Source organism: Palleniella muris, from assembly GCF_004792655.1.
GTDB lineage: Bacteria > Bacteroidota > Bacteroidia > Bacteroidales > Bacteroidaceae > Prevotella > Prevotella muris_A.
The window spans coordinates 230686-279969 of the sequence record NZ_SRZC01000001.1 but is presented as its reverse complement, the minus strand read 5'-3'; the positions used below and the strand labels follow the sequence as shown (position 1 = coordinate 279969).

Annotated in this window: 31 protein-coding genes, 1 tRNA gene and 3 pseudogenes (1 of these 35 only partly in view); 12 read left to right on the top strand and 23 right to left on the bottom strand. The window is 48.0% G+C overall.

Annotated elements, in window-relative coordinates; genetic code table 11:
* Positions 1-275 (bottom strand): annotated as a pseudogene (locus E5358_RS01070) (IS982 family transposase); the annotation flags it as partial.
* Positions 276-1004: 729 nt separating this feature from the next.
* Here E5358_RS01070 and E5358_RS01065 point away from each other — a divergent pair.
* Genes E5358_RS01065 through E5358_RS01035 form a run of 7 tightly spaced genes read left to right on the top strand, consistent with a single transcriptional unit; the run spans position 1005 to position 9621 of the window.
* Positions 1005-1217 (top strand): helix-turn-helix transcriptional regulator, encoded by a 213-nt coding sequence (locus E5358_RS01065; RefSeq protein ID WP_128824418.1) that lies wholly within the window; start codon positions 1005-1007, stop codon positions 1215-1217.
* 39 nt (positions 1218-1256) lie between these two features.
* Positions 1257-2597 carry a DNA phosphorothioation system sulfurtransferase DndC gene (gene dndC / locus E5358_RS01060; RefSeq protein ID WP_004335930.1) on the top strand — a complete coding sequence of 447 codons (1341 nt, stop codon included), beginning with the start codon at positions 1257-1259 and terminating at the stop codon, positions 2595-2597.
* Positions 2594-4708 (top strand): DNA sulfur modification protein DndD, encoded by a 2115-nt coding sequence (dndD, locus tag E5358_RS01055; RefSeq protein WP_135938515.1) that lies wholly within the window; start codon positions 2594-2596, stop codon positions 4706-4708. Before dndC ends, dndD begins: the two co-directional genes overlap by 4 nt.
* Positions 4698-6278 (top strand): DndE family protein, encoded by a 1581-nt coding sequence (locus E5358_RS01050; RefSeq protein ID WP_135938514.1) that lies wholly within the window; start codon positions 4698-4700, stop codon positions 6276-6278. Before dndD ends, E5358_RS01050 begins: the two co-directional genes overlap by 11 nt.
* Positions 6279-6292: 14 nt before the next feature.
* A complete protein-coding gene (locus E5358_RS01045) occupies positions 6293-6712 on the top strand; it encodes a hypothetical protein (protein WP_135938513.1) in 420 nt (139 codons plus the stop codon).
* 14 nt (positions 6713-6726) lie between these two features.
* Complete coding sequence (locus tag E5358_RS01040; protein ID WP_135938512.1) at positions 6727-7935, top strand: DNA phosphorothioation-associated DGQHR protein 1; 1209 nt, start codon at positions 6727-6729, stop codon at positions 7933-7935.
* 54 nt (positions 7936-7989) lie between these two features.
* The gene (locus E5358_RS01035; protein WP_135938511.1) at positions 7990-9621 is read left to right on the top strand and encodes an RNA-binding domain-containing protein; all 1632 of its coding nucleotides are present in this window, start codon (positions 7990-7992) and stop codon (positions 9619-9621) included.
* A gap of 81 nt (positions 9622-9702) precedes the next feature.
* Here E5358_RS01035 and E5358_RS01030 read toward each other — a convergent pair whose 3' ends face one another.
* The 10 genes and pseudogenes from E5358_RS01030 to E5358_RS00985 form a co-directional block, all read right to left on the bottom strand.
* The gene (locus E5358_RS01030) at positions 9703-10245 is read right to left on the bottom strand and encodes a hypothetical protein (RefSeq protein WP_135938510.1); all 543 of its coding nucleotides are present in this window, start codon (positions 10243-10245) and stop codon (positions 9703-9705) included.
* 24 nt (positions 10246-10269) lie between these two features.
* Complete coding sequence (locus E5358_RS01025) at positions 10270-11481, bottom strand: relaxase/mobilization nuclease domain-containing protein (RefSeq protein WP_135938509.1); 1212 nt, start codon at positions 11479-11481, stop codon at positions 10270-10272.
* Between the two features lie 15 nt (positions 11482-11496).
* On the bottom strand, positions 11497-11895 hold the full coding sequence (locus E5358_RS01020) for a plasmid mobilization protein (RefSeq protein WP_135938508.1): 399 nt from the start codon (positions 11893-11895) through the stop codon (positions 11497-11499).
* Between the two features lie 174 nt (positions 11896-12069).
* Positions 12070-12666: a hypothetical protein gene (locus E5358_RS01015; RefSeq protein ID WP_135938507.1), complete on the bottom strand. Its 597-nt coding sequence runs from the start codon at positions 12664-12666 to the stop codon at positions 12070-12072.
* Between the two features lie 50 nt (positions 12667-12716).
* Positions 12717-13064, bottom strand: coding sequence for a hypothetical protein (locus tag E5358_RS01010; protein ID WP_135938506.1), 348 nt, complete (start codon positions 13062-13064; stop codon positions 12717-12719).
* Positions 13065-13207: 143 nt separating this feature from the next.
* Complete coding sequence (locus E5358_RS01005) at positions 13208-14593, bottom strand: virulence-associated E family protein (RefSeq protein ID WP_168354553.1); 1386 nt, start codon at positions 14591-14593, stop codon at positions 13208-13210.
* Positions 14594-14597: 4 nt separating this feature from the next.
* Entirely contained in the window at positions 14598-14915 is a 318-nt protein-coding gene (locus tag E5358_RS01000) for a DUF3853 family protein (protein ID WP_054350184.1), read from the bottom strand.
* A 179-nt stretch (positions 14916-15094) separates the two neighbouring features.
* Positions 15095-16339 (bottom strand): DUF6043 family protein, encoded by a 1245-nt coding sequence (locus E5358_RS00995; protein WP_135938529.1) that lies wholly within the window; start codon positions 16337-16339, stop codon positions 15095-15097.
* Positions 16340-16351: 12 nt separating this feature from the next.
* A pseudogene (locus tag E5358_RS00990) lies at positions 16352-17845 on the bottom strand (tyrosine-type recombinase/integrase).
* Between the two features lie 610 nt (positions 17846-18455).
* Positions 18456-18529 (bottom strand) — tRNA-Ile (locus tag E5358_RS00985).
* A gap of 348 nt (positions 18530-18877) precedes the next feature.
* On the opposite strand from E5358_RS00985, the gene pnp reads away from it, so the two are divergent.
* The 5 genes from pnp to E5358_RS00960 all read left to right on the top strand — a co-directional run bounded on the left by pnp (position 18878) and on the right by E5358_RS00960 (position 26208).
* Positions 18878-21214 (top strand): polyribonucleotide nucleotidyltransferase, encoded by a 2337-nt coding sequence (pnp, locus tag E5358_RS00980; RefSeq protein ID WP_135938504.1) that lies wholly within the window; start codon positions 18878-18880, stop codon positions 21212-21214.
* 88 nt (positions 21215-21302) lie between these two features.
* Complete coding sequence (locus tag E5358_RS00975; RefSeq protein ID WP_135938503.1) at positions 21303-21890, top strand: acyltransferase family protein; 588 nt, start codon at positions 21303-21305, stop codon at positions 21888-21890.
* Between the two features lie 21 nt (positions 21891-21911).
* Positions 21912-24683 (top strand): calcium-translocating P-type ATPase, PMCA-type, encoded by a 2772-nt coding sequence (locus tag E5358_RS00970; protein WP_338400484.1) that lies wholly within the window; start codon positions 21912-21914, stop codon positions 24681-24683.
* A gap of 95 nt (positions 24684-24778) precedes the next feature.
* A complete protein-coding gene (locus E5358_RS00965) occupies positions 24779-25321 on the top strand; it encodes an FAD synthetase family protein (RefSeq protein WP_135938501.1) in 543 nt (180 codons plus the stop codon).
* 125 nt (positions 25322-25446) lie between these two features.
* Positions 25447-26208: a CPBP family intramembrane glutamic endopeptidase gene (locus E5358_RS00960; protein ID WP_135938500.1), complete on the top strand. Its 762-nt coding sequence runs from the start codon at positions 25447-25449 to the stop codon at positions 26206-26208.
* 124 nt (positions 26209-26332) lie between these two features.
* On the opposite strand, the gene E5358_RS00955 is transcribed toward E5358_RS00960, so the two are convergent.
* The 12 genes and pseudogenes from E5358_RS00955 to E5358_RS00900 form a co-directional block, all read right to left on the bottom strand.
* The gene (locus E5358_RS00955; protein WP_135938499.1) at positions 26333-28711 is read right to left on the bottom strand and encodes a glycoside hydrolase family 127 protein; all 2379 of its coding nucleotides are present in this window, start codon (positions 28709-28711) and stop codon (positions 26333-26335) included.
* 235 nt (positions 28712-28946) lie between these two features.
* Entirely contained in the window at positions 28947-31898 is a 2952-nt protein-coding gene (locus tag E5358_RS00950; protein WP_135938498.1) for a glycoside hydrolase family 2 protein, read from the bottom strand.
* Positions 31899-32077: 179 nt separating this feature from the next.
* On the bottom strand, positions 32078-34648 hold the full coding sequence (locus tag E5358_RS00945) for a glycosyl hydrolase (RefSeq protein WP_135938497.1): 2571 nt from the start codon (positions 34646-34648) through the stop codon (positions 32078-32080).
* Positions 34649-34749: 101 nt separating this feature from the next.
* Positions 34750-35877, bottom strand: a complete 1128-nt coding sequence (locus E5358_RS00940) for a glycoside hydrolase family 88/105 protein (RefSeq protein WP_135938496.1) — start codon at positions 35875-35877, stop codon at positions 34750-34752.
* Between the two features lie 94 nt (positions 35878-35971).
* The gene (locus E5358_RS00935; protein WP_135938495.1) at positions 35972-37390 is read right to left on the bottom strand and encodes a rhamnogalacturonidase; all 1419 of its coding nucleotides are present in this window, start codon (positions 37388-37390) and stop codon (positions 35972-35974) included.
* Positions 37391-37402: 12 nt separating this feature from the next.
* Positions 37403-38611, bottom strand: a complete 1209-nt coding sequence (locus E5358_RS00930) for a rhamnogalacturonan acetylesterase (protein WP_135938494.1) — start codon at positions 38609-38611, stop codon at positions 37403-37405.
* 125 nt (positions 38612-38736) lie between these two features.
* Positions 38737-40869 carry a glycoside hydrolase family 2 TIM barrel-domain containing protein gene (locus E5358_RS00925; RefSeq protein ID WP_479682762.1) on the bottom strand — a complete coding sequence of 711 codons (2133 nt, stop codon included), beginning with the start codon at positions 40867-40869 and terminating at the stop codon, positions 38737-38739.
* A 249-nt stretch (positions 40870-41118) separates the two neighbouring features.
* Positions 41119-42153 (bottom strand): annotated as a pseudogene (locus E5358_RS15470) (glycoside hydrolase family 43 protein); the annotation flags it as partial.
* Positions 42154-42292: 139 nt separating this feature from the next.
* Positions 42293-43894, bottom strand: a complete 1602-nt coding sequence (locus E5358_RS00915; protein ID WP_135938527.1) for a rhamnogalacturonan acetylesterase — start codon at positions 43892-43894, stop codon at positions 42293-42295.
* Positions 43895-44037: 143 nt separating this feature from the next.
* Positions 44038-44352 carry an L-rhamnose mutarotase gene (rhaM, locus tag E5358_RS00910; protein ID WP_135938493.1) on the bottom strand — a complete coding sequence of 105 codons (315 nt, stop codon included), beginning with the start codon at positions 44350-44352 and terminating at the stop codon, positions 44038-44040.
* A gap of 167 nt (positions 44353-44519) precedes the next feature.
* A complete protein-coding gene (locus tag E5358_RS00905; protein ID WP_277821115.1) occupies positions 44520-46355 on the bottom strand; it encodes a rhamnogalacturonan lyase in 1836 nt (611 codons plus the stop codon).
* Between the two features lie 539 nt (positions 46356-46894).
* Positions 46895-49284, bottom strand: the 3' portion of a protein-coding gene (locus E5358_RS00900) for a hybrid sensor histidine kinase/response regulator transcription factor (RefSeq protein ID WP_135938491.1). 1750 nt of this gene lie beyond the right edge of the window; only the last 2390 of its 4140 coding nucleotides appear in the window; the start codon falls outside the window, past its right edge; it ends in the stop codon at positions 46895-46897.

The following is a 49284-nucleotide window of genomic DNA, read 5'->3' as shown; positions in this document are numbered from 1 at the left end:
CGGTTGTAGGATACGGCGGAAGGGAAATCCTTGGCAAGATGCCCCTTGATGAAGAGCATGTAGTAGTGCTTGAAATTGGCGAATGTTCCGAAATGGCAGCATACAAGGATTGTCATTATCTCGCTCTCAGACATCATGCATTCACGCTTCCTGCGCTTGCGCCCGTCCATGTCAGAAAGGCGCAAATACATGTTTTTTTCAAGTTCTGCGTGCAATTTCTTGGAAAACTCGTCGATAATACAGAAAATTTCCGTAACTTTGCAAGTGGTAATCATCGCTTGTATTTTTAGTATGTTATTGATTTTCACTTACAAATATACAAAATATTTGCGAGATTACCAACTTTTTCGGAGACTTTCTTATCCCGAACTCGCGTAAAACTATGTGACAAACTGTTGTGTTAGGTTCTTACATGGCATAAACAAAAAAGCACTTACGGAATTCCGTAAGTGCTTTTTCGTCGTGTGGACCAGCCTGGGCTTGAACCAGGGACCTCCAGATTATGAGAACGATAAGATGATATTCTGTGATAGTCCTTTTTATTAATCTTTGTTGAATATCAGTTAGTTGCAAAATTCGCTATCCTCTATGAAATTCACTAAATCCCCCTAACTGAAATAGTTTGTTTACGCATTGTTTACGCAAAAACAAGCAGGAGCGAAGACTGTACTAAGCCCATTTAACAAATACAAGTACCATCTATTGACATAAGGCATGATGTTGTCGCAATTATTTTTGAGGTTTGCGACAAGAATGTATTAGCACTATAGACATAGATAGTAAGGACACTCTGACACTTTTAATATCAACTCTAACACCAACTTAGACACTAACTCCGACACTACGTGTATTGATAACATATAAATAGAACTTCTATAGCAACTGTGTTTATTATAATGATTCAAATCAGTATTTCTGGTTATTTTTATCATAAACTAATCCATTTCTTTTGTCGAGTGAAATGAAATCACTATTTTTGTGAGCAAATAACAAATTTTGTCAAAATGGAAACAGATATAAATCGTCTGAAAGTTGTTTTAGCGGAGAAGAAGAGAACAAATAAGTGGTTGTGTGAGCAATTAAATGTCAACCCATCCACCGTTTCAAAATGGTGTACAAATAGTTCTCAGCCAGATATTGAAACCCTAATTAAAATATCACACCTATTAGATGTCGAATTGACCGATTTAGTGAATAAAGACTTTAAAACTTTTTAACCTATAAATCAAATGTCTGATTTATGATAAAAATCCGAAATGAGGAATAAACGTATTGAATATATAATAGATGAAATTCTTGACCAGTATGCGTATGCTGATGAATCAACCCGACCATGGATTATAGGATTCAGTGGAGGAAAAGATTCAACAGTATTATTAATGCTTGTATGGATTGCGCTCGAAAAATTAAAAGAACTACCGGGGCCATTTCAACTTCGTAGACCAATATATGTAGTATGTAATGATACAATGGTTGAAAATCCTATAATTGCATCGTATGTTGATCAAGTTCTTGAACAGATAGAAAAAAAAGCGAGAGAAGAAGATTTGCCTATTTTTGTCCGGAAGACTACGCCTCGATTGGAAGATTCATTTTGGGTGAATGTTATCGGGAAAGGTTATCCTGTCCCGAACACAGCATTTAGATGGTGTACAGAGAAAATGAAAATTAAACCTACTGCTCGTTTTATAATTGAACAAGTTGACGAGTGTGGGGAAGCTATAATTTTAATAGGAACAAGAAAGGCTGAAAGTGCAACTCGCGCTCGTTCCATCAAGAAACATGAAATTCATGGCAAGCGACTTACCAATCATACTCTGTTGACAAATACATATGTCTATGCACCAATCAAAGAATTGATGTTAGAAGAAGTCTGGTACATAATAAATACCATTCCATCTCCTTGGGGATTTGATAACAAAATCCTGTTTAACATTTATGTTGATGCGAGTGCGGACGATTACGAATGTCCAACCGTTGTAACAGACAAAAGTCATGGCTCTTGTGGTCAAAGTCGTTTCGGTTGTTGGACTTGTACTGTTGTAAAGGATGATAAGTCCATGCGTTCGCTTATAAAAAATGGGCGAGAATGGATGCAACCGCTTTATGATTTTAGGTTAAAACTGGATCAAGAACGGAATATCATTGAGAATCGGTTCCCGTTGCGACGGGATGGAAGAAGAGCCGTGAACGATATGGGATCCTACACTTTCACATATAGAGCGAAAATGTTGGAAGGGCTGTTAAATGTTCAACATGAATTGCAACAATATAATCCTGAAATAAAACTCATTACAGATCAAGAATTGATTGCAATTCAAGTGAATTGGTATCGAGATTTTAACTTTGCACATCAAGTATCAGAAATATATAACAAAATCTATAATTCCTCATTAAATATGGAAGAGGGCAAGATAAAAAACAAATTGGAAGCAGATTTGATGAAAGAAATTTGCCAAGAGAACCTTGAAGAAGGTGAATTGATAGAGCAACTTCTTATGCTTCAGAAAAGCAAGTCACTCATGCAGCGACGCCGTGGCTTGAAAACAGAAATTGAGTCTCGTTTAGAGGAATTTGTAAATAAAAAGAAATCATGACGATACGCGAAATAGAACTTAATAATTTCCGAATTTATAAAGGGAAGAATAAGATTGAACTTTTTCCCGATGGGAATAGGAATCTGATTATCGTCAGTGGTAATAATGGTTTCGGCAAAACAACTTTTCTCATGTCATTAGTTTGGTGCCTATATGGTAAGAACATGGGGAAGGTTGATGAACTATATCGTAAAGAAATTGACGAAAAAGGAGGTTATAGTAAATACATTGGTAATAGTCTCAACTTTGCTGCACAGAAAGAAGGCGAAACTCGGTTCTCTGTGTCCGTTACATTTACGGACGTAGAAATTCCTGATACGCCTTGCACCGAGATAACAATTGTTCGTTCCTATGATAGTGCAACAAATTATGATGACGAGTTAGAAATTCTGATTGATGGCCGGAAGAACGATTTGTTCACGGGATCAAAAGAGGAAATTGCAAAAGAAGAGGAAATATTTATTCGGGATTACATACTTCCAATAGAGATTGCAAAATTCTTTTTCTTTGATGCAGAAAAGATAGTTTCATTTGCTCAAATAAATACTCCAGAACAACGAAAAGATTTAAGTCTTGCATATTCTCAAGTTCTTGGCATACAGAAATACGAAGATCTCAAAAATGAGTTGGTTAGAATTCAGGATGATTATAGGAAATCATCTGCTAAACCTCAAGAGAAGCGCGAGTTTAATGGGCTAATCGCAGATATTGATTTTAAAGAAGGAGAAATTGGCAGATTGATCGAAGAAATATCTAATTTGGAAGAAGACAGAGTGTTTAAACGTCATAATTCTGCCGAACTTCAATCAAAATTGATTCGTGAAGGCGATATGATGTCAGCCGATGAATTGCAAAAATTGAATAATCGAAAGGAGGAACTTGGCATAGTGTTAAGGGAAGCAGATGACAGTCTTAAAGATTTATACAGTCTTATTCCATTTGGCTTGGCTGGAGGTATTATGGCTGAACTTTCAACCCAATTAGAAACAGAAAAAGCGTATAAGCAGAACAAGCTTCAGTTGGAAGGAGTTAATGATAAAACTGATGTCATACTTGGCGATATTGAAGAAGCAAAGAAGGAACTTCATTTCTCAATAGATATAAAGACTAGAGACTTCTACGAGCTTCAAATCAGACAACTCATCAAAAAGCATTTTTACAATGTTTCTGATGAAAGTAAGTTTGAGCACTTCAGTACGTTGCATGACTTTAGCCAAGGACAGATTGATGAATTTACGCATATTATTGCGAAAATCAAAGATAGTAAGTCCTCTTTTGAAAATCTAATTAACAAATACACCAAGGCTAAATCAGAATTATACACAATCGAAAAGAACATTCGAGAGGCTGAGAAAAAGGCAGAGAGCGATTATGTTCAAGATTTGAGAACCCGAAAAGAGAATATCGACCGTCAGATAGATTCTATAGGTATTGAGATCGGGAAAAGACAAAGTGAAATAGAATCACTTCAAGAACAAGTGATTGCTCACAAAAAGCAAAAGGAGATTCTCTCTAAAAAAATAAATGTGTCTGATCAGAACCGCGCAGTTGACAATGAGGCTACGCGTCTGATTAATACGATACAAAAATTCCTTATTCGCTTCAAAGATGAAAAGAAAAAGGCTCTTGCGAAGAAATTAGAGACAAAACTTCAATCATATTTGCACAAGACCAATCTTGTTAAAAAGGTAATTGTTGACATCAATGGCAATGGCGATGATGTTGACATCTGCCTATTTGGATATGATGACAAGAAAATTGACAATAGCATTCTTTCCATGGGTGAACGCCAGATGTTTGCGTCTGCGCTGTTAAGTGCTTTGGTTGATGAAACAGAAATTGATTTTCCTGTTTTCATAGATAGTCCTATGCAGAAATTTGACCCACAACATACAAAGAATGTACTCACGAAGTTCTATCCAAATGTTTCAAAACAAGTGATTCTCTTTCCCCTTCTTAAAAAAGAATTGACGGAAGAAGAATATCAATATATTCAACCGATTGTGAATAAATCCTATTTAATAAATAATGAGAAGAATGGTTCACACTTTGTTGAAGTGAAACCAGAAAATCTTTTCGAAGAATACAACAATAGCGGATATGCAAATTAACATCAAAACATCTGGCGAAAATCAAGCCATTGTAACCCAATTAACAAAAAAACTTACTGGGGGTACAAAAGAAAATGTGATAGCTCGTATTGCATTAGGCTATTCTTTGTCTACGGGAAAACGCTTTACCCAACAGGAATTTTCTACCTACGATTCACAAGGAAAAGAATACAAAGACCATATTCTGTTTGATGGACAGTATAGAGATTTCTATATTGCCTTAATTTGTCAGGCATATGGAATAACTAAAAATGATGAGCTTATTCCCAAATATATAAAGTTGCATATTGACCATGGATTAGAAAAGATAAATTATCTGTTTGAAAACAATCCACAATATACTTTCTTCGATTTCTTAACTGAATACTTCAGAAAAGGAATTGATTTGATTGAGGATACTCCTGAAAGATTTGATTGTGTTGAAAATCGAAATCAACATATCACAAAAACTACCTTTTCAGGACCAATCCAAATAAAAGTGGGCTATAATATTTCGACAGGTGAGAATATATATTGCTGTTTCAACGATTCCACTCGTTACAATAATCAGCATATTGCTGTTGCCGGAAAGTCAGGTTCCGGTAAGACTCAATTCGCACTTGAGTTTCTTCGTCAACTATATAAGCAGACGCAAGGGCAAGTCAACTTCTTGTTCCTTGATTTTAAGGGATTGAGTGAGGATGACAAAAACAAAATGAGTGACTTTTTTACAGAAACTCATACAGAATGTATAAATGCGCCTCATACACCATTCCCTTTGAATCCCGTTTCATTCATTGACAATGTTAACGAAAAGAACAAACTGGTAGGTATAAATAAGTTTGTTGACATTATTGCTAAATACTCCAATATCGGCAAGAGGCAGCAACAAACACTAAAAGATGCTACCAAAGAAGCGTTTATTCAACATAAAGACGGTAAGCATCCTTCATTGAAGGAAATCTATGATTTGGTAATTGAATCGGTTGGCGATAACCGTGACACTCTTACTGAAATTATGGAACGTCTTAGTGAATATGAACTCTTTGCGTCAAGAGTTAATGATCCAAGTATCTTCCTAAATAACAATTATTATTTTTCTCTATCAGGTGAGCTGGATAGTACGGTTCGATTCACGTCAATCTTCCTCATCATTAACTACATCTTTAATGTGTTCACAAATATGGGTGGCACAGAAGTCATTGATGGTAACCGAAGCATGCGTTATGTGTTAATGATTGATGAAGCTCACGATTTATTCCGAGAAAAAAAGTCTTTGGAGATTTTGGAAGTTTTACTTAGAAAAATCCGGTCATATGGAGTCTCTATAGTTCTTCTCTCTCAAGGCATATCGGAGTATAACCAAGGCAATTTCGATTTCTCGCAAGAATGTGAAACAGCATTCCTTTTACCGATAAACGACCTTAATAATACAAAAGCAATAAACAAATTCTTAGGTCTGAGTGAAAAGGATGGATCTCGAACTCTGCGAAATCTTGAAAAATTAGATAACGGACAATGTGTATCTAATATTAAAGAATTGCAAAAAGGCGACTTGTTTGAAGTTGTTCAGTATTGGAAAGAAAAATAATATAAGAAAAAATTATGGACTGGATAAAATCACATAGGCGCAAATTGATGTTCTTCATATTATTTTTCTTAATATGTGGATCTAGCAGTATATGGATGTCTATTCTGTTTCTGGATATAGGATGTAAAGACGTGGCAATTGGATTAATTACAATTGCTATTGCTTCTGTATGTGCTTCTGCAGAAAGAATCTTAGAAATGATAGACAACAAGTCAGAAACTAGAGATGACAACGATGACTTTTACGGTATTGCATGGTTAGTTGTACCATTATTGGCATCAATTATAGTAGTTGGTATTCTTAAACGATCTGAGATTGCTGCTCTAATTATATCTATACTTGTTTATTTCTTATATTGCTGGTTGTGGTGGTATCAGAATAGAAATAGAAATATTTTCAAAAATCCGACAAGTCCACTTGGAGGAGATATATAGAATTATATTATCGTATGAAAAAAATATATGGAATAAGAGTTAGCCAACCTCTTGGAGACTTCTTTATTGCAAAAATCAAAGCAAAAGATTTACTTGAGATTTCAACATCTTCTGTTGCTCGTTATAATAAAGAGGGGAAATTGGTCGGAAATCAAAGACCTCTTAAATTGCCGAGATTAAAGGCAATCGCGAATTTTATAAAATCTGCCGAGATGTGCTTTCCTACTTCTATTTTAGTTGCCGCAAACGTTGACAATGAAGGAAATATTATAGAAGAGCAGTCTAAAAGATGGAGTATACATCCAACTTCTATTTCTGATTGCTTTGAAATAAAAATTCCGTCAGAAGTTTCATCACTAATAATTGACGGTCAACATAGGCTTAATGCGTTTTCTTATACAGAAGAACAATTTAAGGATATAGAATTAGTCTGCTCCATATTTTTGGATTTACCCAATCCTTATCAAGCATATCTTTTCGCTACAATAAACGGTAATCAAAAAAGAGTTGATAAAAGCTTGGCTTTAGAACTTTTTGGATATGATGTTGAAGACAAACCTTCAAATACCTGGTCGCCAGAAAAATTAGCTGTTTATCTTACTCGAAAATTTAATTTTAGAAAAGATTCTCCGCTTTATCAAAAGATAAAGTTAGCCCCGCTTTTCTCGTCAATAGAAGAAATTACGGATAGAACAAAATGGCTATTGTCAACGGCAGCTATGGTAGAAGGCACCATGCACCTCATATCTTCTAATCCTCAGAAAGATAGAGATTTCCTTGCCATGAAACGTTCTTTGTGGTCTGGAACTGCTACTCGTTCTGATTTGGGAAAAATGGAAAGTAATGGCAAACGAGATACTTCTGTATTAAGGAACTTGTATATAGAAAACAAAGACGAAGAAATATATGAAATTATATTTAGGTATTTTGATGCAGTGAATGAAATTCTATGGAAAAATGCGTCAGCAGATAGTGTCATTACTAAGACAATAGGCATATCTGTGTTGTTTGATATATTGAAAGCTATCATTGAGAATGAAGGCATTCAAGATTCATTTGAAAAATATATTTCATTAATTTCAGACGTTGATTATACTAGTGATTATTTTTCTTTGTCAGGAGGAGGGAAAGTGAAACTTAGACGTATCCTAAAATATAAATTAGGTTTTTTGACAGACGCAGATTTAATAGAGTCTGACATTAAATTTCTACAGGAACCATAAAGTATCCGAGTTAAAGCTGAAACATATAATAAGCAAAAATTATTATCAAAGAATATGACAGAGCAAGAACTACTACAAATGCGTGACTTGGCAGAGGATGGAAAGTTACAGTTTAAGGAGCGTGCGAATGATCGATATGACATAAGTTGCGAGATAGTGGCGTTTTGCAATTCTCGTGGTGGACAACTTGTCATAGGCATAAATGATAAGACGGGGGTAATCAATGCTCTGTCATATCAAGAATTGCAGGAAGTGACAAATCTACTGACAAATATTGCATCAGAAAATGTTATTCCCAATATACTAATAGAAGTGGAGAATGTTCCAGTGAAAGGTGGTGGAGTTGTTATCGCCACAATTCCAGAAGGTAAGAACAAGCCATATCATGACAACAAGGGGATTATATGGGTGAAGAATGGTGCAGACAAACGTAAGGTGTTCGACAATTCAGAGCTTGCGGAGATGATGAGTGAATGCGGTAGTTTTGCCCCTGACGAGGCTGCTGTACCTAATGCTACTATTGATGATTTGGATGCAGATACTATCAAACTTTATCTAATGAGCCGTTTTGCACCGGTATTTAAAGGGAAAAACATCGACGAGTTGAATATGAAAGATTATTCGCTTGATGCAATGGCCGAAACCATTATAAAAGGAACAACCATCGAAAAATTGCTCAGAAATCTACATTTCATCCGTCCGGATGGCAAAATTAATGTTGCGGCAATGCTGCTATTCGGCAAATATACGCAACGTTGGCTACCTGTCATGACAGCAAAATGTATCAGCTATATCGGTAACTCTGTTGGTGGTACACAATTCCGAGATAAAATGCATGATATGGAAATTGAGGGTAACTTGCTCCATCAATTCCGTACCATTATGAATTTCTTTACTCGCAATCTGCGTAAGGTTCAGGTTGAAAAGGAATTCAATTCTATAGGTGAACTGGAGATACCTTACGAAAGTCTTACCGAGTATGTCGTTAATGCACTTGTACACCGCTCGCTGAATATTAAGTCTCCGATTCGTATTTTCATATTTGACAATCGTGTAGAAATTCACAGTCCGGGAACCTTGCCAAATGGATTAACTATTGAGGATGTTAAGAATGGTACATCAATGCCTCGAAATATGTTTTTGTTCACGAATGCAAATTACTTGTTGCCCTATACCGGAGCAGGAAGTGGGGTGCGCCGTGCGCTTGAATACAATCCAAATGCCGCTTTTTCAAATGGGGTAGAAGACAAAGAAATCACTCATGCCGCCAACGAGTTTGTTATTACCATACCTCGCGAAAGTAACCAAGTTCAAGCAGAAAGTAATCAAGTTATGATTGCTAATGAGCGTAAAAGTAACCAAGCTAATAAAAAAAACAACCAAGTTCAAGCAGAAAGTAACCAAGTTATGACTGCTAATGAGCATAAAAGTAACCAAGCTGACAAGAAAAGTAACCAACCTCGCGTAAACTTGGTTACTCGTAAACTGACAAAGAAAGAAGAGGATATTAGGAACTTTTGTTCCGTACCGAGGACTGCGCAGGAGATTATGGATAGGTTGAAAATTTCCAATCAATCTAAAAATCGGCAAAAGTATATTACTTCCTTAATAGAGCTCGGTGTTCTTGAACGTACTATTCCCGAAAAACCCAACGACCCAAATCAGAAATATCGTCGCAAAAAATAACTACATAACAAGAATTTAACTTGCCGGTAATTTGCTGGCAAGTTAAAAACAGCGCAAACCTTGACTATTATATGTGATACTTCAAGTGGCGCAATATACAATTAATCCCACCCCCACTGTATAGACGAGCAAGAATATCACCAAGACTTTCATCCAAAAATCTGAGTACCAAACACCCTCATTACATCTGAGGATTTTGCGCATATTGGATTCATGCTCGGTAATAAGTTTCGATTGTTCGGCGCGGTGATTAGCCAATACCGAACCCCAACTTTCTATAGAATAGTTTATAAGTTGCCTAAGCTTTGCAAGTTGTTCTGGAGTGATAGTTGTTTTGAATTTAGTGTCTCGTTCTGCTTTCACAATGGCATTGCAGATGCCGTTGACAATATTCTCACAACTACCAGCTGCTGCTTTGAGCGCACCTTCAATGTGACATTCGGCAGCGATGGCTTTCTCCAAATCCTCATTGAACTTTATCAACGTTTTTTTTGCTTCTCTTATTTCTATGAGAAGTTTATCAATTTCTTGTTTTTCTGACTCAATTTGCTGGTTGATTTCAACTTTCTCCAGCATATCATTGACATTTATAGGTGAAGTGCCCCTTGATTTTCCTATACCCATTTTCTTATATTTATAGAAGGTAAATTATCTGTGAAGTCCTTTTCTGCGTTTGCACATAGTATTTGCCATTCTTGCACAGCGGCGTGCCCATTCAAGTTCATCCTCGTCCTTGTCTCTTCCCCAGTCACCTGTGTCAGAGCCGCCACCACCACTTGAAACCGCCATGCTTGTGGCAGCATCCAAATACCCGGCAAAGAGTAAAAGAGCCGTGTGTTGTATCTCTTCAATCTTAGCCAACGGATGAGCTTCCACCAAAGAACATTCCTGCCTGATGATATTGTCAGCAACCTCGGGTATCTCCACATGGTAGCTGTGATATTCGTCTGTTGCTATATCATAGTGCCTTATAGCAGGCTGTGGAGCCATCTTGGGTTGTACAACAGAATCAACGTTGGCTGTCCGTGTTTGTTGGAGAATAGAATTTGTTGGCTCGGATTTCCTTTCCTGCTGATGCAGTTTTGCCCAAGTAGCCTCTATCTTTGATGGAGTCAGATTTCTCCCGATACCCAACACGGATGATTTATAATTTGAGTTACCCCGTTTGACTGAATAACCATAAACTTTTCCCTTATCATTTTCTTGTATGTGTACTTTGTAACCTCGTTTTGTCAGTTCCATTTTGTATTGTCGCCAACTGAATTTGTCCATCGTACGAAGTATCTCCATACAACAGTTTGAGATTTCCTGCCTGTGCCGTATGCCGATTTCTTTGGACTGTACCCATCCTCGTTTTTCGTTGATGATATTCGCAGCCATGACTGCCCTCTCACCAATCTTATGGCTATCATTTATTTTTCCATTCATATCCACACGGTTGGCATCAATATGCAGGTGGAGAATGCCACTTTTGGAATCACGATGCAAGGCAACGATGTACTGCGAACCTTTGAGGTTTGTCTGCTTTGAGGATGCTCGTTTGGTCTTCTCGGAAAGGTCTATGGAATCAAACACATGGATGAACTCGTTTGCTAAATGTACCCAATCATCCATCATCCAGTTCCTGCTTTCTTCCTCGGCTGGGGAAATCTCAATTCTTATCACGTTCCTGCCAAGAGGCCTGCCCTTGTTGATTTTCTCGGCAAACATCTTCTGCACGAGCATTATCCGACCGTACATTGCTTCCGGTGAAATATCATCGGGCAACAAGTTGGCTTTGACTATATCCGCCCTGTCTTTATTGACGGAATATCTTATGGCATTTGCGCCATGCGGTATGGTACTGGCTTTTGCTATCATAACAAGTGGGGGCTTTTATTCGGTAAGGTAATTCTCTATCTGGTTCCAGCGGTTGATTAGTTGCGTGGCAGCTCTCATCCATTGTTCCACAAACCTAGTATCGCTGAAATACATTGCCCGTCTGTCTGCTTGAATGGACTTTACTGCTGCCGCAATACGGATAAGGTCGCCCCTTGCATCCGTCAGACTGCATAAGGCTTCTACCTCACGCTCAGACAGCCGTTGCCGGGGATGTTGCCCCAAAGCGGTACGCCGCACATAGTTGCTCATGGACAAACCGCAGGTTTTGGCAAGTTCTGCCGCCTTTGCATATTCCTGTTCCGTAGCTCTGGCTTCAAGCCGCAGGGTGCGTCTGATAACTTTCTTGTCGTTTTCATCATCAACTTCGTTGTCGGTATTATTTTTCTTCTTCATGTTTTGTTATGTTATGGGTGAGACATCAATCTAAAAAGGGATAGCACGGTGGGAGCTTGCGACTGGCGGAATACGCCTATGTAGTACGGATGAGCGTAGCGAATTTGTGCGACATAGGAACTTCTTGCAAGACCCCACACAAAAACATAGGCTCCACTGCCATATCCAATATGACTACGTTTGACTATCTGCTGAAATATCCTCATTAGATTCTTCCCCTGCCGTAGGCTGTGGAGGAGCCGAAACAGTAGGGAAAGAAGAGGGGAAAAGCGGTCCGCCCTCATTTGATATAACAGGCATTTTGCCTGCGAAGGAAAAATCTGAATCGGAAACACACTCCTCATTCATTGCTTCTGTTTGCCTGCAATCATCCTCTCCTTCTTCTTGCCGGTCTTTTATTCGGACATAAAAAGGGTTGTCTATTCGGTTGCCGTCCAACATCCATGCCGATACACATTTCAGCGTGTGAACGCTTGTTCGGTTGCTCTGTGTGGATGCGACAATTCCCAACTGGTTCATCTTGTCAAGTACGCGGGATATGGTCTTTTTGTCATAGCCTAACTTGCAGGAAAAATCCACTTCCGAAAGGATGGCTTGTCCCACTTGTAAGGTCGTGGAAAAACCTTTTATGGCATAGTCGGTTCCTTTCAACACAGCCGCTTCAATAAGTCGGTGCAATATCTTCATACGGTCAATGCCGTATTTGCTTCCTGCCAGATACGCAAGTTGCTCTGACGAAAGCACTATACAATAGTTCAAATCTGTTTTCATCGTCTGTATAATTTGAGATGGTTTATAAATGGTGCAGCCAAAAGAGAAAATCAGCGGTGCATACCGTAACCTCTCTCCGGCATATAATATTCCTTGTCGTATGCGATGTGGTCAAGTACGTTTTGTAGCCTGTCCAGTTGTTGGCCGTCCAATACATGGATGGCGGCAATGGTAATGTTCTGTGACGCAATACGCCGATGTTCACAATTCCGTTCTGATATACTTCCGTCTCCATCGGCATGGACACTTCGCAGGTAATTGTTCACCGCTTCGGTCTGCTCCTTACTTGGAAAGGTGGAAGGGTAACGGTCTTGAACATACGTAACCATGTGGCTGACCGCATTTGCCAGCAAAGGGTCACGTTCTTGTAGCTGTTTGATAAGTTCTTCTTTCCTCATATTGTTGGTTTATATTGTCCCGTGTCCCAAGCGTTTTTAATAACTTTCTATTTTGCTTACTTCCTGTTTTTATTCTTTTTTGAGGGCAAAAGGGACAAGGGGACATAAGAACATTAGTTCTTTCTTTTTCCCTTATTTTAAAATTAGAATGGCAATTCCTGTTCACTTGGTAGTGTCGCGCAGGACTCTTCACTTGGAGCGTCCACTCTCACCCATGGGTATTTCGTCCGTCCTGTCTTGTCGCAATAGGCAGGATGCAGCCCCTTAACCTTCTCCTGTTCACTCCGTTTCCAATTTGGAATCATGGACATCAGGCGATTGATGTATTGCGAAGTGTATTTGGACGAATTTCGTCTGACTAAATCATTGGGCAGTTCCTCTATAATCTGTCGGGCACAAACCATATTGAGTGAGGTCATTGTGGAATTTGGTTCTGAGTATGCTCCTTTCTGATAAGCCAGTCGTGTCGGAATCATCCAATTTGCATATTGAATGGGAATCTCACGCTCCAGATACATTTCTATGTCCTCCATAATTGGATCAACAAGAATGTTAGAATGTTGCATCTGCACTTCGTTGGCCTCATTCTCCATGTCCGGTGACAAATAGAGTTTCATTCCTTGTCGATAATAGGCGTATGCCTCTGCCCAAAGCTGAGGAACGGAACACTGTAGTTTATCCAGCCAATCCGACACATGACCGTTGCCTTTGACCGGGATAATCCACCATCGGCGGTTTCCATTGTCTCCTTGCAGAAAGTTCATTTCATTAGTAGTCGCTGCAAAGACATTGTGCCGCATGAACTCCACCACCTTATGCCCATAAGCCGGACGCATATAATCACTGCAACGGCTTAGAAAAGCCTTGGCTGCCTCTGCATCGTTCGCCCGTTTCAAACCATTCAACTCACTGATTTCAATAATCCAGCCATTGGTTATGGTTTCAACTTTCTCCTTGTCACCACTGGCAAAAGAGAATGAATCGTTGAACCATCTCCCACTGATGGCTTTGAAGAAGGTGCTTTTACCAATACCTTGGGGACCGGGCAAGGTCAGTACGTTGTCAAACTTACAACCTGGATTGAATACTCTGGTTACAGCCGCCACAAACCAAAGTTTTGTCTGTTCCCTGACAAGCGGATTGTCCTCGGCTCCAAGATAATCTATGATGGTTGTGGCTATGCGAGGTTGTCCGTCCCATGTCTTTTGTGTGATAAATTCCTGTACAGGATTGAAACTCCGTTCAGAAGAAGTGGTCTTCAGTATCTCAAATACCTTATTCTGCGTAAGACATATTCTGTATGTCCTTTCCAGATAGTCCTGTATCTTTCCTGCTGATTCTTCATCAATTTTGTTACCATTGACATTGCGGAACAAAGGGCAGAAACACACATCGTCCTGACAGAAGGTATCGTACCTTATCTGACTAAGATTCTCATCCAGTGTGAAAATAAGCCGGAGATTACTGATGGAACGAACCGGATTCCCGTAACTGTCTGTTGCCAGGTTATTTTTCCAATTCTCTTCCATACCGCTATTCTTTGATATGGATGTCACCAGATTCCTTTGCCAAAGCCAATGCAAGGTCTGCATCCACTACGATTTTTCGTCCTATCTGTGTGATAGCCTTATCTATGATACCGCTTTTCTTAATGCGGTTTGCCGTGGGTACACTGCATCCGAACACGCGGGCGATACCCTCTATGCCATAGTAGTTGCCTTTGGATGCCACTTGGGGAGTAACCGTTTCTGTGTTTTCCACGCTCTTGGTGATGAGAAAGCAAAGTTCTTCGCCCGTCATCATGACGATAGGCTTTTGGAGTAATTGGTTGAGATTGAGTTTTTCTTCCATATCTTTACTTGTTTGATGATTAAATACTTTAAGCCTCGGTTCAACTCTGTGAAACCGATTTCACAAGCAAAGGTAGTGTATGAAACTCTGTGTGTTGGTCGGTTTATTTATACCTTAATTTAACCGACCGTATTACAACAGTTGTTTGCAAAGTAAATACGGATAGCTGGATTTCCCAACTACCCGTTATTGGCAAAATAGTCCGTCCATCGGTCTATTATCCGTTTTGCTTTGGTGTAACTGCTTTCTCTTTGGGGTGAGTTCAAGGTAAGTTCCTTGATTTCCCCGTATCGCTTTTGCGGTATATCGTGCCCATAATGCCGTTGAAAGAACTGTTCTATGGCACGGTGGAATGTCATGTATCTTGTGGACGCTTTTATTTTGCCGGACTTTACCAATGATTTCAACAAGTAAGCAAGGCTTATATCTTCCGTATTCTCTTCAAGAAACAAGTGGATGCCCTGCTTGATACATTCCTTGTTTCCCATAAGGATATCATCCAATGATTGTATCACCTTTCTATTGCCTCGTCTGCCTTTTACTTTGCGTAAGGCGAACATCACTTCTTTCCAGATTTCCGGGTTACACCTCTCAACGGTGTTTTCCCAATCCGCTTTGGTTTCTGCGCCCATCTCTATACTTCTATTGACAAGCAGGGTAACGCATGACTTTACAAGAAGCATATCGCCATGGTCAACCTCTTCACAGTTCAACAGGCGGTTGAGTGACTTGGCCATACGTGAAAGACCGTGGTCAAATACCACGAAATAATACATGCAATAAGCCAAATCCTCTTTCTTTTCCATTACACGGTCATACAGGTTAGCCATGAATCCGCCAATGAATACCGCATGAGAGAGGAAAATGATTTGAAAGATATACATCAGGCACTGGTAAACCATTTTCCTTTCCAGCTTACTCAACAGATAACATCCTTTGCTGTTTCTCATGAGCTTATCTAATTGTTCAGACAAATAGGATTTCAACTCTTGTGACAGATGATTCCAGATTTCAATATGCGTTTCAGAATGCACCATCAGCAGCCCTGATTTCGGAGAAGTAAGCAGTTCTACCGTGCCTGTTTTCACATTGATGCCTATCCACAAACACTTGTTGGTGATACATCTGGCGATGGTCTCGGTATATTGGCCAGCCCATTGTTGATTGGCTATATTTTGTACGTCTTTACCATTTGCCAAATTAGAAAGCCAGTCATACATCATCAAGGCTTCGGGAGGTGTGCATTTCTGCATCATCAGATACATGTCCATCAGGACAGACACATCACCTTTCGACACAGCATCCATGCGCTTACAAAAATCGGCATACACTTCTTCATGGGCTGATTTCCATGCTCGCATAGTCATATCAGCCGTTTCCTTTTTGGGGGAGTAGGATTTTATCCTTTCTATGAAGTTTATCATCAGCATTACGGATTAAGGTTGTCTGAACAGTTTGAGCAATTCTTCTGTGGACATGCTTGCCAGCTTCGCCAACAAAGCATCTCTCTCAGAAGTGTTCTTCAAGTTTAGCAACTTTGAATTGTTTTGCATTTGTATATCGAGAGGATAATGTTCAATGTAGATTTGAGTGATGGCATGGTCTGAAGAAGCGTGTCCCATGCTCTCCGAAATATAATCCATATCCACTCCGGCATTATGTAAGTTGGTGGCAAATGAGTGTCGGCACCATGTCCCGGACGGGCAGATAGACTTGTCCCAATTCAATGCCTCATGACAAATCTTGATAACTCGGTCCTTCACGTTTGAGTTTTCTTGTACCGTGTATTTGCGGCGCAGTTCTTCTGTCTCCGCTCCCTTTAATATGTCGGGGAACACCAAGCCATCACGAGTCGGAGGCGCAGCAATCTCATCCAAGATATATTGTAAGGGAGGGATAAGAACTATCACCTCGGAACCATCGGGGCATCTTCGGGAAGTCTTTTTGCGATTGAAGCGGAACGCCTTACCTTCTGTCTGGTAATAATAACTGTTGTAAGTCAGCCGTCCGGCATCAGCCATGTTGAAACCATTACACAGGTATTGCGCAAGGAACAGCCCTAATGAATAATGGGCACGTTTCATATAATCTTCCGCCCAATGTTCGGGTTATTGCTTTGAAACGAAAAGGTTATAAAGCTCTGTCATCTGGTTTACGTTCAGGAAACTCTGCTTGCGCTTTGCGCTCTTGGGAATGCTTACCAAGCCTTTCTCTTTCTTGTTAGAAAAGGGATAAGGAATATCTTTGAGGTAGCCCTCATGCACACCCCTGTTCCATACAGCACGGCAACAACGCAAATAGATGCCAGCGGTAGTGTCGCTGATTTTCCCGACAATCACACCATTCTCGTCTTTTACCCCATTGTGCATTCCGCCCTTCCATTTCTGAAGTTCTGCCGCACTGATACAAAAGCCTTTTATGGCATTCTCTCCAAGAATCTTTCTGAATGATTTGAGAGAACACTCGTAACTTTCGGCTGTGGTAAAGCGTACTCCGCCATCTTCTGTTCGGAGGTCATAGATGACTTGCTCCCAAATGCCAACAAAAGATTGAGAGACAGTAGCGTTATCATCTATGGATGTTGCTTCTTCACCGTCTATTATACATCGACGTACCATTTCGTATGTGAGGATGCCTCCCTTGTTCAGATTCATCAAGATTTCCTTGTACTTGGGAATAAACGTGTCCTTCCATTCCTTTTGCAACTTGTAATTCTCGCTCCTACATTTTACAGCACTACAAATGTCCGAAAACTCTTTTGCAGTATAAGACCCACCAACGGGATAATAAAAAGCTCTACGTTCTAATGTAAAACGCACAGATAAAGGGTACTCACTTGATTTTCTCCTGTTGGTTCGAACATCAAGGGCAAGTGATACAGTACAACCACGCTCTTTGAAAAGAGACAATGACTTGGTTAATTTTTCCATTGCATTCATTGTTTATGTTCAACATAACCTCTGAATACAGCCGCTTTGCAATGTGAGGCGTACATATACAAAACGCTGCATATAACCACTGAGTCCCTATCCTTTGACAGATAAAAACATTGTCGTTATATGCAGCGGTGCAATCTCGTTGTCTTCTGTCGCTGACTGGTAACCGGGCTTCTGCTAATCGGTCTCAACCCCTGAAGCAACTCTCACGTATTGTTTGAAATAGAGTATTCTCCGACTAATACTCCCTCTACGCTTCGATTCATCGGAATGGGATGACCCTCCCACGAAAGTTAGACAAACCCACTTTTCCTTATTAGGGAAGAGCACCTCTTGGTCATGGCTCGCCATAAATGCATTGCATTTGCAAAGTTACAACATTATTCTGTAAATCAATATACAAATGGAGTATATTTGAGTTTATTTAATCGTAAAGTGTCGTCACACTAACAAAACTTCGAGTAAAGGTATTACAGGATAACATGGAGCATCATAGAAATTCTATGTGTTAAACACGGCCAACTCAAACAGTTTGTTTACGCATTGTTTACGCAAGGGTAAGAAAAAAGGAGTTACGAAATTCGTAATTCCTTGATTTTGAAAGTGGACCAGCCTGGGCTTGAACCAGGGACCTCCAGATTATGAGTCTGTTGCTCTAACCAACTGAGCTACAAGTCCAACGAAAGCCATCGTGTAAAACGCATCTGAGCAGTGCAGTAAAAAACATCGTCACAGTGGGTGGGATGGAATGGCTGCTGCCTGATTGCGGGTGCAAAGGTAGTAAGAATAATTGGAAAATACAAGAAATGTTTCCTTAAAAAAACATAATAATGGGTGGAAAACATCATTATGGTTCGTTTGTTTGGCATAATTTAGGTAAATTTGCAAGGATTTTTATAAAGGACTTGCTTTAGGAAGCGATGCGGCGGTGCCACGGGTGTGGATTCGGCATGTGTTGTTTCCCAAGGTTTTTCCGAGATGTTTTATTTGGGCGTAATGCCCGTTAGATGTTTTTTTACAAAAGAAATGAACGTAATTACAAAGACAGTCTCATTGCCTGACGGACGTCAGATCACTATTGAGACAGGAAAGTTGGCAAAGCAGGCGGACGGCAGCTGTACGCTCCGTATGGGCAACACGGTCCTCCTTGCCACAGTATGCGCTGCGAAGGATGCAGTGCCCGGAACAGACTTCATGCCTCTTCAGGTGGAATACCGTGAGCAGTATGCTGCTGCGGGTCGTTTCCCGGGAGGTTTCACAAAGCGTGAGGGTAAGGCGAGTGACGACGAGATTCTGACTTGCCGTCTTGTCGACCGCGCTCTCCGTCCACTTTTCCCAAGCGACTACCATGCCGAGGTGTTCGTGAATGTGATTCTCTTCTCCGCTGACGGCGTAGACCAGCCGGACGCACTTGCGGGTTTCGCGGCATCATGCGCACTGGCTTGCTCAGACATTCCGTTTGAGTTCCCTATCTCCGAGGTGCGCGTTGCGCGCATCAACGGCGAGTATGTCATCAACCCAACCTTCGCCCAGATGTCAGAGGCAGACATGGACCTCATGGTCGGTGCGACAGCTGACAACATCATGATGGTGGAGGGTGAGATGAAAGAAGTGCAGGAGGCAGACCTCCTTAACGCACTCAAGGCTGCCCATGCGGCTATCAAGCCTATGTGCGAGATGCAGTACGAGCTGATGAAGGAGCTTGGCACAGACGTCAAGCGCGAGTACTGTCACGAGGTCAACGACGACGAACTGAAGGAGCAGGTGAAGACAGACTGCTACCAGAAGGCTTATGACGTTGTCAAGCAGGCTCTCGAGAAGCACGCACGTGCTGAGGCTTTCGAACAGATAAAGGAAGAATTCAAGGAGACATACGCTGCCGCTCATGCAGAGCTTACAGAGGACGAGATGGAAGAGAAGTTCGCTCTCGTTGACAAGTACTACCACGATGTCGAGAAAGATGCCATGCGCCGCTGCATCCTTGACGAGGGTGTGCGTCTCGACGGTCGTAAGACAACGGACATCCGCCCTATATGGTGCGAGGTTTCTCCGCTGCCAATGCCTCACGGCTCATCTATCTTCACACGTGGCGAGACACAGTCACTGACAACAGTAACCCTCGGCAACAAGATGGACGAGAAGCTCGTTGACAACGTTCTCGACAAGAGCTACATGCGCTTCCTCCTCCACTACAACTTCCCTCCTTTCTGTACAGGCGAGGCAAAGCCACAGCGTGGCGTAGGCCGTCGCGAGATTGGTCACGGTCATCTCGCATGGCGCGGACTGAAGGGGCAGATACCTTCTGATTTCCCTTACACAGTGCGTGTCGTTTCACAGATACTCGAGTCAAACGGCTCTTCTTCAATGGCTACAGTCTGCGCAGGCACACTCGCACTGATGGATGCCGGTGTTCCGATGAAGAAGCCTGTGTCAGGCATCGCAATGGGACTTATCAAGAACCCTGGCGAGGACAAGTATGCAGTGCTCTCTGACATCCTCGGTGATGAGGATCACCTTGGCGACATGGACTTCAAGACCACAGGTACAAAGGACGGTCTGACAGCCACACAGATGGACATCAAGTGCGACGGACTCTCTTACGAGATTCTCGAGAAGGCTCTTGCACAGGCAAAGGCTGGTCGCGAGCATATCCTCAACTGCATCACAGACACAATTGCAGAGCCACGTGCAGAGATGAAGCCACAGGTTCCGCGTATCGTTTCCATCGATATTCCTAAGGAGTTCATCGGTGCTGTGATAGGTCCCGGCGGCAAGATTATCCAGCAGATGCAGGAAGAGACCAACACAACAATCACCATCGATGAGGCTGACGGCGTAGGTCACGTACAGGTTAGTGCGCCTAACAAGGACTCTATCGATGCGGCACTCGCAAAGATTAAGGCCATCGTTGCCATTCCTGAGATTGGAGAGGTGTACGACGGTACAGTGCGTTCTATCATGCCTTACGGTTGCTTCGTAGAGATTATGCCAGGCAAGGACGGACTGCTCCACATCTCAGAGATAGACTGGAAGCGCCTTGAGACTGTCGAAGAGGCAGGAATCAAGGAGGGCGACCACATCCAGGTGAAGCTGATTGACATCGACCAGAAGACCGGCAAGTACAAGCTCTCCCACCGTGTGCTCATCGAAAAGCCTGAGGGATACGTCGAGCGTGAGCGCCGTCCGCGTCCTGAGCGTGGCGAACGCCGCGAGCGTCCACAGCGCGGAGACCGCCCACAGCGTGGTGAGCGCCGTCCGCGTCCTTCATTCAACAACAGCGAGGCTGACCGGGAAGCTCCTGCACAGCCGGCAGTGGAAACTCCAAAGGACTTCACTGATGCGCTTGACAAGTTTGACTTCTAAGAAGGAAAACCATAGATAAAGATTCCCACCGCTCCACCGCAACAAGTGGAGTGGTGGGAATTATTGTTTTAAAAATGTTGAGTCAGTATTGACATTATTGACAGAACTGACAATAATGACATTGGTTCTGACAATATTGGCAACACCACCAATTGCAGCCAACACAGACAAAAAACAACCTCCTGCCATTCTGCAATGCTATCCCGGCTATCTTGTCCTCGGGCACTACATCCGCCACCACCTTGACTGGAGCATGGCGAAGCGCAGGGCAATAGGACTTGTATGCCTTATCCTCGGCACAAGCGTCACTCTCGCATCGTTCTACGTGCAAGCCATTCCCGGAGCAGTGCAGGACATCGTGGATTTGGAGATAGCATGGTGCTTCTGCACCGTCAACTGCGCCATAGCAACCTTTGGAGCATTCATCCTCTTCACCACGCTGCGGCAGCCCGGCAAGTGCTATCCGCTGGTCAGAAGCATATCAACCGACAGCTACGGTATGTACCTCATACATCTCATCTGGCTTCCCGTGATGTTCTCATTGCTGTCGCCGCTCCTGCCAATCGGGTGGGCCATCCCTGCAATAACCATGGCGACATACGCGGCATGCTATCTTTCTGTCCACCTGCTGTCCTATCTGCCTAAAGCACAATGGTTCGTCGGGTGCGCACGGTGACAATCATGCCATGATGCAACAATGTCCTGCGGCACATTGATGTCGCACATTAACATTCGAGAATTCACAACTTTTGCTATAAACAACAAAACCACCGGTAACTGTGCCGGTGTCATTCAGACAACTGACAATATGATTTCAGGACTTACCGACCAAGAGGTTGCGGACTCGCGCCGCGAGCATGGATGGAACATCCTCACACCTCCAAAGAAGCAGTCCCTTTGGGTGCTCTATCTTGAAAAATACAAAGACCCGATAATAAAGATACTCCTTGTCGCCGCCTGCGTGTCACTCATCCTGGCGGTGATAGAGGACGAGTATATAGAGACCATAGGCATCTTCTTTGCCATCTTCCTTGCCACCACCGTGGGCTTTATCTTTGAAATGGATGCCGCACGGAAATTCGACGTGCTCACACAGTTGAACGAGGAGCAGCAGGTCAAGGTCATACGTAACGGACAAGTGATGCTCATCCCACGCAAGGACATAGTTGTGGGCGACACAGTACTTGTCGAGACAGGCGACGAGATACCTGCCGACGGCGTTCTTGCCGACAGCAACTCGCTCCAGATTGACGAATCGATGCTCACAGGTGAGCCTATCGCCACAAAAAGCGTGGCTGAAACCTCCAATCCACAGTCCACAACCTCCAACCCACAACCCTCAACCGAGGCGGCTTACGCTGCCAACTACGTCATGCGTTCCACAATGGTGATGAACGGCAGGGGGCGGTTTGTCGTAACCGCTGTGGGCGATGCCACCGAAATAGGCAAGGTTGCACGCTCTTCAAGTGAGAAATCCGCCGTGAAGACTCCGTTGACCCTGCAGCTCGACCGCCTCGGAAAACTCATCAACAAGTTCGGTTTCTCACTCTCTATCCTCTCCGCCGTGCTCTTCCTCGGTCACGACATCCTTGTCAATCCGCTTTGGCAGACCATCGGCACAGACGGTGCGGACTACCTCGCCATGGCACATATCGTGCTGAAATACTTCATGATGGCCGTCACACTCATCGTCATGGCGGTGCCCGAAGGCCTGCCTATGGCTGTCACCTTGTCCCTCGCGCTGAACATGCGGCGCATGCTAAAGAGCAACAACCTTGTCCGCACGCTCCACGCCTGTGAGACAATGGGCGCGGTGACCGTCATCTGCACCGACAAGACCGGCACACTTACCGAGAACCGCATGACGGTGCAGGAATGCTCCGTGCCTGTCTCCGGCAAGGAAAAGATGGATGACAGTGTGGTGCAGGAGATATACAAAGGCATATCCGTCAACACCACCGCTCATCTCGACGGTGCCAAGGGTATCGGCAATCCTACAGAGGTCGCCCTCCTCCTGTGGCTCAATGAGCACGGCGTGGACTACCTTGCGCTGCGCCAAGAGACAGAGATTGTGGAGCAGAAACCGTTCTCCACGGAGACAAAGCAGATGTCTACCACCGTCCGCAATGCCGACGGAACGACACATACCTACGTGAAAGGTGCTCCGGAGATAGTCCTTGCACAATGCATCATCACTCCCGAAGCCCTCGCAGAGATAAGGAAGACGCTCCTCGGCTACCAGCAGAAGGCGATGCGCACCCTTGCCCTTGCCCGCGACGGCAGGCTGCAGGCGGTGGTGGGCATCTCCGACCCTGTGCGCAAGGATGTCCCGGAGGCTGTCAGCCGTTGTCATGGCGCAGGCATAGAGGTGAAGATTGTCACCGGAGATGTCGATGCCACGGCGTGCGAGATAGCACGCCAGATAGGTATTCTTGACGCCGACGGTAATGCCGTCCGTGGCAGTTCACCGTCCATAGCGGTAGGAAACGAGCGGCTGAGCATCAGCGGTGCGGAGTTTGCTGCCCTCTCTGACGGCGAGGCGGCAAAGGTGGCTAAGAGTCTTTGCGTCATGTCCCGTGCGCGTCCTCAGGACAAGCAGCGCCTTGTCAACCTGCTCCAGAAGCAGGGACAGGTGGTTGCGGTGACAGGCGACGGAACCAACGACGCTCCGGCACTCAACCATGCGCATGTCGGACTGTCGCTCGGTTCGGGTACAAACGTGGCGAAGGAGGCATCTGACATGACCCTTCTCGACGACTCTTTCGGCAGCATTGCCAACGCTGTCATGTGGGGACGCTCGCTGTACCGTAACATCCAGCGTTTCCTTTACTTCCAGCTTGTGGTCAATGTGGCGGCACTGCTGCTTGTCATCGCAGGCTCTCTCGTAGGCACGGAGATGCCGCTGACGGTGACGCAGATACTGTGGGTGAACATCATCATGGACACTTTCGCCGCCCTCGCCCTCGCATCGCTTCCTCCTTCGCGTGAGGTGATGAAGGACAAGCCGCGCCGTCAGACGGATTTTATCCTCAATGCGCAGATAATCAAAGGAATAATCACCACGGGACTGATGATGTTTGCCGTGATGTTCGTCTACCTTCTCTATTGCGAATATGGGTTTGACCTCTTCGGAGGTGACACGAACCATGCAGGCGTAGACCCTCGCGAGCTGACCCGCTTCTTCACATTCTTCGTCATGCTCCAATGGTGGAACCTCTTCAACGCCCGCTGCATAGGTTCCAATCAGAGTGCTTTCCGCCGTCTGTGGGCAGCACGCGGCTTCTTGTCCGTGCTCCTCGGCATCCTCGCAGGTCAGTGGCTCATCGTGCAGTATGGTGGCGCAATGTTCCGTTGTGTGCCGCTCTCTATGACCGATTGGCTGATACTCATAGCCGTCACCTCTCCGGTGCTTTGGGCAGGTGAGGCATATCGCAGGATGAAAGGTAACCCTTCGATTATCAAAAAGTAACGGTTGACATTGTAAAAGGTTACCTTTCACAATGCAAAAGCCAACCTTTTGTTTTGTGGAGATTAACCATTTGAAAAACAGTGTGTTATGTTATAATGAGGAAACAAATGCCATACGCTGCGACAATAGGGTTCTTTGACGGTGTGCACCGTGGCCACCGCCATGTCATTGCCCGTCTGAAGGCGTTTGCCGAGGACAGGGGCTTGCAGACACTCCTCGTCACTTTCAGCAACCATCCCATGGAACTTGTGCGCCCGGGAAGTGCGCCGGAGCTGCTCCTGCCTTACGATGAGAAGATGAGGCGGTTGCGTGCGACGGGCGTGGACAAGGTCATTGCATACCCTTTCGACCGGGAAATGATGAATATGCCGGCACGGGATTTCATGGAGCGTGTGCTCCATGACGAGCTTGGTGTGCGCCTTCTGATGATAGGTTATGACAACCGCTTCGGCAGGCGCGACGCCTCCGAGACCTTCGAGACTTATGTCCGCTATGGCAAAGAGCTGGGCATCGAGGTCGTGGAAGGTCCGCGTCCCGAGCAGAGCGGACTGTTTGAGGGGCGTCCTGTCTCGTCCTCGCTTCTCCGCGGGCTGATTAAGGAGGGCAGGGAAGAGGATGCCCACAGCCTGATGAGGTGACTTTCCGGTGATAATTATTCAGCATCATGTTGCATCATGTGACATCATGTCGCATCATGCTGTCTATCTTACATCATGATACATCATGTTACACCATGATGCAACCCAAATAAAAATCCACAACAATGAAAAAAATCCTTACTTATTTTCTCGCCTACGTCCTCCTGCAGCTTGCTGTGGGCTATGTCGCGATTAATGTCATTGCGGACGGTGCCATGCAACTTATCGTAGCGAGTGTGGTGAGCAATGTCCTTGCCATTGCCCTTTTCTTTCTCGCACGGTGGTGTCCCGTCTCTGTGGAGTTCATGCACAGGAAGCCCGTAACGGTGGCTTACTGGTGCGTGATGCTTGCATTGGGCATGATAATCCCTTTGCAGAGCCTTGAGGAACTCATACCCGAGGCGTGGCGTACGGACATCGCCGCCGATGCGTTCAAGATGATTATGAGCAACGGATGGGGCTATCTCGCCATCGGTATCCTTGCCCCGATAGGCGAGGAGGTCGTGTTCCGTGGCGCGATACAGCGCGAGGCGGTGGATTATTTCCGCTCACGCGGCATGTCGGTGTGGGTCGGTCTGATGTTCACGGCTGTCCTTTTTGCCGCCGTCCACGGCAATCCGGCGCAGATGCCCCATGCCTTCATCGTCGGTCTGCTTATCGGTTGGCTGTGCCATCGCTCGGGAAGCATCATTCCGGGAATCATCGTCCATTGGGTGAACAACAGTGTTTCTTTTGGTTTGCAGACAATCTATCCGCAGTCGTACGACATGGAAATCATCGAATTCTTCGGCGATTCCTATCTCCGTCTCTCTATGGCGGTGCTGCTGTCCCTCCTGCTTTTCTTCCCCGCCCTGCTGCAGCTGCATAGGGTTTTGAAGGAAAACTGATGCTCATTTTTGCCGATGAAATGGCATAAAAACAGCACCGGCTGATACCTTGGTACGGACAGTTTAATCCGCATTATGGTATCAGCCGGTGCTGTTTTTGTTGTTTGTGGTATTTATCCCATATTTATTTCACCAACCTTACATGGAACACGCCGCCGGCAGTGCTGCCTTTCTGTGCCTTGAAGGTCACGGTGACGGTCTGTTTTCCTGCAAGGAGATTCGATGGAATCGGGTATTCTGCATTGACAAACTCCTTTTTGCGCCATTTGTTCGAGATGTTTTCATGGGCAAGAAGCTGACCGTCGATAAGGATGTCAAAGTCGCGTCGGCCGTTCTCGTCACCCCAGTAGCGCACCATGAGAGTGAGGTTCTGCTCGCCCTTCGTGTCGAGTGTGTATTGGAAATAACCGTTGTCGCGTGCGTCGCGCCAACCCTCGCCGTGCGTATGTCCTGTGTTTGACCTCTCATATTTCATCTCGTGGTCAACCTCCGGCTGCTGCTCGGCGGTGTTCACAGCGTCCACTGTGCGCTTGTCAAGCAACAGTTTGCGCTCCTCCTCAGCCTTAACGCGCTTCTGATAGTCGGCATATTCTGCGTTGGTCATTGACAGCCAGTACATCATATAACGGCTGTCGTGGATGCGGAAGAACGGCTCCAGTTCGAGGTTCTTGTACTTGTCGGAGAACAATCCCGGTACGGTGAACGTGAAAGGTTTGCCCGCAACAGACTTCATATTCTCAAGTTTTGCGAGGATTTCCTTACGGTCGCCGATGATAAGCGGTGTGTCGAAGACAGAGACAAGCGGTCCGTGGGCGATATGTCCCCAACGGCTGTTGTCGGCAACAAGACCATAAAGGTTTTCATTGCCCATGCGTGCACCGAGAAGTATAGGACCGCGCATGATTGCTATGTAGTTCGGGACATTCGGAAGTTCCTCCACTGTCACGTGCATAGGCATGGAAAGCTCGATGAAATCGCCGTTTTTCCACTTTCTGTCGATGACGATGTACCCTCCCGGTGTTGCCGTTTGGGCATAGTCTTTGCCACGGCATACGGCTTTCATCTCGCCCTTTCTGCACCATGAAGGATAGCGCACGAGGAGACGGAAGCGTGTAGGTCGCTTGACGTTTATGGTCAGCCGTGATGTCTCCGAGTCAGGAAACTGTGTGTCCTGAGTGACTTTCACGCCCTTTTCCTTCCACTCCAACTGCGATGCGATGAAGAGATTGACATAGAGACTGTCACCACGGTGTTGGTAGATGAACTCGCCGTATTTGCCGTGGTTCTCCATTCCTGTGCCCACGCAGCACCACATGGCACTGTTCGGGGCAGAGTAGACGCGGTAATGCGCAGGGCGCGCCGATGTGAAATAGACATATCCGCCATGCTCCGGGTGCTGTGTGGAGAGGATATGGTTGTACAAAGCCCTCTCGTAGAAGTCAGCATACTTTGCCTCAGGGTGCATGCGGAAGAGACCTTCTGTGAGCTTCAGCATATTGTTTGTGTTGCAAGACTCCGGTCCTTCGCGGTCATCGACATAGCTCTGGCAGTCCTCCTTTGATGCGAAATGCTCTCGTCGGCTGTTGCCACCGAGGGCAAGTGAGCGAGTGTCCGCCACGGTATGCCAGAAGAATTGTGCCGCACGGTCGTAGAGTTCCTTGTCAGCCGTGCGTCCGGCAAGTGCGCTCAGTTCCGCGATACGCTGATAACCGACAACCTTAGGTACCTGAGTGTTGGCGTGCTTGTTGTCAAGATTGTCCTTCTCCGCTGCCATACTGTCGAGCAGCCAGTGGTGGGAGAAGCGTTTGGCGGCGTCAAGATACTTTGTGTCGCCTGTCATCTGATAAGCGTCGGCATACACCTCGTCCATGCCACCGAACTCGTTTCCGAGCATCTGCTCCATCTGTTCGTCGTTGAGAGGAGCAATGACGGTTATGCCCCAGTCGCACAAGTCGAGGAACATCCGTCGTGCATCCTCGTTGCCGCCGTATGACCATGCGTCGCGCAGTCCGGCGTACGTCTTGTGGATATTGTACCATGGCACCCAGTATTTCCATACGATGCCCGGGTTGCCCTTCTTTATCTCGTTCCAGCAACGCTTTCCGTTAGGCACTCCGCCGACATATCCGTCGCCGTTAGCCGTCTGGCATCGCTTCAGTTCCGCCACCATATAGTCCATACGCCTTTTAAGTTCGGCGTTGCCCGTGGCAGCATAATGGATTGCCAAGGCAGAGAGATAATGACCTCCGACGTGTCCGTCAAGGTCAGCCCAGTTCTCGAAACTCTCGCCTTTCGGTGTCAGTCCCGCCTCTTTCAGGAACGGCGCAAGCAGGCGGTCGGTGTCATATTGCAGGAGCGTGCTTACATTAACGTCGCACGCATGCTTGAAAGGGCTGTCAAGCAGCGTCACCTGTCCCAATGGGAAAAGGTCATAATAGAGTTTGTCCTGCGCTTGAACGCCGGTGGCAGCAAGGAGGAGAAGAGGTAGGAAAAGTCGTTTCATTTGTTTGTGTTCAATTATATATAGTTTGGATAATTGCTGCAAATATACAAAAAATCTTTGAGAAAGCAGTACCGTTTTATTTCAAGAATGTTGTGATGATATGAAAAGAAAAGAATTTGTAACGTGGGATATGTTTTTCCCGGCGGACAAGGATAAGGGGATTAATGGCTTCAACACCATTAATCCCCTCTGTGGAACGTTGTGCCCTCCCAAGGTCCACAACGTTTTCGGAGTCCTATTTTATCTCCTCGATAAAGTCAACTTCGACAATCGGGAGAGTGCGAGAACTGTGCTTTTTGTTGTCAAGTTCGCCGGTGTTTCCTCCTGCCAGCTCACCTATTTGGTTGGAGGTGTCGGCAGTGTCGGCAGTGCCTTTGAGGCGGATTGTGAACTTGTCAGCTTCGACAGGGTCAGAGATTTTGAGGTGGACATAACCGAGAGACTTGTCGGTGTTGCCTTCCCAAACCACCTTTCCGCCGGCAAGAATCTCCAGCGGATAGTTCTTGTTGCGCCAGCTTGTCAGCTTCAGACTAACTTCTGAGACACGAGCCTTGCGCTCAAGGGTGTAGGTTACCCATGCGGAGTTCATGCCGCCGTCGCTGCTCCACTCACTGAGTTCGTTGTCGTCCCATGAGTTGCGCACATTCTCCTGATTGCTTCCTGCCTGTGCAGAAACAATGTTGATGCCGCGCTTCGTGTCCTTGTAAGACGGAGTTGACGGTGTCTCGCCACGTGTAAGCCAACCTTTCAAGGTCTCGGAAGGCAGATAGTCGCTCTTGCCGTCTGTCACTTTCACAGGGATTGTCTGCAAAGTGAGGCTTGCTTTAGGCAAGTCTGTAGCCTGAGCGGTCACCTTTATCTTGCCCGCCTTTGTCGTGCTGCGGATGAGAGCGCGGTTTATGCCGCACTCGACAGGGAGGACAGTGTTCAGGATATAGTTGTTTTCGCCCTGTGCAATGCCACCGCGCCATTCGGCGGGACCGCTGATTGAGAACCTTACGCTACGGTTGTCAAGCGGGCAACGGTTGCCGTCCTTGTCCACAACCTCAAATTCTATGAGCGCAAGGTCCGCGCCGTCGGCATGGAATCCCTCAGGGTTCTGTATGGTTCTCATTACAAGTCTTGCCGGTTTGCCTGCCGTTTTCAGTTCATGGCGGCTCACCTCCTTGCCGTTCGCGTCACGGCTTATGGCAGTCAGAGTGCCCTCTTCAAACGCCACATTGTCGAAGGTGAAGAGGAAATTGTATGACCTTTTGCCCTTGCCAAGTGACTTTCCGTTGAGGAGAAGCTCCACACTCTCGCCGTTGCTCACTACATAAACAGGCTTCTTTGTGCCGTCATCGTAGCTCCAATGTCCTATGATGTGTGTGCGGCTGTTCTCAGGGTCAACCCATCCGTCCCACATTACCTGATGAGCGAAGAATCCGTCCTTAGGTATGCGCATAGGGTCGGTGGCACCGCTGAGACGGTAGTTTGCCTCGCTGCGGAAGTGCGTGTTGGTGTCCGAGAATACAATTTTCACGCCGCCCGAGCTAACCCTTGTGCCGGTTCCCGGACGCACCTGCCAATAGTCGTACCAACGACGCACCCATTCAACCGCCAGCATGTCGGAGTTGTGGTTATAGTCGTTGGCAGGTTTTCCACGATAGAGAGGACCGTCGCCCTCCTTATGGAACGGATAAGAATACTCGTCCCAATACTTGCGCATGCCCTCGTCACGGCAATATTCCGTTGCCCACATCGGATGCTTCTTGCTCTTGTTGATGTACAGCATCTCACCACCGTACTCCGCTTCGTTGATGTCAAGCATCTCGCGTGAACCTATTGCGCGTCCTCCGAACGGGTCATAAAGGTCGCGAATCGCCTTCATCTCAATCATGTGCTCACGTGAAATGGACTCGTTTCCACTCTCATAGAAAAGTATGGAAGGGTTGTTGCGGTTGTAGATTATGGCGTCGCGCATAAGTTCCGTGCGCTGTTCCCACTGGCGGCCCTGACGGTCTTTCTCCGCATCGCCCGCCGGCATCGCCTGAATCAAGCCCACACGGTCACAGCTCTCTATGTCCTGCTTCCACGGAGTGACGTGCATCCAGCGCACAACGTTGCCACATCCTTCGACAATCAGTCCGTTGCTGTAGTCGCTGAGCCATGCCGGAACCGACAGACCGACGGCAGGCCATTCGTTGCTTGTGCGCTGTGCGTAGCCGTGAACCATGAGCACACGGTCGTTAAGCCATATCTTTCCCTCACCGAACTGGGTCTTGCGGAAGCCTGTGCGTGTGCTGACCTTGTCAAAAGCTGTGCCGTTCTCGTCAACAAGCTCCGTCTCCACGGTGTAGAGATAGCCATAGCCCCAGCTCCAGAAATGCAGGTCTGCCACGCGCGCCTCGGCTTTCAGGGTGACGGTCTCTCCCGCATTGAGCTTGCGAGGAGTGCCGGAGAAGGTCTTGACGACCTTTCCGTCCATGTCCTTCAGTGTGGCGCGGTAGGTCAGGACGCGTGCCTCAGTGCTCTCGTTCCTCACCTCACTCTCGGCGTGGACTGTCGCTTTTTTGCCCTTTATGTCAAAGTCTGTGGCGTAGGTGTAGACACCTGTCGTCTTGAGGTTGCTGTACAGAGGCAGCGTCTGGTAGACATCGTCCATGACATGCAGGTAGACATTCTTCGGGATGCCTCCGTAGTTGGCGTTGAAATTGCTGTTGTTCCACTGGTAGGTGGTGTTTGTCGCCTGCTCGCGGTACTTCCAGTTGTTGTCGATGCGCACGGCGATGACGTTGTCGCCCTCCTTGATGTATTTGCTTATGTCGAAGCCAACCGCCATCACACCGTTCTCGTGCATGCCGAGATATTCGCCGTTTATGTAGAACCATCCTGCCTGTCGGATGCCCTCAAACTCGATGAGCACCTTCCTGCCTTTCAGTCCTTTGCCGTGGAAGTGCTTGCGGTACCACATGACGGTGTCCGTGTGTTGGTCGATGGCCACGCGGAAAGCCTCGTCCTCGTTGAATGCCCTCGGCAGTGTGACGGTCTTCCAACGGCTGTCGTTGTGGTTGGATTGCATGGCATTCTTGTCATCGCCGACGGAGAGTTTCCACGCACTGTTGAAGTTGTACCTGTGTCGCTCGGCAGCCTGCAACCCCGTGATTGCAAGCATGAGCGCAAGGATTAGTGAGATGGTTTTGTTCATGTGTAGTTTGTTAGTGTTATGATACAGTTTGTGTATTGTTATCATGGGCAAAACAAAAGGTAACCTTTCATGGTGTAAAAGGTTACCTCTCGCAGGGTAAAGTGTCACCTTTTGCAAGGTGAAAGGTTACCTTTTGTCTTGTGGTTCGTTATCTGCTTGTTGTTCAAAGTGTTGCGACTTTATTTAGGGTTGACAGTGTTCAGCTTAGTGAGTCGTGGCGCACCGTTCAGTCCTGACTCCATAAGCTGCCAGTGGGCGTAACCGGTCTTTTTGTAGTTCAGGTCGACAAGATTGATTTCCTTGAACTTCCGCCACTGCACACCCTTGCGGTCGAGTGCCGCAATGCGGTTGGCAGGGAGGTTGGTGACCTCAAGTTCGATGGTGTTCTTGCCCTCTTTGAGGTACTTGCCCACGTTGATTTTGTAAGGCACAGCCCACAAAGTGCCGACATATTCGCCGTTGATTTTCACGCGTGCACTTTCGCGGACGTCGCCAAGGTCAAGCTGCCATTCGCCCGTAGCATCGGCAACTTCGAACTCTGTGGTGTAGACGCCCGAGCCCGCAAGACTGTCAACCTGGGCATCGCCGAGGGTTGTCCATGAGGAAGGAGTGTCGATTTTGAACTCCTTGTTAAGGGAAGGGAATGCCACTGTCCAGCCTTTGTCGAGGGAAACGGTCGTTGCGGACGGTGCGTAAACGACATCATTCTTCAAATCGGAAGGCATGTCCGCCTTTGCGTTGTACGTTTGGAGGATGCATGATTCGCCCGATTCGAGGTGGAGAAGCACCTCTGTGGCGTTGCCGTTCTTGCGTGTTATGGCTTTCTTCACCTCACCATTCATAGGGTTGAACAGTGCGATGCCGTCGGCAGGCACAGCAAGGCGCACCCAGTCGCTGACACCCTTAGGTTGCAGGGACGAGATGAAATAATGGTGGCCTGTGGCGTTCTTGCGGCGTATTGCGCTGAGTCCGTAACGGCTTTTCATCTCCTCAGGGATGACATTGGCAGCGTCAAGTGATGTAAGGCAATGGTTTGGCAGTTCTTTTGCGATGCTGCCAAACAGTTTGCGGCGTGCCTTGAGTTTGCCATAGCCCGGAACATCCTCCGGGAATTGGTCAAGGAAGATGATTTTCGCGCCCTGCTTTGCGAGTGCGAGGAGCTTCGCCGCGGTCTCGTGAGGCATGAGTTTCACGCCCGGAACAACCAGCGCGGAGTATTCCACGCCTGCCTCTGTGCGGAGCTTGCCGTCATGGAGCGATAGTTTGCTGACGAAGTTGTCGCTGATGTAATCGCAGTCATAGCCTTTGGAAACGATGCTGTTGATAGAGGCGATGAACTTCGGTGCGAGGCGGTCCATCTTGTGTATGTCGAAGAGCAGCAACCCTCCGCCGTTCTCCTGCCACATGTCGTAGATAGGAAGATAGACAAGGAAATCATTGTCCGGCTGTCCCCACTGCATGAAACTCTGGCAGCGGGTGATGTAGCGGAACATCTCCGGTGCGTCGTGCCAAATGGAGTTTGTCGGTGACATGTCGACGGAGGCATAGAATTTCCAGCCCGGCCATGCCGCTTCCTGTGGCGAATAGGTTATGCCATGGAAGTACATGTGGTTGATGCCGGCAGTCATGAAGAGGTCAATCTCCGGCTTGCATTGTGAGAGAGAGGTGCGGAAATGCTCCGTGAGCCATGTGAACGACTCTGCCGACACAAGGTTTTTGCCCGAGATATGTGCAGCGGAGGAGGCGTATTTCAGCATGGAGAGGTCGGAGAAGTTCTTCCTTACGAGTGAGTCCCGGCGCAGTCCCTTGATGCCAAACTGGGAGAGTCCGAAGCCTTCGCACTCGGGAATGTCCACGGAAGCATAGATGTCGATGAGGTTGGCAGGAGAGCCGTGCGCCTGGTTTCTGGTCAGCGAGCCGTGCTTGTGTGCCCATGCCGTCCATGTCTGTGTGAAGTTCTCGAGGAGAAGTTCGCCGAGTGTCTGTCGGTAGTCGGAGATTATGCGTCGGTTTTCTTCGGAGTTCTCGTCGATTTTCAGGGCTTGTGCCGCTTCGTTCTTTGTGTCGAACACCTTGCGCAGCAGCTGTTCGTGCTTGCGGAGGTCATAGCCGCGACGCTTCTTGAACTCCTCTAAGAGGGCAGGAGTCCAGCTTGCGCCATAGACCTCATAGGAGTCGTTGAAGAAATTGTGAGGGTAGGCGACACCGTTCTCCTCGAATGCCTTTGTGAATCGGTCGAGATAGCGTTCCACTGCGCCACGGTCAAAATGGTCCATGACCCAGCCTTCGCCGCCCGGGGCTGCACGTTTCACCTTCTGTCCGGTGCGTCCGACGATTAGTTTGCCGTCCTTGTCGAAGGCAGCCTTGCATGCTGCGTCCTCCTTTGTGACAAGAGGACCGCCGAAAGGCCAGCCCGTTCCGGTGTTCATGTCAATCTTCACGCCCGCTCTTGCACCCACTTTGTTGCAGTGGTCGAGCATCTCCATCCAGCGTTTTGAGAGGAACGGGATGTCGTTGGCGTCATTTCCCTGCACGCCGTAGATAGGGGTGATTTCCAGTCCGCCTATGCCGGCGCGGCCGTATTCGGGGATAAGGTAGTTGAGGTTCTCTTTGTCCACTGCGCTGCCCATCCACCACCAGCGTGCGAAAGGTTTCGCTTCCGGCTTTGCTTCGGGCCAAAAAGAATCTTGCGCCATTGCCGGGAATGCCGGCAACAGTGCAAGAAGAATATTGTAGAATCGTTTGTTCATTGTTGGGTTGGTGTTAGTTTGGTCGGTTATGTCAATATTGACAGTAGTGTCAGTACTGACAATACTGACATAACTGACGTTACTGTCATTACTGACTCTGATTATTTCAATTTATACATCTCTGCGGCTGCGAGAAGGACACAGCCTGTGCCATAATCCTCGAAGTCAGGGTGAGAGTCGTAGGTCGTAGGCTGACCGTCCTTAGGCTCTTTTCCTGTGCCCTGTACGTAGCCGATGTAGCCGTTAGGGTGGATAGCGTCCTTGACTATGGCGTCCCATGCCTTCTTGACCACAGGGTAGTAGTCATTGTGGGACAGGATGCCGTTGCGTATTCCCCATGCCATGGCATAGACAAAGAGGGCTGTGCCGGAGGTCTCCTTGCCGCCGAAGTTGTTCGGGTCATGGAGAGAGCAGTTCCAGAAGCCGTCCTCACGCTGGCAAGCCTTGATGGCTTTTGCCATGGTCTGCATGTCCTTCACATAGTCCTTGTAGTGGATGTTGTCCTTTGGCAGGTCGTCAAGGACACGTGCAAGGGCAGCGATAACCCATCCGTTGCCACGGCTCCAGTAGCAGTTCTTGCCGTTAGGCTCCTTATAGTCGCCGTCGAAGTCAGCGTCGCGCCACCAGAGACCCTCTTTCTCGTTGTACATACCCTTGTCGCCGAGAGTGTTGCGAGTGTAGGAATAGAGTCCCCAAGCCTTGTCGAGAAGCCGCTCATCTTTGGTTATGGAGTAGAGTTTGGTGTAGATAGGCATAGCCATCTGCACTGCGTCAATCCACCACCAATCCTCGTTGGTAGGGTAGGCGAGCATCATGTTCATGTTAGCCTTTGCGCCCTGAATCATCTTAGGGTCACCGGCGATGCGGTAAAGGTCGATGTAAGTCTGGAGGCAGCACTGGTCATCGGCATGGTGGGTGGTGTTGCCGTTGCGCGGCTGCCACTTGTGGTAGTCCGCCCAAGTGTAGGCATAATCCCAATATTCCTGACGAGGACAGATCTCGTAGAGAGCCATCAGCCCTTCGTAGTATACGGCGCGTGTCCACAGACTGCTTGGACGCATGCGCTTGACGAAGGTCGGAAGTGCCGGGTCTGGATTCTTTTTCATGAAATAAGCGTTGACTTTCACGGCGACATCCATGATGTCCTTGTTTGTCTGACCATGATGGTTTTGTGCCTGGGAGAATAATGTCGCTGCGGCAAAGGCGATGAAGAGGAATATTTTTTTCATTGGTTGTTGGGTTGGTTGGTTATAGGTTGTTGGTTGCATCATGATGAACCATGTTGAATCGTGGCACATCATGATGCCTTTCTAATCGGTTTTCTTACAGGAACTCCTCGGGAGTGTCCGACTTGCCGGTCTTTTTCACGGTCTTTGCTGCCTTCGGTGCGGCGCCGTTTATGACAAGGTTCTTCACGCTGATGCCCTTGACATACTCCGGATGCCATGTCTCTTTGCCGCCTGTCTCCTTGGCATTGACATTCTCGAAAGAGAAGTTTTCAAGGCTGTATTTATCCGATGACTTAACGTCAAAGAACTTTTTGCACTCGACATTGATGTTCCTGAACGTGATGTCATTGACTCGTGAGAGCGGCATATCCTTGCGCTCTTCAGGCTTGAAGAACTGTGTCCACGGCAGAGTCACCACGAAAGCGTCGGCAGAACCGCTAAGGTCTTCGAAGCGTGAAAGTTCATAATGCTGCGGTGTGTCCGGGCGCATCTTGAACCATACGACACGGTTGACACCCTCGAACTTTATGCGTCGCATGATGATGTTCCAGTCGTGGAGACTCTCTGAGCCGAAAGTGATGCAGGCATGCACCTTGCCATAGTTGCAGTCCTGTACGATGATGTTATGGTTAGGACCGTTTCTTGGGTCCTTGTCGGCAAAAGTTCCCTTGCCGCCTTTGAGCACTACGGCATCGTCGTTGACACTCATGTAGCATCCGCTGATGAGTATGTCGTGGCAGAAGTCGATGTCTATCGCGTCACTTGACGGCGCACCGTTCTTCCCTATCATGCCAAGTCCCTTTGTAGGCGCATAGATGTAGCAGCCGAGATACTTCACACGCTCGCACTTATAGAGGTGGTTTGTCCAGAAAGGACTATTTATCAGGCTCACATCCTGTACAGTGATGTTCTTGCTGTTGGAGAGATAAACCAAACGAGGGCGCAAGGCTTCGAGGTTCGTGCACTGCTTGTTGAACTGCCGGCGAATCCAGAATTCCTCCCAATAGCGGTAGCCGTTGCCGTCGATTGTTCCCGGTCCGGTGATTGTGAAGCCGTCGACGCCGTCGGCATTCACGAGGGCGGAGAAATACTTCAGTGTCTGTCCCTCCATACGAGTCTCACGCATCTCGAAGTCGGCGATGCGGTCGCTGCCCTTCAGGCATCCTCCCTGCTTGACATAAAGGTGTGTGCCCTGCTTGAAAAACAGTGAGCCGGAGAGGAACGTGCCTTCAGGAATGACAATCACTCCGCCACCTTCCGCAGCGGCTTTGTCGATGACAGCCTGTATCGCTTTTGTCTGCACGAGGGCAGGATTGTGGCATACGCCATGCTCGGTGATGACATATTGCCTGCCGAGGGTGGCGATGTCTACTCTCGCCGTGTCGCTGAACCACGCCGGGATAGGCTCTCCGTTAGGGAAAAGCTCCTTGGCGGGCTGCTTCTTCTTTGCGCTTGCCGGAGAGAAAGCCAGCAAGGCGGCAAGAAAAGTTGTAAGGATTGAAGTCTTTATCATAGCGTTTTTTATTTAGTTTCCGTCAGGTTTGAGAAACTCCGTCATAGGCGACGGCACCCATTTGAATGTCTTCCAATCGTCCGGAGTGGCAGGGGAGAAGTTCTTCCACTCGGCGTTTTCGGCGTCAGTGTCACGCAGATACTTTGCCATAGGGAGGTCAAGCTGCTTCATGCCCAGCACGACCAGCTTCGCCACCTCATAAGCTCCGTAAGGATTGAAGTGGGTATTGTCGGCGAAATCCTTGGTCTGTCCTTCAAAAGTTCCCTTTGGATAATGTACAAGAGCGCGCTTGCTGTCTTCGTAGCCGAGAGTCTCGAAGAAGGTTTTGGTCATCATGTTAAGGTCGATGACCGGCACATTCTCACGCGCTGCAAGGGCTTTCATCGCCGCAGGGTAATCGCCGTGAGTGTTCTTGATGGTCTTGTTGTCGCTTTCCCATGCTCGTCGCTGTGTCGGAGTGCAGAAGACAATCTCAGCACCAGCCTTGCGCACGCGGTCGACGAAGATTTTCAGGTTGTAGGAATAGTGATACCATGCTCCGAAGCCGTCACCCTTGTATTTCTCATCGTTATGTCCGAACTCGACGATTACCCAGTCACCTTTCTTCAAGGTAGTCATGATTTTGTCGAGACGGTTCTGTGCGAGGAAGGAGAAAGCTGCCAGTCCGCTCTCCGCATGGTTGCTCACAGCCACCTCCGGGCCGAACCAGCGGGTAATCATCTGTCCCCAGCTTGCCCACGGCTCATAAGCCTGGTCGACAACGGTGGAGTTGCCACAGAGGTAGATTGTCGGCACATCGTTTGCCGGTTCGATATGGACGGCGGTGACGGCAGGGGCTTCGCCGGCGATTTCAAGTGTCAGTTTGTCGTCCCATGTGAAATAGTTCTTTTCGCGCTCCTTGATTCTCACGCGCTTGTCGTTTGTGATAAAAGGGCTGCGCTTGTTGACAACGAACTCAAGGGTCTTCATCTCCTTTTTCTTTGTCACGAGGTTATGCGCCAGCAGTCGGCGGTTCTCACAGCGCAGGGTGGTCTCACCGGCGCGCTTCTTTGAACCGAAAGTGACGCGGACGAGATAGTTCCCGTCCGGTACTTCCACGCTGAGGAAGCCGCTTTTCAATCCTTTCCCATCCTTCGCCATGTCGAAGTCAAAGGTCTGAGCGTTGAGGCTCAGGGCAGCCGAGAGTGACATGAGGAGGAACAATAAATATCTTTTTGTCATTGGTTTTTGTTGTTTTTTAGGTTGGAGGGGTAAGGTCAGTATCGTCAGTGCTGTCATTATTGTCATTACTGACAACACGGACAGTACTGACAATAGTGTCAATACTGCCCCTTAGATTTTCCCGCTTATTTTGTTGCAAGCTGCAGTTTTACAGGCTTCATGCCGTCGCAAGTTGCTGTGACAGAGACCTTGCCTGCTCCCTGTTTTGAGCGCAGGATGACGGTGCAGGTGCCGTTGTAGAGGTTGCGTGAATCGCCCACGGCAAGCTCGTCACTGGCGTTGTCGCCATTGGTGACGGCGATAATCTCGGCAGGGCCTTCCACGGAGAAGTGCACTTTGCCCTTCGCAGTCTGCACGCGGCGACCCTTAGCGTCGAGAGCGAGGACACGGATGTGCTGCAAATCCTTGCCGTCAGCCTTCCAATCGCTGTTGTCGGCTGTGGCTGTGAGACGCTTTGCCTCACCCGTTGTCTCTATCTTGTGGCGTGCCACGACCTTGCCGTCGGTATAGGCGATTGCCTCGATGTAGCCCGGTTCGTACTTCACCTTGTCCCACTTGACTCTGTTGCGAACCTTAGGATTCTTGTCGTTCTGCTTCCTGCCGAGGCTCTTTCCGTTAATGCGGAGCTCCACTTCGTCAGCGTTGGTGTATGTATATAACGTGAATTCCTTGTTATTGTTGTCTTTTCCGAAGTTCCAATGGTCAACAAGTCGTCTTTTGAGCATCTTTTCGTCGTTCCACATGAATGAGTCGCCGTCACTCGCAATGATACCGATGTGCACCAGCGGCTCATCGTCCTTGAAATAGCTCTTAAGGAAATAAGCGTTAGGTTTTGGTTCGAGGGAGATGTCAAAGACACCCTGACACCAGCCTTTCTCCGGCCATCCCTGTGACTCGCCGAGGTAGTCAATCATGCCCCAATAAGCCAATCCGAGCACTTTGTCAAGGTCCATCTCGAAGTAATTAGGACCCATTCCGGAGGTGTTCGCCTCGCTCTGGTAGAACATCATGTTAGGGAAGCGTCGGCTGTCGCTGGGGAAATACATATATCTATAATTATATGACGCGATGTCTGTCTCATGAACGAGCGGTGCAGGGAGAGAATCGGTCTCCAGACTGCGGTAGCGCGGGTGCATGGCAACTGTTATAGGGCGTGTCTTGTCGTAACGCTTGAGCAGTTCTTTCTGCAGGCGGTAGGCAGTCACTCCCCAGTCGGCATAAGGCAGGTTCCAGTACTGTTGCAGCTCATTGCCAAGGCTCCACACCACGATTGACGGGTGGTTGCGGTCGCGCTTTACAAACTCCGGCACGTCATGCTGCCAAAGGTTTGTCCATTCCTCCCTGCCTCCGGCGTACTGTGTGAGCCATTTGTCATAGAGTTCGTCAACGACAAGGAAGCCATATTCGTCGCAGAGGTCGAGGAACGACTCACTGTAAGGGTTATGAGCAGTGCGTATGTGGTTGAAACCGAAATCCTTCAGGAGTTTCATGCGCTTCTCCATGGCACGCGGATAGACGGCAGCGCCGAGGGCACCGAGTGAATGGTGGTTGGCGATTCCTTTGAGAAGAACCTTCTTGCCGTTGAGTTTCAGACCGAATTCCGGTGAGAACTCCACGTTGCGCACACCGAACCGCTTTGTTACCTGGTCAGCCACCGAACCGTCCTCGCGGTAGAGAGTCACTTCGGCGGTATAGAGATTAGGCGTCTCACAGCTCCATAGTTTCGGGTTGTCGATATTGAATTTCGCCACCCGGTGCTCGTTTGTGCGCATGCGGCGGTCGAACTTTATGGTGTTGAACTTATGGTAGACGATGTTTCCCTGTTGGTCAGTGACCTTTGTTCCGACACGAAGGTTCTCGACTTTTAGGTTGCAGGTCAGCTCTGCCTGTACGTTTACGGTAGCGTTGCGGTCAGTGACATTCTCGGTTGTGATGTACAGCGGATGGCGCACGAAATACTCGTCCTTGTCCGTAAGGGTAATGTTCACATCGCGATAAATGCCACCTCCGGTGTACCAGCGTGAGTTCAGCGGCTGCTGAGTGTTGGCTTTTACCATGAGGACATTATCCTCACCGAATTTCAAATCCTTTGTGATGTCAATCTCGAAACCAAGATAACCATAGTCCGTCTTGCCGATGTGCTTTCCGTTGAGGTACACATCGCCCACGAGCATGATGCCCTCGAAATCAAGAAGGATACGCTTTCCGCGCCATGATTCCTCAGGACGGATATCCTTGCGGTACCAACCGATGCCCATTTCCTTGAACCCGCGTGAGCTCAGTCGGCTGCGGATGTTCGCTCCGGCGTCACGGTTGTCCGCCTTCTCGTCGGCAGCGGGAGCCACCCAAGGCTGTGAAATCTGAAAATCGTGAGGGAGGTTGACAGTCTGCCAAGCCGAGATTTTTTTGATGTCCTCAAAGCTGATGTCTGTCAGTGAGCCATGGAACTGCCATCCGTTGTTAAGCGAAACGACAGAGCGCGGAGTGTTTTTCTTGTCCATAATCGCCTTGGACCAGTTCTCAAGGCGGTCATATTCCTCCTTTGTAAGGCGTAAGAAAGAGCCGTGCTGCGGTGCCTCTACGCCGATGATGTCCTGCGGAGAGTTGAAGTTGCGGAGGTACTTGTCAGCCTTACAGATGCGGTAATGCTTCGGGCGTGAGGAGTATTCGATATATCCGACGCGCCATCCCTCTTCGCCGGCAATCTGGAAAGCGGAGACGCCCTCACACTTTTTCTTGCCCTCGAAGTTGACATAATCGTCCTCGACAGGTTTGCTCCACGGGCCTGTCAGTCGCTTTGCGGTGGCTGTGAAGAGTCCCGGTTTGCCGCCTTCCTTCTTTATCATCATGTGGAAGAGCTTGTCGGACTTGAGATAGTTTATGTCCGCATCGATTGTGGCGTAACCCCAATCGAAGAGAAGGCGTGGCTTTGTGAGTGTGGTGAACGACTCATCGGCATAGGAATAGTACATGCGGTCGTACTTTTCTTCCGCGCTGTTCCACAGGGAGTAATAGACGAAATAGCCGCCTTTCTTGCCGTTTGGCCACACATAGGTAGGGTCCCACATCGCCTGTGGTGCCCATACGCGGTTGATGGTGGCATAGTTCTTATAGGTGTCCGGTGACTTAGGGTCGGAGAAGATGCTTGCTCCCTTGCGGAAATCAAAGGTCTTTGACTCCCAGTTGATAAGGTCATCGGAGGTCAGGAGATTGATTCCGTAGTTGTTCCACACCTTACTTTTCTTCACGCACATGTCGGTTGTGAGCATGAGATAGCCTTTGCCGTCATGCTTTCTGAAGATATATGCGTCGCGTGTGCCGCCTTCTATCCCCGCCACTTTCTTTGTGTCGAAGATTGGCTGTCCGCCAATCAGGTCATGGTAGTGCAGACCGTCGCGGCTGAGGGCATAGGCTGTCCATTCCCCTCTGTCACTCATGTGGCAGTAAAGGTAGCCGTAATCCCCTTTCTGCAGGTTCTGTGCGGATGCCATGGAACTTATGGCAAGTGCCGCGGACAAGATGAGTTTATGCAGTTTGTTCATTGTTTTGTTTTTTTCTTTTGACAATATTGACATAATTGTCAGTACTGGCAGTAGTGATAAAATGGTCAATACAGACAGTACTGACACGACTGGCGATGCTGATAAGGCTGTCAGAACTGTAAATGCCGGTTGGCTTTTCTTATTTCAGATAGTCCTTCAGCGGGCAGTCAGTCTTCTTCAGTCCCTCGGCGATGCTCTGTGCATTGAGGCGCGCACCCTTCTTGGAAGTGTGGGTGTGGTCACGCTTGAAATAGCTGTTGACCTCTTTTAAACCCTTCTCCCATGCCATTTTCTCGAACTTGTCGCCGGAGATTTTGTTCAGGTCGATGAAGATTGTGCCGGTCTGCTCTGCCACTTCGCGTGTCCATTTGCCAAAAGAGTTGGTGTTACGCTCTATGAGTCCGTTGTCAAACTTGTTTCTTGGTGTGTGGCTGAGCACAACAGGGATTGCGCCTTTCTCCCGGCAGTCCATGACAAACTTGCGGAGATACCAGCCAAAAGTGTAGATAACCTGGAACTTGCCGGTCTTTTCCATCTTGAAAACCTTGCTCTCCGCGCCTGCTCCCGGAAGCTCTGCGCGAGCCTTTCCGGTGTTTATCTCGCCCGCATCGTTGTGTCCGAACTGCATTATAACATAGTCGCCCGGCTGCAAAGCGTTATAGACCTTGTCCCAACGTCCCTCGTCAAGGAAGGTGCGTGCGCTGCGTCCTGCCTTCGCATGGTTCTCGACGGTGATGCGGTCAAGGTCGAAGAGATCCTGAATCACGCTTCCCCAGCCCCACATGCTGTCATCGGAATTGTCCTCGTTCTTAACGGTGCTGTCACCGATAGTGAAGAGCATAGGCTTGCCTTTCTGGCGTGTTGCGCCTGTGACATTGTCCTTCTCCACAGGCTTCAGATACTTTGCGAGAGGCAGACCCTTATAGGCGCGGATGCCTTCGATGGCAGATTCCGCATTGACACGTGCTCCGAACATGGAGGTATGTATGCGGTCGCCGTAGAACATGTACTTTGTCTTCTCCTTGCCGAACTTCTCAAACTTCTTGGCTGTTATGTCATTAAGGTCTATGAAAGGCACTTTTGCCTTCTTCGCCACCTGCTTTGCCCACAGGCCGAATGTCTTGTTGACGCGTGTGACGATAGTGCTGTCGGCGTCATCGTAAGCCAATCGCGGAGTGAGGGACATGAGGATAGGGTGGGCACCCTTAGCCTTCACGTCGGCAATGAACTTGCGCATGTACTCGCCGTAAGTGTAGACGGTCTCCTTTACGCCTGTCTCCTGTATGGTGACATCGAGAGTCTCCTTGCCGATTCCCGGTATGGAAGCACGCGCACGGCCTTTGTCATAAGGACCGTTGTCGTTATGTCCGAGTTCGATAATCACCCAGTCGCCCTTCTTTATGCCTTTCAGGACATCCTGCCAAAGGCGGTTGTAGAATGTGCGTGAGCTCATTCCGCCGAGCGCATGGTTCTCAACGGTCATCTTGTTCTCGTCAAAATACTCGTTGACAAGATAGCCCCAGCCCCACTGGCCGTTGTTGCCGTTGCCGAGTGTGCCGTTGCGCATGGTGGAGTTTCCCACAAGGAAGAGCACCGGATTGTTGCCTTTGCGTGACGAGCCTGCCACGGGGCGCGCTGTCATTGCCTTGTTGAGACTGTCAAGAGTGTTGTCAACGACATTGTTGACGTCCTTCATCGGTCCTGCCACGTTCGGCTTCTGTGCCTGTGAAGGGAGGCACATGGCGGCGCAGACCGCTAAGGAGGATAGTATCTTTTTCATTTGGTTGGGTTGTTGGTTGTTATTGTTGTTTTGGAATCATGATGCGACATGAGTTATCATGATGCATCATGTTATGTCATGTTGAAGCATGATGTGGTTGAATCTTAATCCATGTGGAACACTTCCGGCAGTGGGATTGTCACGGGCGAGTTGTCAGGGTTCACCTCCATGATGTCCGCCATGTAGTCCCACCACTTTTGCACTATCGGGTTGCTGCCCATGTCCTGTGACGACTCGTTGCCACGCGTTTTCTGGCAGGCAAAAAGGATGTTCGTATCCTTGTCCCAATAGATTGAATAGTCACAGACACCGCCGTCGGACAGCATCTTCTTCAGTTCAGGCCATATCTCTGCATGCCTTTTCTCGTATTCTTTCTCAAAGCCAGGCTTCAAGAACATTTTGAATGCTTCTCTTTTCATATTGTTGTTTTGTTTTTTTTTGTTGTCATGTTGAATCATGTTGAATCATGTTGAATCATGATGTATCATGGGACATCATGTTGCAACTCATGTTTTATCATGAGGCATCATGGGACATCTTGTTGCATCGCACGTCGCATCTTGTTGCAGCATGATGAGTCGTGATTTTATTTGAACTTCCATCCGCGGAAGATGCCCTTTTTCAAGTCCGGCCCGAAGTAGAATCCCGGCTGTGTAGGCTGGTTGTATGCCACGTTCTGTGTGGCTATGCTAATCCTGTAGACAGGGTCTTCGAGGAATGTGTGGAAGCGATAGTCCGTCGGGATGGTGGATACATAAAGCCGCAGGTGTGTGTTGTCCTTGGTGCGCATGAGCACTTCCTCGCGCCAGTCGCCCACAATGTCCCCTTGCAGGCACGGGTTAGCCTTTGTCCAGTTGTTGGACTGAGTGCCCTCAAAGGTCTGCAAAGGCTTGCATTCGCCCGTCGTCCAGTCGTATTTGGAGACAGTGGTGCGGTCGAGAAGCTCGCGCAGAAGGTCGCCGTCCCACCACACTGCCATGTTGATTGACAGACGCTTCGGCTGAGGATTGATGACCTCGCCCTTGATGTTGCGTATCCCTCCCGACGCTATTGACCACATCTCCACACCCTCGTTGGTAGGGTCGATGTCCGCAGCCATGCAGCGTCCTACGTCGGATTTGTCCTTTACCTGGAAGATAATCTTGCCTGTCCGCGCATCTCGGAATGTCGAACCGTCGCGGCGGTTCTCATGGCAGTTCCACACCTGCATGCCCTTCATATCCTTGGAGAACTGCGTCAGGTGCATCGCATCGCCATGTCCCATGTTGAGAGTGTAGAGCCCTGTGCCGTCATGGTCAAAGGCACAAGAGCCGTAGATAATCTCATCACAGCCGTCGCCGTCCACGTCTCCCACACGCAAGTTATGGTTTCCTTGTCCTGCATAGCCCTCACAGCCCGGGTTGTTGCTGTCGAACACCCACCGCTTCTTCAGTTCCTTGCCGTCCCAATCGAAGGCCGCAAGGACGGTGCGTGTGTAATAACCGCGGCACATCACCACACTTGTGCGCTTTCCGTCAAGTGAAGCCACACACGCAAGGAAGCGGTCGCTGCGGTTCGCACGTGGGTCGCCCCAGCCTTGCGGGTCACCGCGCTCGGGGATGTAAGGGACGGTGTGCATCGCCTCGCCCGTCATTCCGTTGAACACAGTGAGATACTCCTTGCCTGTAAGTATGCGCCCTTGGTGGGTTGGCGTGCGCTTTCCCTCATGCTTTATGCCCTTCTCGCGGTAGTCAGCGTCAGCGTTTCCGATGACCTTTCCCTTGCCGTCCACGGTTCCGTCGGAGGTTCTCATCACCACTTCCGCCTTTCCGTCGCCGTCAAGGTCATAGACCATGAACTGTGTGTAGTGCGCTCCGGCACGTATGTTCCTGCCGAGGTTTATCCTCCACAGACGCTCGCCGCTGAGGCGGTAGCAGTCGAAAATGACATCACCCGTGTAGCCGTCGTGCGAGTTGTCGTGAGCGTTTGTCGGTTCCCACTTGAGGATTATCTCGTAATCGCCGTCACCGTCCACATCGCCTATTGACGCGTCGTTGGCAGTGTATGTGTAATTGTCTCCGGCAGGCGTCACCCCTCCTTCGGGCATGTCCAGCGGAATGTCGATGTAGCCTGTCGGAGCGTTTGCCGGCAAGGTGTAGGAACACTTCTCTCCGGTGGCTTTCTTGCCGATGAGTTTCTCTACGGTGTAGGTCACGGCGTCGTTCCCTTTGTAGTCATCGCGGAAGAAAGTCGCGTTGTCGCTTTTCGTTGTCCCAATCTTTTTGCCGTTGCGGTAGATGTTGAACGCCGTGTTCATCGGGTCGGACGACAAGTAACGCCATGAGAGGGTGACGGCGGAAGGGTTTTCCCTGACAGCGACAAGCCCCCTCGAGAGTTTCTCTGTCTGCTGTGCAAAAGCCTGTGCCGCCATCACCATCATCATGGCAGGAATTATGAAAAAAACTTTGGTCTTCATTGGTTAATAGTTAATTTGGTCAGTTTGATGCACAAAATTAGTATTTTATATAGTGTTATGTATGCAAAAATGTGTTTAATATATGTAATTTTGTGCATACATGTGGATTTGCGACATAATCACATCTCCCGCGCACGGATGTATATATGTTGTGTGGCTCCCAAAAGGCAGCCCGGCATCGGGCATTGCCTGCCTTGCGGCGTGCCAAGGGAGTGGTTTTGTCCGCATGGTGGTTGCAAAAACCGCCTTTGGGGCATCGCTTTTCACAGGGTAACCTTTTATCATGCGAAAGGTTAGCTTTTGCCGTGTAAAGTGTTACCTTTTATGGTGTAAAGTGTTACCTTTTGCAAAGGCCTCAGAGACAGGAACTTTTTCGTTTTGTCTTTGTCTGACATGAAAACACGCCGAGACAACGTTTGAATGTTATCCCGGCGTGCTGGCTTGTAATTATATTAATGTGTGCTTTTGGCAATCTTTGAGCAGTGGCAAGCTGCCCTTACGCTGCGTCACTCCTCTTTCTTTCCGCCATCCTTGAACTGCTTCTGGTAGGCGGATGGTGCCATGCCGAACTGCGCCTTGAAGCATTTCGAGAAATAGAACGGGTCGCTGATGCCCACCTTGTAGGTAACATCGGCGATGGTCAGGTTAGTGTCCTGCAGGAGTTCCGCCGCCTTCTTCATGCGGATTTTCTTTATGTACTCCATAGGCGAGCAGCCTGTCACGCCCTTCACCTTTTTGTAGAAGATGCTGCGTCCGAGGTGCATCTCTGCCGCGAAGTCATCGGCAGAGAAGTCAGAGTTGGTCATGTTCTTCTTCACTATTGCCAGCATCTGGTCGGCGAAGTCCTTGTCCTTGTCGTTCTTGCTGATTACCGGCGCGTTGTAGGTCAGGTCGTTGGAGAACCGTTCGCGTATCTTGTTCCTCTGTTCGATGAGGTTGAAGATGCGCGCAAGGAGCAGTTTCATGGAGAACGGCTTGACGATGTATGCGTCGGCTCCCGACTCGATGCCCTCCTGATACTTGTCAGGCACGTTGAGAGCCGTAAGGAGGATGATAGGGATGTGGCACGTCTCGAAGTTCTGTTTCAGGCGTTTTGTCAGTTCGTAGCCGTTGATGCCCGGCATCATCACGTCAGAGACGATAAGGTCGTAGTGGTTCTCGAGAGCCATTTTCAGACCGGTCTCCCCGTCAGGTGCGCCGTCTGTCCTGAAATAGTAGGACAGTGTGTTCTGCAGAAGGTTGCGTATGTCAACATCATCCTCTATCACAAGTATTGCGCAAGAGGATAGGCTTTGCAGCCTATCTTTCAGATTGTCAGATAGATGTTCGTTTTTGTTTTCGGGGGGGGTGATTTTTGGATTTTCCTTCTCCGGTGCTGTGACGAGGAAATCGCCGGAGGCATAGACACTCTTGTCCGTCGGCAGTGTCACTGTGAACACCGACCCTTTTGGGCGGTTCTCCTCGAATGTCAGCGAGCCGTGGTGCGTCTTGACAAGTTCCATGGCGAGATTCAGTCCCACACCGATGGAGTCGGCGGCGAAGGAAGTCTGCATGAAGCGGCTGAAGAGTTCCTGCTGCTTGTGCTTCGGCACACCGAGTCCGTCGTCGGCGACCTTTATGCTCAGCGTGTTGTCATTGTTCAGTTGCATGTCGAGAGAGACATTTCCCCCTGCCGGAGTGTACTTTATGGCGTTGGAGATAAGGTTGTAGACCACTTTGTCGACATTGCTCTTGTCGAAGAACATCACATGTTTGTCGGTGAAGGTGTTGAATGTCATGGTTATCTTCTTGTCCTCTGCCATGAGGTTGAAGGTATAGAAAATGTCGCGGACGAAGGCAATGATGTCGTCCTCCTCGAGAGCGAGATGCAGTTTGCCGTTCATCATCTTGCGGAACTCCAGGAGCTGGTTGATGAGTCGCACCATGCGGTTTGTGCTTCGCTCCATTATGCTCAGCTGCGGATACTGCTTGACGATGTCCGTGTTGACGGTGATTGTCTCGAGGGACGACTGTATGAGTGTCAGCGGTGTGCGGAACTCGTGTGAGATGTTGGTGAAGAACTTCAGTTTGTAGTCCGTCAGTTCGCGTTCCACCTTTATCCTCTGGCGCAGGCGGTAACGCTGCTTTGTCAGGCGGTAGATGTAGTACGCCACGGCAAGTGTGAAGAGCGAGTACAGGAGGTACGCCCACCATGTGCGGTAGAATGGCGGTTTTATGGTTATTTCCAGTATGCTCTCCTTTCCTGCGACGCCCTGGCTGCTTATGGCCCTGACATGCAGGCGGTAAGTGCCCGGCTCGAGGTTCTTGTATTCGGCGAAAGCCTGTGTGTCGTAGCTGCTCCAGCGTTTGTCGTATCCTTCAAGCCGGTAGGAGTAGCGTGTCTCGCCGTTGACGGGGAACTCCATGGTGGAGAAGTTTATGCGGAAGGAGTTGTCCGTATATTCCAGTTGCAGGCGGTCGGAGTAGGCGAGGGACAGCAGGTCGCTTTTCCCGTCCTCAGCCACGGAGATGTTGGTGAAGAGTATGTCTACCACCTTCTCCTTGTTCTTGTCCAAGAGTGAAGGGTTGGCGATTATCTCCAGTCCGTCGTCCTTTCCGAATAGCAGTGCGCCGTTGGCAAGCTCCAGTGCGGCGCATTCGGAGTAGGCGTTATAGATGATGTCGTTGAAGAAGCGGTAAGTCTGGCAGCTCTTTGTGGCAGGGTTGAAGCGTGAGATGCCATATTCTGTGGTCACCCACAGGTTGCCTCTCCTGTCTTCGAGGAATCCCTGCACCATAGGGCTTGACAGTCCGTTGTTTATGCCGAAATGCTCCAGCTGTATGCTGTTGAGAGTGTATTTCCCTTTGCCGGCAGCCTTTTTCCTGTGTGCTGAGGCGTTCCACATGGCGAATCCCT

Bases quoted from the DNA above. Each gene is read 5' to 3' on its own strand.
- E5358_RS01065 (WP_128824418.1), top strand. From the start codon at position 1,005: ATGGAAACAGATATAAATCGTCTGAAAGTTGTTTTAGCGGAGAAGAAG.
- dndC (WP_004335930.1), top strand. From the start codon at position 1,257: ATGAGGAATAAACGTATTGAATATATAATAGATGAAATTCTTGACCAG.
- dndD (WP_135938515.1), top strand. From the start codon at position 2,594: ATGACGATACGCGAAATAGAACTTAATAATTTCCGAATTTATAAAGGG.
- E5358_RS01050 (WP_135938514.1), top strand. From the start codon at position 4,698: ATGCAAATTAACATCAAAACATCTGGCGAAAATCAAGCCATTGTAACC.
- E5358_RS01045 (WP_135938513.1), top strand. From the start codon at position 6,293: ATGGACTGGATAAAATCACATAGGCGCAAATTGATGTTCTTCATATTA.
- E5358_RS01040 (WP_135938512.1), top strand. From the start codon at position 6,727: ATGAAAAAAATATATGGAATAAGAGTTAGCCAACCTCTTGGAGACTTC.
- E5358_RS01035 (WP_135938511.1), top strand. From the start codon at position 7,990: ATGACAGAGCAAGAACTACTACAAATGCGTGACTTGGCAGAGGATGGA.
- E5358_RS01030 (WP_135938510.1), bottom strand. From the start codon at position 10,245: ATGGGTATAGGAAAATCAAGGGGCACTTCACCTATAAATGTCAATGAT.
- E5358_RS01025 (WP_135938509.1), bottom strand. From the start codon at position 11,481: ATGATAGCAAAAGCCAGTACCATACCGCATGGCGCAAATGCCATAAGA.
- E5358_RS01020 (WP_135938508.1), bottom strand. From the start codon at position 11,895: ATGAAGAAGAAAAATAATACCGACAACGAAGTTGATGATGAAAACGAC.
- E5358_RS01015 (WP_135938507.1), bottom strand. From the start codon at position 12,666: ATGAAAACAGATTTGAACTATTGTATAGTGCTTTCGTCAGAGCAACTT.
- E5358_RS01010 (WP_135938506.1), bottom strand. From the start codon at position 13,064: ATGAGGAAAGAAGAACTTATCAAACAGCTACAAGAACGTGACCCTTTG.
- E5358_RS01005 (WP_168354553.1), bottom strand. From the start codon at position 14,593: ATGGAAGAGAATTGGAAAAATAACCTGGCAACAGACAGTTACGGGAAT.
- E5358_RS01000 (WP_054350184.1), bottom strand. From the start codon at position 14,915: ATGGAAGAAAAACTCAATCTCAACCAATTACTCCAAAAGCCTATCGTC.
- E5358_RS00995 (WP_135938529.1), bottom strand. From the start codon at position 16,339: ATGATAAACTTCATAGAAAGGATAAAATCCTACTCCCCCAAAAAGGAA.
- pnp (WP_135938504.1), top strand. From the start codon at position 18,878: ATGAACGTAATTACAAAGACAGTCTCATTGCCTGACGGACGTCAGATC.
- E5358_RS00970 (WP_338400484.1), top strand. From the start codon at position 21,912: ATGTCCTGCGGCACATTGATGTCGCACATTAACATTCGAGAATTCACA.
- E5358_RS00965 (WP_135938501.1), top strand. From the start codon at position 24,779: ATGAGGAAACAAATGCCATACGCTGCGACAATAGGGTTCTTTGACGGT.
- E5358_RS00960 (WP_135938500.1), top strand. From the start codon at position 25,447: ATGAAAAAAATCCTTACTTATTTTCTCGCCTACGTCCTCCTGCAGCTT.
- E5358_RS00955 (WP_135938499.1), bottom strand. From the start codon at position 28,711: ATGAAACGACTTTTCCTACCTCTTCTCCTCCTTGCTGCCACCGGCGTT.
- E5358_RS00950 (WP_135938498.1), bottom strand. From the start codon at position 31,898: ATGAACAAAACCATCTCACTAATCCTTGCGCTCATGCTTGCAATCACG.
- E5358_RS00945 (WP_135938497.1), bottom strand. From the start codon at position 34,648: ATGAACAAACGATTCTACAATATTCTTCTTGCACTGTTGCCGGCATTC.
- E5358_RS00940 (WP_135938496.1), bottom strand. From the start codon at position 35,877: ATGAAAAAAATATTCCTCTTCATCGCCTTTGCCGCAGCGACATTATTC.
- E5358_RS00935 (WP_135938495.1), bottom strand. From the start codon at position 37,390: ATGATAAAGACTTCAATCCTTACAACTTTTCTTGCCGCCTTGCTGGCT.
- E5358_RS00930 (WP_135938494.1), bottom strand. From the start codon at position 38,611: ATGACAAAAAGATATTTATTGTTCCTCCTCATGTCACTCTCGGCTGCC.
- E5358_RS00925 (WP_479682762.1), bottom strand. From the start codon at position 40,869: ATGGGCATCGGTTGGTACCGCAAGGATATCCGTCCTGAGGAATCATGG.
- E5358_RS00915 (WP_135938527.1), bottom strand. From the start codon at position 43,894: ATGTGCCTCCCTTCACAGGCACAGAAGCCGAACGTGGCAGGACCGATG.
- rhaM (WP_135938493.1), bottom strand. From the start codon at position 44,352: ATGAAAAGAGAAGCATTCAAAATGTTCTTGAAGCCTGGCTTTGAGAAA.
- E5358_RS00905 (WP_277821115.1), bottom strand. From the start codon at position 46,355: ATGATGATGGTGATGGCGGCACAGGCTTTTGCACAGCAGACAGAGAAA.